The following is a 55,495-nucleotide window of genomic DNA, read 5'->3' as shown; positions in this document are numbered from 1 at the left end:
TGCCGGAATAGGTGCCGCCCAGGCCGCCCTTGGGCAGGTTGTCCATCAGCGCTTTGCGCCCCACCACCGCACCCAGTGGTACCCCACCGGCAATGCTTTTACCGAGCAAGAGCAGGTCCGGTTCGATGCCCAGGCGCGAGAACGCAAAACGCTGGCCGGTGCGCCCGAAACCCGACTGGATTTCATCGGCGATCAGCAGGATGTTTTTCTCGTCGCAGAAACGCCGCAGCGCCTGGGCGAACTCGACATCCAGGGCGAGGAAACCACCTTCGCCCTGTACCGGTTCGATGATGAAACAGGCGACATCGTCCACGTCGATTTCCACGCTGAACAGGCGCTCCATCGCCTTCAGGGCCTCGGCGCAGCTCACGCCGTTATCGGCGCTGGGGTAGGGCAGGTGGTACACCGGGCCGGGCAGCACGCCGACTTTTTGCTTGTAGGGAGCCACCTTGCCATTGAGGTTGAGGGTGGCCAGGGTACGCCCGTGGAATGCGCCATCGAAGGCGATCACCGCCGTGCGGCCGGTGGCGCCGCGCACGATCTTCAAGGCGTTTTCCGCGGCCTCTGCGCCACTGTTGGTGAGCATGCCGCTGACCGGGTAGCTTACCGGTATGAATGCGGTCAGACGTTCCATCAGCTCAATGTAGGGCGCATGCGGGGCGGCGTTGAACGCGTAGTGCGTGAGCTGGGTGGCCTGTTCACGAATCGCCGCGACCACGCCGGGGTGGCAGTGGCCGAGGTTGAGCACGCCGATGCCTCCAACAAAGTCGATGTAGCGCTTGCCCGTGGTGTCCCACACTTCGGCGTTCTTGCCGTGGCTGAGGCTGATGGGGTGGACGATGGAAATCGATTGGCTGATGGTTTCGCGGCTCATGAATCGTGGACTCGGCAATGGCGGGCGTCTTTTTATCTAAGCCGTGCGCCCGGCCTTGCCGCAAACGAAATAAAGTCGCCGGGTCATTATTAAAAGTCGGGATGTGCCTTGATGTAGCTCACCATCCACTTCAGGAAGGCCTTCACTTTTGGCACTTCGCCGGCGTGTTCGGCGTGGGCGATAAAGTGCGCGCCGGCGCTGGGCATCGTGTAATCCCACGGGACCATCAGGCTGCCGTTGGCCAGCTCTTCGGCCACCAGGTATTGGGGCACCAGTGCCACACCGTAGCCCGATTGCGCGGCGCGTATGCACATGTAAAACGTGTCGAAACGCGGCCCGTGGTAGCTGTTCTGCGAATGCAGGCCCTGTTCCAGGAACCACTCGTGCCAGGCCTCCGGGCGCGAGGTGCATTGCAGCAGGGTGTGGCGCGAGGAGGCATCGCTGCCGTCGGCGACAAACCCCGGTGCACACACCGGCACCACGGCCTCACGGAACAGCTCGATGCACGTTGCCCCGGGCCATGAACCCTGGCCGAAGAAAAACGCGATATCGGCCTTGGCCTGCAGCACGTCGAAGGGCTCCAGCTCATTGCGCACATCGAGGTGGATGTTCGGGTGCTTGGCCGCGAAATCCTTGAGCTTGGGCACCAGCCAGCGGTCGCCGAAGGTCGGCTGGGTAGCGATGCGCAGCACTTCGGTCTCGCCGCCGTAGGTGAGGATGTAACGGCTGGAGATGTCCACCTGGGTCAGGATCTTGTGCACCTCGGCCAGGTACAGCGAACCCGCCGGTGACAGGTACAAGCGCTGGCGCACCCGTTCGAACAGGTTGTGGCAAAGCATCTCTTCCAACTGCGCGACTTGTTTGCTCACTGCGCTCTGGGTCAGGTGCAGTTCTTCGGCGGCGCGGGTGAAGCTCAGGTGGCGGGCGGCGGCTTCGAAGCATTGCAGGGCCGTCATCGAAGGGGTCAAGCGTTTTGAAATCATGCAGTTCATTCCAAATCGGAAGGAGCCTTTGCCTAAAGGTCGTTTGTGGCAGCGCCGTAAAGCCGTGGATACTGCCCGGCAGCACTATAAACCGGCGCGGGCTGTGAGGCGCCGAATAATAAGGAATGACAGGGAGTGCCTTGCATGAATCCATTCAAAACCACCTTGGCCGTACTCGGCACTAGCGCCGTATTGGGCTTGGCCGGCACCGCGCACGCGGGCGCCACACTGGATGCGATCCAGAAGAAAGGCTTTATCCAGTGCGGTGTCAGCGACGGCCTGCCAGGCTTTGGTGTGCCGGACAGCAAGGGCAAGATGACCGGCATCGACGTGGATGTGTGCCACGCCGTTGCAGCGGCCGTGTTTGGTGACGCCTCGAAAGTGAAGTTCAGCCAACTGACCGCCAAGGAGCGCTTCACCGCGCTGCAATCGGGCGAAGTGGATGTGATCTCGCGCAACACCACCTGGACCAGCTCCCGCGACTCGGGGATGGGCCTGGTGTTTACCGGCGTGACCTACTACGACGGCATCGGCTTCCTGGTGAACAACAAGCTGGGCGTGACCGGTGCCAAGCAACTGGACGGGGCGACTATCTGTATCCAGGCCGGCACCACCACGGAACTCAACGTGTCGGATTACTTTCGCACCAACGGCATGAAATACACACCGATCACCTTCGACACCGCCGATGAAAGCGCCAAGGGCCTGGAATCCGGACGCTGCGACGTGTTGACCACCGACCAATCGGGCCTGTACGCCCAGCGTATCAAGATGGCCCACCCGGACGAGTTCGTGGTGCTGCCGGAAGTGATTTCCAAGGAGCCGCTGGGGCCGCTGGTGCGCAAGGGCGATGATGAGTGGTTCAGCATCGTCAAATGGACCCTGTTCGCCATGCTCAATGCCGAGGAAATGGGCATCACCTCGCAGAACGTCGAGGAGCAGGCCAAGACCACCAGGAACCCGGATGTGGCGCGCTTGCTCGGTGCCGACGGTGAATACGGGCGGGACCTGAAACTGCGCAAGGATTGGGTGGTGCAGATCGTCAAGCAGGTGGGTAACTACGACGAAGTGTTCGAGCGCAACATTGGCCAGGGCAGCGTGCTGAAGATCAAGCGCGGGCTTAATGCCCTGTGGAGCCAGGGCGGTATCCAGTACGCACCGCCCGTACGGTAGCTATTCCGACGCGGTGTCCTTCCCTGCCGCTTTGGCGCGGTACAACGCCTGGTCGGCTCGCGCCATCAGTGCGGCAGGGGATTCACCGCTATGGCGCTCGGCCAAGCCCAGGCTCAGCGTCACCTTGAAGTCGCCCACGGCAGGCATCCGGGTGATCTGCTGGCGAATGCTTTGGGCCACGCCCTTCGCCGCTTGCAGGTTGCTTTTGGGCAGGATCAGCATGAACTCGTCACCACCCCAGCGGGCCAACAGGTCGCCGGGGCGCACGCACGCCTCCAGGTTTTGCACGGTGCGAACCAGCGTCTGGTCACCGACCGCGTGGCCATGTTTGTCATTGATTGGCTTGAAGTCATCGAGGTCCATGGCCACCAGCGTCAACGGCAGACGAAAGCGCTCGGCGCGGTCGCATTCTTCCAGCAGCACTTTCTCCAGGCGGTAGCGGTTGGCCACGTGGGTCAGGGTGTCGAGTTCGGCCAGGGAGCGGTTTTCGTCGAGCTGCACTTGCAGTTGCTGATTGACTCGCGATAACTCGCGAGTGCGCTCGGCCACCAGGGCTTCAAGGGACTGGTTGCGCCGTTCAAGCTGCTCGATCGATGACTTGCGCGTATGGATATCGCGGTGCGCACCCACCATGCGCGCCACCGTACCGTCGGGGTTGCGTGCGATCACGTAGCCGCGGTCTTCAATCCACAGGTAGGAGCCGTCTTCCTTACGGCAGCGGTATTCCACTCGGTACTGGGGCGCACGGCGGCTGATGTAGTCATCAAACACCGTCATGACTTGCGGGTAGTCTTCGGGGTGGATCACGTTCTCCCAGGTGAACACAGTGTTCTCCAGGGAGTGGCGGGGGTAACCGAGCATTTCGTACCAGCCGGGGTTGCGGTAGACGAACCCGGTATTGGCGTTCCAGTCCCAGATGCCGTCGCTGACCAATTCCATCACGGCATGCAGCATGTCGGCATTGAGGTCGGAAAAGTCATTGCGCAGCGGCTTGCTGTCGGATGTATCGTCCATCTGTACGCTTCCTGCGTGGGCTGGCTCCCAAGGCCAGTCAGGGTTGACGCCGATACTCCGTGGCTGGGGCTACTGTACAACGGGGCGGGTGTGGTTTGAATAGGGTGGGGGCGATGCTTTAGTAGGAGGCAGGCCGCTGCTCTACTGAACGGCAGAGTGGTTTTTGGCCCGGGGGCTTTAAACCAGGGGCGCGCCCGGTTCGGTATCGGGCACCAGGCGCACTTCTACGCGTTGGCCCAGCGCCCGCGCTGCGCTCGCCAGGGTCGCCAGGGTCATGCCTGCATCGTTTTGGTCCAGTGCACGATCGACTGCGGTACGGCTGGTGTGCATCCGTTCAGCCAGGGCTTTTTTGCTGACCTTTTGCACCTTCATCGCTTCCGCCAACTGCCAGGCGATAACACGCTTTAATGCGGCTGCGGACACCTCTTCTGTGAGCCCTTCGTCGTCAAGGAAATCATCAAAACTGGAACCAATATGTTTGTTCATTGCGGCGTCCCTCATAGCTTGCTTTTGCGACGTCTGGCGGTGTCCAGGTCGACGGATGGAGTTTTCTGGCTCTTTTTGATGAACCCGTGCAGCAGGATCATTTCATGATCAACCAGAGTGAACAGCGTCCGTGCAATGGACTCACCGAGATCGCTGCGAATTTCTCAAAGGCGATGTTCGAGTTTTCTAACCAGCGGCATTCCCTGCGGCCACCTGAATTGGACTGATTTGATGTCAATGCCTATGAATTTTCTAGACTCCCTGGGCAAACCCATCAGCCATTCGCGTACAGGTTCATTGCCCGCTTGAGTCCGATAAAAAGCGACGTTCAACACAAGAAGGAGGTGATTCAAAAAGAGTGCACCAAAATAGGTTCATATGGCAATCGGCGATTGAGGGCGCTTTTCGCAAAGTCCCGTCAGAGCCTGGCACTTTTTTTGTGAAGGAAAGAACAGAAGATTTTTTCAAGAAAAATCATTAAAAATAATTAGTTAGGATGTTTCTTTGGCTGGGGTGATGGTGCGTCTGCGCATGTAAGACCGTTCACTCAGGCGCCACCATCCTCGTCCGAGGCTTGCCATCCGCGTTGTGCTGGTAAATCGCCTCAGGCTGCCCCTGCTCATTGAAAAACACCTGGCCTATCCCTGCGCTGTTCCACAGCCGCTCGCCAGCTTCGGCATGCTCGGGAATATGGGGCACCACCTGCAGGGCACGGCGGCGGGTGAAGCCGTTGAGGGGCGAGCGTGGCGAGTAGAGCCAACGGTTGAGGCGGTCGAACCATTCCAGCAGGCGCGGCGGGAATTCGTTCTTGATGCCGCTGCTGGTGATCTGCCAGATCCTGGGGCCCGCGTTGCGGTACCGGATCAGCACTTCGTACACGAACGAGTAATGCACATCGCCCGAAAGAATCACGTAGTTACCCGGCGTACGGGAGTGGCGGAAGATGTTGAGGATCGCGTGGGCGGCGCCGCGATGGGCCATCCAGTTTTCCGCGTCCACCAGCAATGGGTGGCCGCACCAGCTGAAGACTTTCTGCACGGTTTCGATCAGCTTGACCCCGAAGATCGGCGCCGGCGAGACGATGATGGCCGAGGGATGGTCCAGCAGCTCTTGTTGCAGTTCGCTCAAGGCTTCCCAGTCGAGCAGGCCAGAGGGTTGCTTGAGGGCGAACTCACTGCGCCAGCGTCGGGTGCGGGTGTCGAGCACCACCAGGGCCGGGGTGGTCGGCAGCACGTAGTGCCAGTGCTGGAATTTCAGCAGGGTCTTGAGCAACTCGTCCTGTGCGGTTGCGTCCAGGTGGCTGTCCTGCGTCCGGGTGGTCAATGCCTGAATCTGGTTCAGCAGGTCGTCAAACACATCCGGCTGGTTACCCCAGCCCTGGCACAGCAGATAAGCGAGCAAAGCATTGCCGATGATGCGTCGGGAAAAGGGATGGCTGTAGGCAGTTTGTTCCCACTGGGCGCTGAGGTTCCAGTCGTCGGTGATGTCGTGATCGTCAAAGATCATCAAGGTGGACAGGTGAGCGAATACCCGTGCAACACCGGGCAGTCCTTGGCGGAATTGGTCGATCTGCACCTGCTCGTGGGCGTAGCGCTGTTGTTCGGCTGCGCTCAGCGTCGGGGCCTGCGTGTCGATCAATGTCCAGGGGGTTGGCGACCAGACCAGCAAGTACATCGCGATCACTTCGGCGAAGGTCACGAGATGGTTGTCGGCGGTGCTGCTGGTAAAGATCGGCTTTTTCACGCCACCAAAAAAGCGTTCGCGCAGGGTCTCGTTGCTGTCCAGCGCAGGCAGCAGGTCGGCGCGATGGTAATAACTGGCGCGATGCCTGTAGAGGCTGGTGCTGTCGTCGACCACCGCACCTTCCAGGTATTCATCGAACAAGCCCAGGCGTGCGATCAAGGCATGAATCGCACGCAACATCGGCCCGGCGACATCGTCGGCGTAGATCTGGTCACCGCTCATCATCAGCAAGGTCGGGCGTTCGGCCGGGGTATGGGCTTCGGCCAGCAGGCGGTCGACACAGAGCAGGCCTTCGTCGGCGCGGTGATGGGGCTTGCGGCAGGAACCGTGGACCAGTTGGTGAATACGGCTATGTACAACGAAGTGGGGCATTGAGGCCCCTGCGTAAAGCAAGTGAGGGGCCCACTCGGCAATACCGTGATTGTCGATCAGCACATCAAAGCCGATGTCGACATCGCAGGGCATGTTCTCGGCCAGCGGCACATCGATCAGATAGATAAAAGCGTGACGACCGACGGCAATGACCTGGCTATGAGCAGCCAAGGGAATAGCCAGGGTTGTGTGAGGAAGTTGCAACTTCAGGGTCAGCGTCAACTGCCGACTGGCCACGAGCCATATCACCAGGCGCTTGGGTTCTACACGGCGTAGCAAAGGGCCGGCGAGTATGGAGGGTAGCGATGATGACGCTGGCATCAAACGGATAACTCAAGTTAAGAGGTAGGCCGGCAGGGTACAATAATGAATGTAGAAGTTTCGTTAATAGGTGGCGCTGTATAAAAAGGCGTCGGCGAGAAAATAGAAAAGCAGCGTATTGAACGCTGCTTTTCAACAAACTACTTATCGGGCGGTAGGGTTACAGTATGTTTCCCCGGCCGAGGCTGTCCATACCTCCGCCATTGCGCCTGCGGGGCTTGTCTGCACTGGAGGTGGTTTCAAAGGCCGAAACCTGAAGGTCTTGCTCTTCAAGGCTGCGCTTTTGGCGAGAATGGGTGGATGGGGTGTGTTGAGTGTCTGGGTTAACAGGGAATTGAACGGGGTAAGTGCTGATAGCGCTGATCATAAGGGTGTCTCTTTTTTAAAAGTTGATAATGAGTTCTACATGGCATGTTCTTCCCTGTAACAGTGCGGGAGTTAAGTTAGTTGTTTTTGTTCGGGCAGGCGAGGTCGCGAGTGTTGCGGGTTGTAATGTGCTGGGTAGAAGTTTTTTGATAAAAAAGTTAAGAGTGTGTGGGTTGTTTATTAACTGTTGCTTAACGGCGTCAGTGTTCAGGTGCGCGGATGAATACAAGGTATTTATCCGGTAAGAGGGGAGGCCGGGGCAGCAAGGCTGCCCGGCGGGGTGATCGATTATCGGTGTACGTCGTCTGTCACTTTAGGCACCGTGAACCGGAACTCGCTGCCACGGCCCACTTCACTTTCAGCAACAATCTTGCCGCCATGGGCCTGGACGATGCCTTGTGTGATGTACAGCCCAAGACCGCTGCCGGTCGGATTGTTTTCCGTCTGTGTCCAATAGCGGTCAAACACGTGAGGCAATTGTTCCGGCGCAATCCCTTCGCCGGAATCGCGCACCGAAAACACAATCTCCTCGCCATTGCTCATGGCGCTGATGCCGATATTGCCTTGGCGCGGGGTGAACTTGATGGCATTGCCGATCAGGTTCGACAGTACCTGGAACAAGCGCTCCGGGTCGGCGTTGATCTGCAGGCCCGGTTCGGTGTTGAACGACAGGTCGATGCCTTTTTCCATCGCCAACGGCGCCAGCAGTGAATAGGCCTCTTCAAAGATCTGGCTGACATCCAGCGGCACCGGCTTGACCACATAGCGCCCGGCTTCGATTTTCGAGGTGTCGAGCAAGTCTTCCAGCAGCACGTTCATGCGCCCGGCCGCTTGTTGCATAGTGTCGATGGCTGAGGAAATCCGTCGCGAGGTGTGCGGGCCGTCGGAGCTGAAAGCCTTTTGCATCATGCCGCACAGCATGGAGATCACGGTCATCGGGTTGCGCAGGTCGTGGGAGACTACCGCCACCAGCTCGTCACGAGCGCGCACGGCTTGTTGCTCGCGCAACACTTGGCGGGCCAGGTCGTTTTCCAGGGCTGAGCGACGCAGGTCATTGGCGGCAAAGCGGTCGCCGTGGCTCCACTTGGTGGAGATGCCGGCCATTTCCACTTTCCAGATTTCAAACGATGTGCGTGGGCGAAGGCGCAAGCCCGCGTCGGAGTTTTCCAGGTCCAGCGGTTTGCTCGGGTCGCCACTCCAGTTGATGTTCTCTTTGACTTCCGGGCGGAACCACAGCACGCCGTTATCCACAGGCTTGGGCAGGCTCATGGCCAATACGCCGCTGGCCACTTGTTGATACTCGGCGGCAGGCGGGTACACCGACGCCAGGTTGTGGCTGGAAAACACCGGCTCGCCGGTCTCGATCAGCCACTTGTGCAGGGCGCGAATCTGCGCCGGCTCCGGGCAGTTGCCATAGCGATGCAGTTGTTTGTCTTCGATGATCGCCACACCGCCGGCCAGGGCCAGGTCCATCAGCACTTGCGGCTGTTGGGCGAGGCCGTCGAAGACGTTTTCTTCGCTGGCCTTCATTGCCTGAGCCAGCAGGGCCAAGGCCTCGACCTTCTCTTCACGCTGACGGCTCAGGTCCAGGGCTTCCATGGCGCTGATCTGCAACGACAGCACCTGGCCGATGGTCTGGCAGGCTGTGCGTAGCTCATTGGGCACCAGCAACGGCTCGCGGTTGCCGCAACTGATCAGGCCCCACAGGGTGTCGCCCTTCATCAACGAAATGCTCATGGACGACAGCACGCCCATGTTCTGCATGTACTGGCAGTGAATCGGCGACACGCTGCGCAGCGTGGCGAAACTCAGGTCCAGCGGCTGGCCGGTGTCCGGGCGCAGCTTGGGCAGCAGCGGCACCGGCTCATAGGCGGCATTCGGGATGATGCGCAGCCAGTTGGTGCGGTACAGCTCGCGGGCCTGCTCCGGAATGTCGGACGCGGGGAAGAACAACCCGTTGAACAGCTCCATGGACGGCGCCGATGCCTCGGCGATCACCTGGCCGTGGCCTTCCTCTTCGAAACGGTAGATCAGCACCCGGTCATAACCGGTCATGGCCTGGATTTCATTCACGCTGATTTCGTACAAGGCTTGCAGGGTTTTCGCTGACTGCAGGCGCTGCAACATTTTGCCCAGGTCGCTGGTGCGGCCGTTCAGTGCGCGTGGTTTGAAGTCTTCAATACGGGGTTCGAATTCCAGCACCAGCACGTTCTGATGGCGATGCAACAGACCTTCGAAGGGGGCGCCGTTGAGGGTGACATGCAGGGGCGGCGCGTCGAAAAAGCTGTTGCTCTCAGCCATGGATTGCACAGCGTTAGCGTGTTCAACCCCCAACAGAGTGTGCAGAGGCTTGCCTAGCAGCGCCTCAGGCGCCTGGCCGAACAACGTGCCCACGTTGGCGCTGACCTGGATGATATTCAGGTCGGGTTCCGACAAGGTCAGCAGCACACCGTGAGGTTGGATCGCTCCCGGAAAACGGATGGGCTCGTCGGCGCAGTTGGCAAGCAGCTCTTCAAAATCTTCGGGTTTCATAGCAGTACCTCCTGGCGGTCGAGCCATTGCTCAAAGCCGCTGAATGTCGAACGGGCAGCCTCTACCGCGTGCTGTTTGGCGGATGCATCCAGCGGCAGGCGGCCCAGGTAGTCGAGAAAGTCTTTCCAGCGCCGTCCGGTCTCGGCGCCATATACGTTGAGAAACGCGCCACCGTTGTCAGCATCCAGGCCCAGGCGCTGGGCCATTTCCCGGCGCAGCACTTGTCCGCCCAGCGTCGCGCCTTCGAGCACGTACAGGGCGCCGAGGCAGGCAGCGGGAGTGTTGAAGGTGGGCAAATCGGTGCAACGAGGCAGGGCGTCGAGGGTGTCGTTGTCCAGGCCAAGGGCATGGAGGTCTCTCACCAACGTTGGCGTTTTCACGCGCATCACCGTGTCGAAACCCTCGGGGATCAAACCACTGTCGTACAGCGCTGTTTCCATTGGGCGGTAAAAGCCGTAGTACGCTTGGAGCAGTCGTCGATACCAGTTGGCATCCAGGCGCTCGGAGAAGAACGGCAGGCGTTTTTCCAGTGCAACATGCAACAGGGCAGTACCTGTACGCAATGTTTCCAGCAGTGAGGGCGCACTGACGTCATGGGCCTGTGAATGCATGCAATGAGCTCGAACAGTGGGCCTTGCGGCCATGAATGACGCGTGAAAATGGGCGACGATTCTACACAACTCATTGCCGTCGGCTGTACGCACAAGGCGAAAAGCCTGACCAGCGGATCAGAAAAGTCGCTCCTTGCTCATTGAATGACCACAACTCCCCGTCTCAAGTTCGGTTTAAGTGATATCGCCGGGCTATCAATGCATGGACGATCCTTGTTGAGTCAATGCCGTTTGCACACATTCAAGCAAATGCTCGGCGCTCCAGGGCTTGGGCAGGAAGCGCACACTGCTGCCCAGTTGCGCCGCCAGCTTGGTATTGCCGGACGTCAGCACCACCGGCACTGACGGCCAGCGGTGGGCCACGACCCGGCTCAAGTCATAACCGTTGAGCAAACCTGGCATCTGGATATCGCTGACAATCAAGTCCACCGGGTCATCGGCCCGCTCCAGGAAAATCATCCCTTCATCTGCCGAAGGAAACGAGGTGACATGGGCACCGAACTCCTCCAGCACGTCCACCATCAACGAGCGAATGATCTCGTCGTCTTCCAACACTAAAATCGATGGCTGAGCCATGATCCTTACTCCACCATCAGGGTTCAATTGGGTGGAGTGGGACAGGCCTCAATAGGTTCGATTGGATATGCGCTAAACGATGGGTGGTCGTGCAGAGGCTCTGGCTTGCGCGGTTGCCGGGTGTTACTGCACGATACCCGCGCATCAACTACAGAGGACCGGCCTGACCTCTCACAGGCTTTCGCACAAGGCTGCCCCCGTGAATGCTCCCGTTGCCCCACTTATCGACCACGACCTCGGCAACCGCATGATCAAGGTCGACCATGCCGGTGAGCATGGCGCGATCTGTATCTACAGCGGCCAGCTGTTCATGGCGCGTTTTTTTGCGCGTGGCATGGTGGCCGAACTGCAGGAATTTCTCTCCCACGAGCGCCGCCACCGCGCGGTGTTCCAGGCCGAGTTGCAACGCCGCGCTTATCGTCGCTGCCGCAGTTATTGGCTGTGTGGCCTGGGCGGCCTGGTGCTGGGGGTGGTGACTGGCCTGTGCGGGCGCAAGGCGATTGTCGCCACGACGGTCGCGGTCGAAAGCGTGGTGCTCAAGCATCTGGCCCATCAACTGCACACCTTGCAGGGCATCGACCCCTTGGCGGTGGCTGCTATTGCGTCCATCGTCGAGGAAGAACAACACCATCATGACCACTCGGCCGCGCAGATTGATGAGCGCGACCCGTGGTTCCGGGCGCTGGCGCCGGTGGTCACGGCATGGACCGAAACCGTGATCTGGATGGGCATGCGCTCCTGATTGGGCATAATGACCGCTACTTTGATGTGGAGCCTTCCATGAAACGCCTCGCCTTGTTGACCCTTGCCATGATCCTCAGCGCGCCGGCCTTCGCCGCCGGCGATGCCGAGGCCGGTGGCAAGCTCTTTACCAAGACCTGCGGCGGCTGCCATAGCATCGGCGAAGGTGCACGCGGCGGCTTCGGGCCGCAGCTCAACGGCATCATTGACCGCCCGGCCGGCACCACCACCGACTATCAATATTCCGACGCGATGAAGAACTCGGGCGTGGTCTGGACCCGCGACAAACTCGCCGCCTACATCGAGGCGCCAAAGAAAGTCGTCAGCGGCACGCGCATGATTTTCTGGGGGATCAGCGACCAGGAAAAAATCCAGGACATCCTGGCGTACCTCGAGACATTCCAGGCCAAGTGATCACTCGCGCACATTCCTGAACAGCATCAGCCGCGCACTCTCATGCAGCCCGCGCGTCAGCCCCTGCAGGCGCTCGAACTTTTCGGGATGTTGCTGCGCCACGTCTTCCCTCGGTGTTTGCGACGCCAGGTCGTGCAGGGTGGGTGAACTGCCGTCGTGCTGCATCTGCAGCAGGAAGTCCTTGGTCACGCCACCAATCACTGGGAACGTGCCCTCCTGCAACACCAGCGGCACCATGCGTTCGCCTTCCGGTGCCGGTTGCTGGATGTCGCGGCCCATGGCGCGATTACGAAACGGCACGCCCGCCATACCCGCCACGGTGGGCAACAGGTCGGCCAGGCCCACGGCGTCTTCGATCACGCGAGGCGCCAGGCCGGGGGCGTGGATCAGCAGCGGCACGTTGTTACTCTCCAGGCCCAACTGTTCGAAGGCGGGCGCCATGTGCGGGATCTGGCTGATGCGGGTGTTGTGGTCGCCGAAGAACACAAAGATGCTGTTGTCGTACCAGCCACCGGCCTTGGCGATGTCCATCAGGCGCCCGATGTTGTAGTCCAGCAAGCGCACGGCCTGGTACTGCTCGACGCTGCGGGAGCCAGCCGCCTGCACTTGTTCCAGCGTCACGTCGGCTACCTGGAACCCGTCGTTGTGCTTGGGGATGGTGAACGGCCGGTGATTGCCCGAGGTTTGCAGGAAGGCAAAGAACGGCTGGCCGTCGGGCACGGCTTGCAGCAGCGCGTCGCTTTCCTTGAACAGGTCGAGGTCGGAGATGCCCCACACATCCACGCGGGACGAGCGCCAGTGGCTTTCCTCAAACAGCTGTACGCCGTCGATGCTTTGGCGGATCAGCGCGTTGATGTTCGCCCAGCCGGCGTTGCCGCCAATCATGTAGAACTTCTGGTAACCCTCGAACGCGTTGATCAGCGTGTGTTGCCGCGTGATCAGCGGGTTGCGCGTGGCCGTCTCTTGGCGGGTCACGTCCGGCACCCCGGTGATGCTCGCCCACACCGTCTTGGCGGTGCCAGTGACGGGCACGTAGAAGTGTTTGAAAAACAGGCTTTGCGTGGCCAGTTTGTCCAGGTTTGGCGTGGGGTTGAGCGGGTTGCCATAGGCCCCCACGGCACTGGTGCCGAGGGATTCGAGCATCACGAAGATGACGTTGGGCGGCTGGCTGCCGGCCAGGCGATAGGGCTGCACGCCTTGCTCCCGAGCGAAGTTCAGGTGCGCGGCGTCAGGTTGATCGACGCCCAGGTAGTGGGCGACTTGCGGGTACAGCTCGCGCACTTTGGCCTCGTTGAACTGCGACTGGCCGACCTTGAGCGTGTCGTACAAAAACAGCACCGGGTTCAAGCCCACGGCGGCCACTTGGCTGTCGCCGGAAAAGAATGCATCGCTCCAGCGCAGCGGTACCGGGTTCTCCAGGTTGAGGTTGGCCACACGGCCGAGCAGGGCCAGCAGCACGGTGATCACGCCGACCACTGAAACGGCGACCAGCGTCGGTTTGCCGATGGCCTTGGGTTCGAGGTCCAGGGTGATTCGTTCCAGGCACACCAACGCCCACACCCACAGCGCCACAGCGGCCAGCCAGCAGGTGGTTATCCACAGCACCGGGTAGGTTTCCCACACCATCTGCTGAGAAATCTGCGCATCTTGCAGGTAACGCAGCACCGTCGCATTGATGCGCACGCCGAGGTAGGCGTAGTGGCCGAAGTCGATGATGTACACCAGGCCGACCACCGCCAGCATCACCAGCAGATAACCCCGCGCCAGCCAGCGCAGGGCGGGCAGGGTGGTGAGGTTCCAGCGCGGCAGCCACGCCAGCACGGCCAGCGGCAGCAGGATCAACACCGCCAGGCGCAGGTCGAAACGCAGGCCGATGCCCAGGGTTTCGAGCAGCGCGGGCGTGTTGAACTCGAGGCCCGAAAAGCCCACCACAAACACCAGCCGCAAGGCGGCCAGCAACACAAACACCAACCCGATCGCGCCCACGCCGTAGCGCAGGCGGCGTGATTGCAACGCACTCATTTTTATCCCCATTCTTTAAATCGACGCAGTCTCAATGTGGGAGCGGGCTTGCCCGCGAAAGCGGTGTATCAGTGCCAAATGTGCTGCCTGACACACCGCATTCGCGAGCAAGCCCGCTCCCACAGTTTGAGATTCGTAAATCCAGCGATGACGCAGTAGCCCGCCAAGAGCGGGTCCACCAAATAATCCCAATAGTTTTCCGACGCCTTGAGCCGCAACGCGAACGCCAACGTACCCACCGCCAACATCCACACCGCCAACGAATGGCGCAGCCACAGCATCAACAACGCTCCCGCCGCCACCAGCACAATCATCGGCCGAGGGTTGAACCCCCAGCGATACGGGTCCACATACGTCAGCCCCAGGGTGGCCGGATACAGCAACAGGCTCAGCCCGCCAAACAGCACCAGCAGTTGCAGCTTTTGTGGGCGATGCAGCGGTTGCAATACGCCCAACCGGCACAGCGCAACCCACCCCAGCAACACCAACGTGCTGAACGCCAGGTCATCGGTAAAGCTGCGCACATACGCCGCCAGGGGCAGTTCATTCACCGGGATAACACTGAGCACCACTAACACTGGCAGTAGCCATGGGCGCCACTTTGCGGTGAGTCGAAACGTGCTCAAGAGCACAAACCCCAGCAGCACAAAACTCAAATGCGCCTGCCATAAAGCAGTCATCACAAACGCTCCGCCAGCCAGGCTTCGTTGAAGCTGACATGTTTGATAAAGGTGTTATTCCACGAGTACACCACGTGGTACATGCCGTCCGGGCTGCGGCTGAAATACGGGTACTCGTACTCAAAATCGCAGCCACGGGGTTTGCACACGCGGTAATCCAGATTGCTCAGGAAACGTTGCTCCAGCGGCAGGCGCCGGGCGCCGCTGGACGCGCGGAAGCCCTCGCCAATGATTTCCTTGTAGGCCTGGGGTGTGAACGGCTGGCCGAGCGGGTCGGGGGACTGGTCCAGTTCGACCACGGTGCGCCATTGGCTGAGCTGGGCGTCGGTGCCGTAGAGGCTGAGTTTGAAGCGGCCGTCTTGCAGGTCGTTGAGGGCGACGAGCAAACCGTCGTCCTCGGTGGCCACGGCCGCGAGCGACGAGTTGGGGTTGGCCGGCGCCAGCGGGTACGGCTCGCTCCAGGTTTGCCCGGCATCTTCGGTGCGGCTGGCGAGTACACGGTGATGGGTGTCACCGGCGTAGCGCAGCATGGCCACGGCGCGCTGGCCATCTTGGGGCACGATGGTCGGTTGCAGCGAATGTTTGCCCCGGCTGATGCGGAATTTATCGATCACTGCCCCGTCGGCGCTCAAGTACAGGTACTCGGCAAACTTGCCCATGAACTCGTGGTACACAGGCAAGCCAATCGAGCCGTCGGCATGGAACACGGGCGCGGCGCGCACCAGCGTACTGATGTTGAAGAACGGCGAGGTCACCAACTGCTTGGGGGCCGACCAGGTGGCACCCAAGTCTTCCGACACCATCAGATTGATCGCACTGGTGGCCCAGCCGCCGACCGACACCGACACGTAAAACATCCACAGGCGTTTGTCCGGCCCCAGGGCGATCACCGGGTTGCCGAGCTTGCGGATATAGCGCTGCGTGCCGTCGCGGGTACTTTCCCGCGTGGCCAGTACCTGCTCGGCGCCCCATTCGCCACTGTGCGCATCAAAGCGTGCGCTGCGCACCTGCACATCGGCGGCGCCCTCGCGGGAGCCGGCAAACCACACGGCCATCAGGTCGCCGCCAGGCAGTGCGGTGACGGATGACGCGTGCACAAAATCGGTGAGCTGCGAAGACACAAAACGACTGCTGTACTGCGGAGCCGCTGCCACCTTGGCGGTGTTCGGGCTGGCCTGTGCAAAAGGTGCCAGCATATGGGGCGGATGGCTCAGCCAGGCGGCGAGAAATACCCCCAGCAGGCTGCAGATCAATAAGGCGGAGCGCATAGGGAACCTGTCTGGAAAAGGATTACTGCACAGGCTCATCCGGCAGGCGCTTCCTGCGACCGGTGAGCATGGATAACGGCAGGTTGTCCCGCACCTGGACACTTTCAAACAGCGCCGCCAGTACATGCACACCTACCAAACCGAGCAGCACATTGGCCGCCGTTTCGTGCAGTTGCAGCGGCCAGTCGGCGCCCCACAAGGCATCGACTTCCTGCATCAGGAAGCCACTGACGCCGAGGGTCAGCAGCGCGAGCAACATCAACAGCATCACCAGGGCGCCAATTGGCGAATGGCCCAGACGATTCTGTGGCCGGCCCTTGAGCAGTGAGTGCGCGTGGGCTTTCAGGCGCGCGGGTGTCGGCCAAAAATCTGCCCAACGCGCGCTGCGTGGCCCGACAAATCCCCACACCGTCCGCACCAGCAGCCAGGCCATGGCGTAGTAGCCCAGCCAGACGTGCCAGTCATCACCGGCTTCGTTAAAGAAGTAATTGGCGATGAAGACCCCGGCGATAGACACATGAAACAGCCTCACCAGCGGGTCCCACAGGCGCAGGGATTGCTCTGGCATCAGCCCTTGATCTCAGTCTTCACTGCCTTGCCGGTGACGGGGTCGTGGTAGATCTCGACCTTGCGTTTGTCTTTGTCGAAGCCGTAGATCTCGTAGCAGTTGCCGTCGGTGACCTTGAACTTGCTGATTTCGTAACCTTGCGCCTTGAGCTTGTCCTGGAAGGCTTGCTGGTCTTGCCATTGCGAGCGCTCGGCGGTGGTGCACTGTGGGCCGGCAAGGGCCAGGGGGCTGGCGAGAATCAGGGACAGCAGGAGAATTTTGCGCATGGAAAAGCTCTCGGCGTTTGTAGGAGATTTCACAGTGCAAAACCAACCTTAGTGCAACCTTAGTTGGCAACGAGCCGTAACATCTTTAGCGGAATAGCCCACGCCAGAACCCGGCATGATGCCGCCGTTTCCTACAGAGATTTTGCTATGCGCCTACTCCTTGTCGAAGATGATCGCGCCCTCGGCCAGGGGATTCGTGTGGCGTTGGGCGCCGAAGGCTACACCCTGGATTGGTTGCAGGACGGCGTGGCCGCCCTGCATGCCCTGCGCACGGAAAACTTCGACCTGTTGCTGCTCGACCTTGGCCTGCCACGCCTCGATGGCCTGGACCTGTTGCAGCAATTGCGCGCCGAACAGCATGACCTGCCGGTGCTGATCCTCACTGCCCGCGACGGCACCGCCGAGCGCATTGCCGGGCTGGATGCGGGCGCCGATGACTACTTGATCAAGCCGTTCGATGTGGAAGAACTCAAGGCCCGCGTGCGTGCTTTGTTGCGCCGCAGCCAGGGCCGTGCGCAACCGATGCTGGAGCATGCTGGCATCAGCCTCGACCCGGCCACGCAGCAGGTGCGTTATGGGGATGAAGACGTCATCGTGACGCCGATGGAGTACCAACTGCTCCACCAGTTGATGGTGCGCCCCGGCAAAGTGGTGACCCGCGAGCGGCTGTCCCGTGCGTTGTATGGCTGGCAGGACCGGGTCGAGAGCAACACGCTGGAAGTGTTGATTCACAACCTGCGCAAAAAGTTATCCACCGAGCTGATCCGCACCGTGCGTGGCGTCGGTTATGTGTTGGTGCTCAAACCATGACCTCGGTTCGCGCGCGCATTCTGATTCCGGTGCTGGTGCTGATCTTGCTGGGGGACGCCTTGATCAGCTGGCTGGTGCTGCGCGACAGCCATCACGAAATCGAAGAAGTCTACGACGCTCAACTCGCACAAAGCGCACGTTTGCTGCAGGGTGTGCTGCGCCAGCGTGATCCTGGGGACGCTGATTGGGACCGCCTGCACCAGGCCTTTGACCAGGCCATGAGTCGCGTGGGCGAGGAGGGCGTGGCCCATCCCTATGAAACTCGCCTGACTTTCCAGGTGTGGAACAGTGCGGGTGAATTACTCGTGCGCTCGGCCGAAGCGCCGGTGCTGAAGGCGCCACCGGCGACCCTCGGTTCCCACGACCTGATGGATAACGGCAATGACTGGTGCGCCTTCCTGCTGGCGGACCCGCAGCAGGGGTTATTGATCTGGGTGGGCGAGCGCGACGACATTCGCCAGGACGTGATTCAGCGCATCATGCGCCATACCCTCTGGCCCACCCTGATTGGCGTGCCGTTGTTGACGGTATTGATCTGGCTGGTGATTGGCTGGGGGCTTGAGCCGTTGCGTGTCATGGCCCGATCGATCCGTGGCCGCACCACTGACACGCTGCAGCCGTTGCAGCTCAAACCGTTGCCCAGCGATCTGGAACCGATGCAGACGGCGCTGAATCGGGTGTTGGTGCAAATCGATGACCTGCTGGAGCGCGAGCGCCGCTTTATCGCCGATGCCGCCCACGAGCTGCGCACGCCGTTGGCCATCCTGCGTATTCATGCTCAGAACGCCCAAACGGCCGTAACAGCGGAGCAGCGGCGCGAGGCGTTGGACTTTTTGGTGAGCGGCGTGGACCGCGCAACGCGCATTGGCAGTCAGTTGCTGACCATGGCGCGCATCGAACCGCACCTGAGCAACCCGGTGCGCAGCCGTGTGCAACTGACGGAACTGGTGCGGGAAGAACTCGCGGAGCTGACGCCCCTGGCGATGGAAAAGGGCGTGGAGTTGGTGCTTGAAGGTGAGGACGCGTGCTGGTTGGAAACCGAACCGGTGGCGCTGGCGATTGCCCTGCAAAACCTGGTGACCAATGCGCTGAATTTTTCGCCGGTGGGCAGTGAAGTCAAAGTGATTATCGGCGCCGATTGCCTGAGCGTGGAAGACGCTGGGCCTGGCATTGATGAAGCGGAAATGGGGCGATTGGTGGAGCGCTTCTACAGCCGGGGCAATGCCAACGGCGCCGGGTTGGGGTTGGCGATTGTCGACATGATCGTCGGCAAGATTGGATGCCGGCTGGTGCTGCAGAATTTGGAGCAGGGCGGGTTGAGTGCGCGGTTGGTGTTTGGCGAGCGTTGAGGGTGGGAGCATTGCGGGCATTTTCGTTGCCTGATAGGCCGCTTTCGCAGCCTCGCTAAAGCTCGACACACAGGAATAGGTGCTACTGGCCGCGACGCTGATCAACTGTAGGAGCTGGCTTGCCAGCGATGGCGGTGGGCCAGTCATCCATGATGTGACAGATAGGCCCAGCTCCCACAGGAATAGGTACTGCTGGCCGCGACGCCGATCCAATGTGGGAGATGTCGAGCCCTGGCGAGGCTGCGAAGGGATCACCTCGGTAGGCCTGCCAGGCCACGACTCTTGCATCGCTGATTGCTTGAGCATCAGCCGCTTATTCGGTCCCAGCGGAACAAAATGTTTAAACTCGGGTCCAGTCTTCACTCTCATCCCCGATAAGGACATCCCCATGAAGCGCATCGCGCTGCTTTCCCTCGCCCTGGCCCTGGGCGCCTGCCAATCCAACCAACGCGACTCTTCGCCCAGCCTGCTCAAGGACGGCGTGCAATTTCGTCAGAAAACTGTAGCCGTGGATGCCGAACACGCCAAAGTCATCATGAAAGCCTACGGCGGCACCAACCCCGTCGAATTTTCCATCCGCCGCGAAGGCGACCCTGACCAACGCGTGGAAACCTTGGGTACGGTGGTGGACACCGGTGAAGGCCGTGTTTTCAACTGGATCGCCAAACTCAACCAGACAGTCGCCAGCGCCGGGTTCAAACGCTTTCCGCAGTTGGAGATCCAGGCGGACCCAGGCAAGAAACTCACCGTATTTGGTCGGGCGGGAAACATAGGCAATGGCGCTTATTACAGCTGCATACCGCCGGAGAGCACGTTCACCCCAGAGAAAGCGAAGGTGTATCTGGTGGAGTTCCAGTTCACGCCTAGTCGTTCGGCGTGTGCACAGCAGGTATTTGATATCACCGATCCGGCGAATCGGGTGTTGATGGGGGGGGAGGGGAGTGAGACGAAGGCGGGGTAAGTTGAGTTGATTGAGCGGTGGGCATTGCCCACCGTTTGCGTGGTAAAGGCCGGGCGTTGATGGCTGTGCATTGAGCTGCGCGTTCGCTCGTACCGGTAAGCGCCTTAACTCCCGTGGCGCACGCCATGGTTCGTGTGTTGACTGAGCGATAGAGGAGCGGCTTTGTGCTGTAGGTTTCATTGCATCAAGACGCCTTCTCAGGTTGCTTTGAAGGTGGTGGCCAGGCGCCTTGGTAGCGAAAGGAAATTTGGTAGTCGAGCTGATTGGGTTCAATCATGTGTTGGAAATACGGCTGGATAATCGTTATCCAGTTAGGCAGTACGTTGAATACATCGGCGTATATCGCGGTCTCCTCGCCTAGACCCAATGCTTCAAAAACACTGTCGGGATCTTCGATATCCGCTGAGTACTCAGCTGCCTTCAAGTCGCTGCTTTGCTTTTCGTACCATCGCAGTCTTATCTTCATCACCATTTTGGAAACCTCTCTCTATCGTCAGTTACGACAGTCTTGGTGATGGTGGGTTAAACGGACGGGCCGAACAGATGCGGGTGTTGCGCCTGGAAGGACCTGAAGGTTTGATACTTCCAGCGCTCTGCGCCAGGTTCTTCATCGTTCGTGCTGACTTCTCCGAAGTACCAGTGCTCTGACTCGAAGACGTTTCCTTCTTCGTCTTCATGAACAAAGTGAAAGCCAGCCTCGTGAAGCCCTGGCGGGACGGTCAGGCCCCATTCACAGGCGAGACTTCGTCCGGTGATGCGGGTTTGCCGGAAGTGTTCGTAGTCAAAGGGTTGGGTGTGGCCGAGATGGCGCGCTTTGTCGGTGTAGACACAGACTCTGCTTGAGAACATGTCCGGGACCATGATGCAGGCGACAATCCAACACTCAGGGTCATCGTCTAACCGTGCTTCAAACAGATGACCTGCAACCTTGATCAACTGTTGAGCGCAATGCGCGAGAATCTCCGGCGTGGTTTGTTTGCCTTCAACAAGATTCTCGATAACCGGGATTCTTATATTTATGTAATTGGGTTCCGACGGCAGCTCGTTGTAAAAGCAGCCTTTGAAGCCGTCAGCCCAGCGAGTCAGGGCTCGGAGGTGCCTGGGGATGTTTCGGAGTTTTTTATCTGTCAGTGACAGTCTGCGCATGAAACTGAACCCTCTACGTCTGTGTTATTCGTTTGCATCTTCGTAATCAAATGCGATGAAGTAGTCGCTTTCTGAAAGGGCGATTGCGTGAGAGAAGTGCACCTGTACCAGCGATAACCACTCGCGACGCAACTCAAACATACCGTTGTTGACGTCCTCATCTATCGATAGCCCAAGGTTGGAAATCACGGAGTAGTCGTCTCCCAAATCCGCTGAGTCCTCCGTCCCGCTTAGACACTCGGTGGTTCTATCGAACCATTCCAGTCTCACTTTTAGTCCCATGTGTTCCTCACAGATATTTTTTGATGTTTCGCTTTTTCTTCGGTCCTTTTAACTGCTCGCCTGTTATGTGATTGAACGCGCCTATATGGCTTCCATCACTTGCTAGGTAAACCTCCAATTCTCCATGTTGGGAATCCCACTCATAGATTCTCCGGCCTTTCTCCTCTATCCAGCGCTCCCTTAGGCCGGCACCTCCCTGTCTGGGAGTCATGGGTTTTGCTTTTATCAGGTTTTCAAAACCAGTTATTTGTTTAGTATTCGGCGCCTTGTGGTACTTGTGATCCCCGGCCTTAACACTCACCACCACATACAGCGGCCGAACCCCCGACTCCACCGGGAACACCAGAATAAAATCCCGATACTCCGGTGGATAAATCGGGTTTACCAGAATCTGTGCGGCCTTCTCCGTCGGCGGATAAATCCACATCACCGGCGCTTGCGGCGCAGCCTCCAGAGCCGGAATACCGAGCGTGTCGCCCCGATCAACCGCAGGCGTCCAGATCAGCTCAACACCCTCACCCAAATCCGCCACAAACCGATCGCCACGGGCTTGAAACTGCACCACATCAATCATCTGCCAATCGGCATTGTTGCCCGTGTAAAATCCATACCCCTTGAGCGTGCCATCCTCACGTTGCTCAACATGCAACCGCATCTGCGAACGCGCCCGCTGCATCGAACGCAACTGTTCTTCACTGTAAAGCGCGCTGTCCCCCAGCTCCGCTGGCCAGACCAACGCGACCAGCCCCGTCAGCAGCCCAGCAGCCACAGTGCCCGCCGCCGCGACTGCCGTCTCCAAAGCGACCGAATGTAACGCCAACTGCCCCAAGCCAACAGGCAGTGCACTGCCGCTGATCTTGCGCAGGGCAACCAGGCCCTGGCTGTCCACCTCGCGCCCACCCAACAAGCTGAAATGGCCGTAGTCCTTAACCAGCTCCAGCGGCACGTAACCTGTTGGATCGCTATAGCGAATGAGGCCGTCGGGGAGTTTGCAGGGTTTGGTGAAGGTGCAGCCGGGAGGTTTGGCGGGGGGCGGTTTTGGGGCGGGAGTGGGAATGAAAGAATCGATCAACGGCGAATAGGGCACGCGCGATGGTTGCGGGGTCAGGATGCGCTGTTTGAGCAGTTCTTTTTCGGTGGGAGGGTAAAAGCGCTCTGACATGACCGGCTCACTTCCTTGTGTGGGGGAGTGAGCCTACGAGGGGGGAGGTGAGGGTTGATATTGGCTTTGTTCGAGGCGAAGCGTGGGAAAAGTCAGCGTGTTTGTAATGGCCGAATCGTCAGGAGGCGTTCTCTTATCTGGGTATAGGGAGAGCGCAGGTCGTTTTGCCAGGGAGGCATATTAGGGGGGCGGTAGGAGATTTGATGGTGTACGGGCAGGCGCCATCGCTGGCAAGCCAGCTCCTACATTTGATGCTGTTCAGCCCAGCAGATGCTTGGAAATCAACCGCGAGATTTCCACAATCGAGGTCTTCCCGGTGAACTCAAACTTCACTTTCCCCAGCGATGAAAAGTAGATCTCCAACTCCGAGTCCAGATCAAACGTCCCAGCCGTTTCCACCGAGTACGCCACGATGTTCTTGTACGGCAGCGAGGTGAAGTCCTTCTTGCTGCCGGTGATCCCCTGCACGTTGACCGCGATGATGCGTTTGGTGGTGAAGACCACCCCGTCGCGCATGGCCTTGTAGGCGTCGACCACTTCTTCGCCGTCCAGCAGCAGCGCCGAGACGCGTTCGGCGTATTCGTTGTTTTGCTTGAGTTTGAAAAAGCCTTTGTTGTTGAAGTCGATCATATGCCTGTCCTTGTGTATGCCGTTTTGCTCACGGATCTGTATCTAACGCGGGCATTTTGAACGCCCTACCATGGCGGCCAACCTGACAACCTTGGCCAGATGTTTAAAAACGGAGCCCCATCATGCCTGAACTGTCCAGCTGGCTAGCCTACGCGCTGATCTCCCTCGGCATGGTGCTCACCCCCGGCCCGAACATGATTTACCTCATTTCACGCTCTATCTGCCAGGGGCGCACGGCTGGGTTGATTTCCCTGGGCGGCGTGGCGTTGGGGTTTCTGGTTTACATGCTGTGCGCGGCGCTGGGGATCACGGCGTTGGTGATGGCAGTGCCGTTTGCCTACGACGCCCTGCGTTTTGGCGGTGCGTTGTATCTGCTCTACATGGCCTGGCAGGCCGTGAAACCGGGAGGGCGTTCACCGTTCCAGGTGCGGGACCTGCCGCAGGACAGCCCGCGCAAGCTGTTCATGATGGGGCTGGTGACCAACCTGCTGAACCCCAAGGTGGCGGTGATGTACCTGTCGTTGCTACCCCAGTTCATCGACCCGAATGGCCATGGCAGTGTGCTGACGCAATCGTTGGTGCTGGGCTTCACGCAGATTTTGATCAGCGTGAGCGTCAACGCAATGATTGCCACCATGGCGGGTTCCATCGCGGTGTTTTTTGTCACCCGGCCGGGCTGGCAGGTGGTGCAGCGCTGGTTGATGGGGTCGGTGCTGATGGGGTTGGCGGTGCGGATGGCGGTGGAAGGGCGACGCTGAGTCGCGCTTCACAAAATGGCTTTCAGATAGTCCTTGAGGGTGTTGAGCGGGGCATTGAGTGCTTCAAGTGTTGATGCTTGGCGCACGTCCACCGCAAGCCGTTGCAGCTCGCGGCCCATCACGGTGTTGGCGCCGCCCAGGGACTTGAGTGCGAGTGTCAGGCACTCATCAACCTTGAGTTGAATAGCAGCCAGATCCCCCTGCCGCACCAACAACCCAAACACCTCGCGGTCATACCCGACCATCACTGGGTCATCACGCAAAACCGGGCTGCCGCCGTCCGTCTCGTACACCAGTTTCAGTGCAAAGAGCGCCACCGCTTCCAGCGTCAATTCCATGGTTTCGGTTCCTCGGCGTCTTTTGGGAGGGCGATGATCCCTGTTCTGAACCGGAAAAAAAAGACCTCGTACTTCAAGCCGTCCGCCGCAATGCCATCGCTTTTGCTCGTTGTAGTGGTCAGTTTTTCTCATTACCATTGGGAACAATTCTTATTCGTAGGGCTGTGTATGCCACCGCTTCCCGAGCCCGGCACCGCATCTTTGAGCATCAGCAGCCTTTATTGCGCCCATCACGGCTGGATTCAACGTTGGCTGGCGCGAAAACTCGGCAATGTCAGTGATGCCGCCGAGCTGGCTCATGATGTGTTTGTCAGGCTGTTGAGCCACCCGCGTGAGTTCGGCAGCGAAGGGCATGCGCGTGCGTACCTCAGCACCTTGTCGCGCAATGTGTGTGTGGATTTTTTCCGACGCAAGCACGTGGAGCAGGCCTGGCTTGAGGTGTTGGCGAGCCGGCCTGAAGCGTGCGCGCCTTCGGAAGAACATCGCGCATTGGTGTTGGAGGCCCTGGTGCATTTGCAGGCGATGCTTGATCGCTTGCCGGCCAAGGTGTCCGAGGCATTCTGCCTAGCCCAGATCGAGGGCTTGAGCTATCGCGAGATCGCGCTGCGGATTGGCGTGAGCGAGCGCACCGTTACCAAATACATCGGCCAAGCCATGTTCCAGTGCATGGTGCTGGAGGCTGAGTTGGACGGTGCCTTGGCATGAGCACCAACCCCGGTGGCCTCGACCATGCCACTTTGCAACAGGCCGCCGACTGGTTCGCTCGTCTGAGTGCCGAACCCAACGCCTTGCCGGTGCATGAGGCCTGGCGCCAATGGCATGCCCACAGTGAAGTCAATCGTCTGGCCTGGAGCTATGTCGCGCGTGTGGGGCAACGCTTTGCACCGTTGCAGGACGATGCCGTGGGTGCCAACAAGACGCTGGAGAGTTTGCGGCAGTCCCAGCGTTCGCGGCGCCAGGTGTTGCGCGGGCTGTCGATGGTCTTGGGCGGCACGCTACTGGGCTGGGCCGGTTGGCAGCAGCGTTGGGTGTCGGGCACCTGGCGCGCGGATTTCCATACGAACACCACGGTGCTGGGCGAGCAGCTGTTGGCCGATGGAACGCGTATTTGGCTCAACAGCGGCACGGCGTTGGATGTGAATTTCAGCGCCGGTCAGCGTGAGTTGAAACTCTACAGCGGCGAAATCCTGATCAATACCGGCAAGGACGGTCGCCCCTTCGTGGTGGATACACCGCAGGGCCGCTTGCGTCCGCTCGGCACACGCTTCAGCGTGCGTGAGCAGGATGGGCACACGCTGCTCAATGTATTTGAGGGCAGCGTGGAGGCCAGCTGCGGCGACACGGATCAACGCCGCATCATACCGGCGGGGCAGGGTGTTCTATTCGACCGTCAGCACCTGGGCGCAATGCAACGTGCGCAACCTGGGCGTGAGGCTTGGGCAAAAGGTGTGCTGATGGCGAACGATATGCGCCTGGGGGACTTTATCGGCGAACTGGCCAGCTATCGCCATGGCCATCTGGGCATCGACCCACAGGTCGCCAACCTTCGGGTGATGGGCACGTATCCCCTGCAAGACACCGATCAGGCTCTGACCATGCTTGAGCAGGTCTTGCCCGTGCGCACCGAGCGGCGCTTCGCCTGGTGGACCACGGTGGTTCCGCGCTGATTTTTTTGCATCGTGTGCTTCCGGTTTTGATTGCTCATTCGAATTAGTGAAGGACAACGGCTTGATGCCTCCTTCGACCGGAACTGTTTTATGTCCTCATTCCTGCGTAACTCACCACAACCCTTGGCGCTGGCTATTGCGTTTGCCTTGGCCATCCCCACCAGCCTGAGCATGGCGCCACGGGCGGCAGCCGCCGAGCAGTCCAGCGTGCAGACCTACGATCTGCCGGCCGGTGCCCTGGCTGACCAACTCAACCGGCTCGCCGCCCAGGCCGGCATCTACCTGGCAGGCAATGCCGCGCTCACCGCCGGCAAGACAGGCCCGGCGCTGCGCGGCAGCTACACGGTCGACCAGGCACTGCAAACGCTATTGGCTGGCAGTGAGCTTACGGTGGTGCAGACCGGCGAAGGGCGCTATCAATTGCAGCCGGGTGCAGGCGGCGCGTTGCAACTGGGCACGGTGTCGATCTCCGGCATGGCGCCGGGTTCGACCACTGAGGGCACCGGCTTGTACACCACGTATTCGTCCAGCAGTTCGACGCGGTTAAACCTGACCCAAAAAGAAACCCCGCAATCGCTCACGGTCATCACCCGTCAGCGCCTCGACGATCAGAAGCTCACCAACCTCACCGAAGTGCTGGAAGCCACGCCGGGCATCACCGTGCTGCGCGTCGGTGTAGGCGCGGAGAACGATACATACTGGTCCCGTGGTTTTCAGATCAACAACTTCGAGATCGACGGCGTACCCACCTCGGCGCGTCTGGACAACACCACGCAAAACACCGCGATGTACGACCGTGTTGAAGTGGTGCGCGGCGCCACTGGTCTGATCAGCGGCTCGGGCACGCCCTCGGCGACCATCAACCTGATCCGCAAGCGCCCGACCGCCGAGGTCCAGGCCAGCATCACGGGAGAGGCGGGCAGTTGGGACCGTTATGGCACGGGCTTTGATGTCTCCGGGCCTTTGAACGACAGCGGCAATGTTCGCGGGCGCCTGGTGGTGGACTACAAGAAACAGAACTCCTGGGTCGACCGCGTCAACACCGACTCGCAACTGGTGTACGGCATTTCCGAGTTCGACCTGAGCGACGCCACCATGCTCACGGTGGGCTTCAGCTACATTAACAACCAAGTCAACGACCCGCTGCGCACCGGGTTCCAGATGTTCTATAGCAACGGCAACCGAACAAACTTCAGCCGCTCCGCCAACAGCGCGCCGGACTGGGCCTACAACGACCGCAAGCAGACCAACGTCTTCACCTCCATCGAGCACCAGTTCGACAACGGCTGGAGCGGCAAGGTGGAAGTCAGCCATACCCAGAACCAGTTCGATGAACTGATCAACTACATGAACGGTGATATCGATCAGGACACGGGTGCTGGCGCTTACCTGTACCCCAACCGCTGGTCCGGCACACCGCGCCAGAACAATCTTGATGCCTACCTCACCGGGCCATTCAGCCTGTTCGGCCGTGAGCATGAGTTGATCGCCGGCGTCACAATGTCACGTTACAACGAAAACACCCCAAGCCACGGCGGTTGGTTCGGCTCCTGGACCGGCTACGACGGCACGGTGCCCAACATCTTCAACTGGAACGGCAGCGGGGCCAATCGCCCGGATACCACGCCGGTGGGCAAGACCCACATCGAAGAAAACCAATACGCCGCCTACCTGACTTCGCGCTTTCATGTCACCGACAACACCGCAGTCATCCTCGGCAGCCGCGTCACTAACTGGAAGCGCAACAACGAATCCAGCGTGTACGCTGACCCGACCCAAAACACCGAAAGCAAGGAAACCCGCAACGGCGTTTTCCTGCCCTACGCGGGTATCGTCTACGACCTGAGCGAAACGTGGGCGGTGTACGCCAGCTACACCAAAATCTTCAACCCGCAGGCCTATGGCGTCCACGACGAAAACAACAAAGCCCTCGACCCCCAGGAAGGCACCGGCTACGAAGTCGGGGTGAAAGGCAGCTTCAACGACGACAAACTCAACGCCAGCCTGGCGCTGTTCAAGATCGACCAGGACAACCTCGCGGTGTACGTGCGTGCGCCGGACATCTACCGTCTGGAGCAAGGCACCACTACCCAAGGCGTCGAACTGGAACTCAACGGCGAACTGAGCGAAGGCTGGCAAGCATCGGCGGGCTATGCGTACAGCGTGAGCACCAACCAGGACGATCAGCGCATTGTCACCACCAGCCCACGGCATAGCCTCAAAACCTTCACCACATACCGCCTGCCAGGTGTGCTCGACAAGATCACCGTGGGCGGTGGCGTGAACTGGCAGAGCAAGACGGGGATGGACCTGCACACGTTCGATCAGGGCAGTTATGCACTGACCAATTTGATGGCGCGGTATGACATCAGCAAGAACCTGAGTGCCACGTTGAACGTGAATAATGTGTTTGATCGCAGCTACTACGCGTATGCGGATAGCTGGAGTGTTTATGGCGCGCCGCGTAATTTTATGACGAGTTTTAAGTATACGTTTTGAATCGCACCGGATTCGCTAGACGCCTTGCAGCCCCGTTTGGCGAATGAGGTGGTGCTCAAGCGTGTGTGTAGGTCGGTGAGTTGAAGTTGTATGAGCTGGCGTCTTCGCAGGAAAGCCAGCTCCCACAGGGGGATTGCGTTTCAAGGTGGAGAGGGCGGTGAGCAGTGAATTCGCTGGCTGCCCACTTTTCTGCAGGCGAAAAAAAAGACCTTGAATTTCAAGGTCTTTTTTTAAGATGGTGCCCCGAGGGAGGCTGGAGCCTCCCATATAATCCGTAGCTTACAGATCGGTAATATGGTTAGGGATACACGGAGGGATACAAGCTGCTTGGGCCTTTGATCGTGCAATCCTAAGTTTGGTTATGAACGATCCGTAAACCCCCTCGTTCTCTGCCAGGAATTTAGCTGGTGTGGCAAGGATTGCAGCAATAGTAACAACCATTAATTTTTAGTGTGGGATTTGCTACCCGAGCGGCGCTGACTGCGCCGGTGCAGGTGAGATGATTTCCGAGTGGTACCTGATTCTCCGGCCTTGGCATGAAGCTGCAGCCAATCGTTGTGTTATGCACTTCGTAGTCGCCGTTGGCCTGTACATTTCTATTCACGACAAATGATTGCATTGGCTAGTCCTCGCTTCCGTGTGTCGGATCGGTAATGACTCAATATTTAGCAATGTGTGCTGTGTTCGCTGAGTTGCACGAAGACCAGCACGGAAGGAGGGTAGCTGGAGGATGGCAGAAAGCAATCAGTCTCCAGAATGGTGCTGGGGACCCTGGCACTATCTGAAGTACACGGGGCATGAAACCCGCGGGATCGAGTGAGTGGGAGGTGCCGGAAGTTACTGAAATTTCAATCGTTGAAATTGAAAGGATCTTGAAGAAAAAGGGCCATCGTTTCAGCTTCGGTAAAGGTGGCTATATCTGTTGCTGATAGTGAGCACCTGCATGGCGTCAACCATGGTGATGGATGTCAGCCCGCGCATAGCTGCCACCTATTCGCATGAGAAACGAACGTGGCAGCTCTCTACATTAGGAGCTAAGCAATGAGCGTTTCTGATAGGTCGTATCTTCGCAATCCCACAACCCAGACCTCCACCTATCTGGGAGGTGCCCAATGATCAACCCACCCCTCAACAAAACCCTCGGAGTCATCACCTTCTCCACCTGCGGCAAACAGCCCAACCTTCACCGCCTATTCCGCGTCAATTCCGGCGTACCCATTCGCGATGCCCTTGAGCATGCCTCAGAGCTTCTCCACTGTTCAAAAATGCTGGCATTGGGTGCGGCGATGGACACGAACGCGGATTGCTATGCCTGGGCGGCACATTATTTGGCGGAGATGGCGAAGGCGGTGGTGGATGATTTGGCGAATGGAATGTTGCCGAATGGGCTGGTGGAGGAGGGTGAAGCGGTTGGTGTGTAGGCGGGTGATTTGATGGTGTTGGGGCTGGCGCCTTCGCAGGCAAGCCAGCTCCCACAGAGGGATTGCGTTTCAAGGTAGAGAGGGCGGTGAGCAGTGATTTCGCTGGCTGCCCACTTTTCTGCAGGCGAAAAAAAAGACCTTGAATTTCAAGGTCTTTTTTTAAGATGGTGCCCCGAGGGAGACTCGAACTCCCACTCCTTTCGAAAACGGATTTTGAATCCGCCGCGTCTACCAATTCCGCCATCAGGGCTCAATGGCGGCGAAGTATAGAGAGGTGATTACCGTTGGTCAATCACGTTTCATGGTCAATTTTCACTATTTCCGCTAGACTTCCCGGCCCTGCTAGACGAACACCATCATGCGCGTTGCTGACTTTACTTTTGAGCTCCCTGATTCGCTGATCGCTCGCCACCCTTTGGCCGAGCGTCGCGCCAGTCGACTGCTGACCCTGGACGGGGTGAGCGGTGCCCTCGCACACCGTCAATTCACTGATTTGCTTGAGCATTTGCGCCAAGGCGATCTGATGGTGTTCAACAATACCCGGGTGATTCCGGCTCGCCTTTTTGGCCAGAAAGCCTCCGGCGGCAAGCTGGAAATTCTGGTGGAGCGGGTGCTGGACAGCCATCGCGTGCTGGCCCATGTGCGCTCCAGCAAGTCGCCGAAGCCGGGTTCGAGCATCCTCATTGATGGCGGTGGCGAAGCCGAGATGGTGGCGCGCCATGATGCGTTGTTCGAGCTCAAGTTCACCGAGGAAGTGCTGCCGTTGCTGGAGCGCGTCGGCCATATGCCGCTGCCTCCTTATATAGACCGCCCCGACGAAGACGCGGACCGCGAGCGCTATCAAACCGTTTACTCCCAGCGCCTTGGTGCCGTGGCCGCGCCGACTGCCGGGCTGCATTTTGATCAGCCGTTGCTGGATGCGATTGCCGCCAAGGGCGTCGAAACGGCTTATGTGACCCTGCACGTGGGGGCCGGTACATTTCAGCCGGTGCGTGTGGATAAGATTGAAGACCACCATATGCACAGCGAATGGCTGGAAGTCAGCCAGAACGTGGTGGATGCGGTGGCCGCGTGCAAGGCGCGCGGCGGTCGGGTGGTTGCCGTGGGCACCACCAGCGTGCGGTCGCTGGAGAGCGCGGCGCGTGATGGCGTGCTCAAGCCGTTCAGTGGCGACACCGATATCTTTATTTTCCCGGGCCGGCCGTTCCATGTGGTCGATTGCCTGGTGACCAACTTCCATTTGCCGGAATCCACGCTGTTGATGCTGGTGTCGGCATTTGCCGGTTACCCGGAAACCATGGCCGCTTATCAAGCCGCCATCGCCAACGAGTACCGTTTTTTCAGCTACGGTGATGCGATGTTTATCACCCGTAATCCGGCGCCGCGCGGCCCAGAGGAACAATCATGAGTCGTATGTCGTTTGAATTGCTGGCCACGGATGGTAAAGCTCGCCGCGGCCGTTTGACCTTCCCGCGCGGCACCGTCGAAACCCCGGCCTTCATGCCGGTGGGTACCTACGGCACCGTCAAGGGCATGCTGCCGCGCGACATCGTTGCCACCGGCGCCGAGATCATCCTCGGCAACACCTTCCACCTGTGGCTGCGCCCGGGTACGGAAGTGATCAAGAAGCACGGCGACCTGCATGACTTCATGAAGTGGCAAGGCCCGATCCTGACCGACTCGGGTGGTTTCCAGGTGTTCAGCCTGGGCGCCATGCGCAAGATCAAGGAAGAGGGCGTGACCTTCGCCTCGCCGGTAGACGGCGCCAAAGTGTTCATGGGCCCGGAAGAGTCGATGCAGGTACAGCGCGACCTGGGTTCCGACATCGTAATGATTTTCGACGAGTGCACCCCGTACCCGGCCGATGAAGATGTCGCGCGGATCTCCATGGAGTTGTCCCTGCGCTGGGCCCAGCGTTCGAAGAATGCTCACGGCGATAACACGGCTGCGCTGTTCGGTATCGTGCAGGGCGGCATGCATGAAAGCCTGCGCAAGCGCTCGCTGGAAGGCTTGGACAAGATCGGCTTTGACGGCCTGGCCATCGGCGGTTTGTCGGTGGGCGAGCCCAAGCACGAGATGATCAAGGTGCTGGATTACCTGCCGGGCCTGATGCCCGCTGACAAACCTCGTTACCTTATGGGCGTTGGCAAACCGGAGGATCTCGTAGAGGGTGTGCGCCGCGGTGTGGACATGTTCGATTGCGTGATGCCAACCCGTAATGCCCGCAATGGGCATCTGTTCATCGATACAGGCGTGCTGAAGATCCGTAACGCGTTCCATCGCCATGATGATTCGCCGCTGGATCCCACCTGTGATTGCTACACCTGCCAGAACTTCTCCCGTGCTTATCTGCACCATCTGGACAAGTGCGGGGAAATGCTGGGTAGCATGTTGAATACCATCCACAATTTGCGTCACTACCAAGTCCTGATGGCTGGTTTGCGCGAGGCTATTCAACAGGGTACATTGGCCGCCTTCGTCGATGCCTTCTATGCCAAGCGCGGGCTCCCTGTGCCGCCCTTGGACTGAGTTTTCCGACCCTAAGATTCACTATTTGCAACTGGAGTGCTAAATGAGCTTTTTTATCTCTAACGCCATGGCTGATGCCGCTGCGCCTGCCGCTGCCGGTCCTATGGGCGGTGGTTTCGAGTGGATTTTCCTGGTCGGCTTCCTGGTCATCTTCTACCTGATGATCTGGCGTCCACAGGCCAAGCGCGCCAAAGAGCAGAAAAACCTGCTGGGCAGCCTGCAAAAAGGTGACGAAGTTGTGACCACTGGCGGTATCGCTGGCAAGATCACCAAGGTTTCCGACGCTTTCGTGGTGCTGGAAGTCTCCGACACCGTAGAAATGAAGTTCCAGAAGGGCGCCATCGCCGCCACGCTGCCAAAAGGCACGCTCAAAGCGATCTGAGTAACAACCTTTACCAATCGACGGGGCGCGCAAGGCGCCCCGCGTTATAAGCGGGCGGCGTGATGCTGAACAAATACCCTCTGTGGAAATACGTACTGATCCTGGCGGTGCTGGCGATCGGTTTTATTTATTCCGCTCCCAATCTTTATCCTGATGACCCGGCGATCCAGATCACTGGCGCCAGCACTTCGCTGCAAGTCAATCAGGCTGACCTGGAACGCGCGAGCAAAGCGCTCACCGACGCGGGCATCCAGGTCAAAGCGGCAACATTGGCGGCTGATGCGAAGGGCGGTTTGTTGCGCCTGACCAAGGCAGAAGACCAATTGCCGGCCAAAGACGTCGTGCGCAAGGCCATGGGTGACGACTACGTAGTCGCGCTCAACCTGGCACAGACCACGCCAAAATGGCTGCGCAGCATCGGCGCGCACCCGATGAAGCTGGGTCTGGACTTGTCCGGTGGTGTGCACTTCCTGCTGGAAGTCGATATGGACAAAGCCCTCGACGCGCGCCTGAAAGTCTACGAAGGCGACGTGAAGAGCCTGCTGCGCAAAGAGAAGTTGCGTTATCGCAGCCTGCCGCAGCTCAACGGTGCCATCCAGCTGGGCTTCTCTGATGAAGCGTCCCGCGAACAGGCCCGTGCGCTGGTGCGCAAGAACTTCAACGATTTCGACATCGTACCGGCCGACCTGAACGGTCAACCTGTACTGCGTCTGGCGATGACCCCGGCCAAGCTGGCGGAAATCCGCGAATACTCCATCAAGCAGAACTTGACCACGGTACGTAACCGCGTCAACGAGCTGGGTGTGGCCGAGCCGATCGTTCAGCGCCAAGGTGCCAACCGCATCGTAGTTGAGCTGCCGGGCGTACAGGACACCGCTGAAGCCAAGCGTATCCTGGGTAAAACCGCCAACCTGGAATTCCGTCTGGCCGCTGAGCCGGGTGCTACCCGCGCCACTGCCGAGGAATTCGAGTTCCGCGAGGGCAATCGCCCTCCAGCGCTGATCGAGCGTAGCCTGATCATCACCGGTGACCAGGTCACCGACGCCAAAGCAGGTTTTGGCGAGCACGGCACGCCTGAAGTGAACATCCGCCTGGATGGTCACGGCGGCGAACTGATGAGCCGCGCCACGCGCAGCAACGTTGGTCGCAGCATGGCGGTAATCTTTATCGAACAGCGTCCGGTCACCACTTACACCAAGCAAGTGGTCGACGGCGTCGAGAAAGACGTGCCGGTACAGACCTTCAAGGAAGAGAAGAAGATCATCAGCCTGGCGACCATCCAGTCGCCGCTGGGTGCTCAATTCCGCATCACTGGCCTGAACGGCCAGGGCGAGTCGTCCGAGCTGGCGCTGCTGCTGCGTGCCGGTGGCCTGGCTGCCCCGATGTACTTCGCTGAAGAACGTACCATTGGCCCAAGCCTGGGTGCTGACAACATCACCAAGGGTATCGACGCGGCCTTGTGGGGCATGCTGTTCGTTTCCCTGTTCATCATCGCCATCTACCGCTTCTTCGGCATCATTGCCACCGTGGCCCTGGCGGGCAACATGGTGATGCTGCTGGCCCTGATGTCGCTGCTGGGCGCTACCCTGACCTTGCCAGGTATCGCCGGTATCGTACTGACCATGGGTATGGCGGTAGACGCCAACGTACTGATCTTCTCGCGGATCCGTGAAGAGATTGCGGCGGGCATGACCGTACAGCGTGCAATCAACGAAGGCTTCGGCCGGGCATTTACCGCGATTCTCGACTCCAACTTGACCACCTTGCTGGTCGGCGGGATTCTCTTTGCCATGGGCACCGGCCCGGTCAAAGGTTTTGCGGTGACCATGTCCCTCGGTATCTTTACCTCGATGTTCACGGCCATCATGGTGACCCGCGCAATGGTCAACCTGATCTTTGGCGGGCGTGACTTCAAGAAGTTGTGGATTTAAGGGGCTGCCATGTTACGTACAATCAACTTCATGGGCGTTCGCAACGTTGCGTTCGGCGTCACCGTGCTCCTTACCGTTCTGGCGTTGTTCAGCTGGTTCCATAAGGGCCTGAACTACGGTCTGGACTTCACCGGCGGTACGCTCATCGAGCTGACCTACGAGAAGCCGGCCGACGTTACCCTGGTGCGCAGCGAGCTGGTCAAGGCCGGCTATCACGAAGCCATCGTGCAGAGCTTTGGTGCAACCACCGACCTGCTGGTGCGTATGCCGGGCGAAGACCCGCAACTGGGTCACCAGGTGGCCGAGGCCTTGCAGAAGGTCGGCGGCGACAATCCGGCGTCGGTCAAGCGCGTCGAGTTCGTCGGCCCACAAGTGGGTGAAGAACTGCGCGACCAGGGCGGCCTTGGCATGCTGATGGCGCTGGTCGGCATCATGATCTACCTGGCTTTCCGCTTTCAGTGGAAGTTCGGTGTCGGCGCCATTGTGTCGCTGATCCACGACGTGATCGTGACCGTGGGCATCCTGGCGTACTTCCAGGTGACCTTCGACCTAACCGTACTGGCGGCTGTGCTGGCGATCATTGGTTACTCCCTCAACGACACCATCGTGGTATTCGACCGGGTCCGTGAGAACTTTCGCGTACTGCGCAAGGCGTCGTTGATCGAGAACATCAACGTCTCCACCACTCAGACCCTGTTGCGGACCATGGCGACGTCGATCTCCACCTTGCTGGCGATTGCCGCGCTGATGATCTTTGGTGGTGACAACCTGTGGGGCTTCTCCCTGGCGCTGTTTATCGGCGTTCTGGCGGGTACCTACTCGTCGATCTACATTGCCAACGTGGTGCTGATCTGGCTGAACCTCAACAGCGAAGACCTGATCCCTCCTGCTGCAACCGGCAAGGAGGTCGATGACCGCCCTTGATGGGTGCTTGTTGATCTGCTGTTACAAAGAAGGCACGAGTATTGAACTCGTGCCTTTTTTTTTGCTCCAAGGCTGGGTATAGCGCGGACGTTTCGGTCCGTTTGTGATGGTCAGGAGGTTCACGTGAACAAGTCGTTGCTGGTTGGTGCGGTATTGGGTGCTGTCGGTGTGACTGCCGGGGGTGCTGTTGCCACCTACAGCCTGGTAAAAAGCGGCCCTGAGTATGCGCAAGTGCTGGCGGTGCAGCCGGTCAAGACCCAGATCAAAACCCCGCGCGAGGTCTGCAAGGACGTCGCCGTGACCCGGCAGAAGCCGGTAGAAGATCAACATCAGATCATCGGCACCGTGGTCGGTGCGCTGGCAGGTGGCCTGTTGGGCAACCAGGTCGGTGGCGGTAATGGCAAGAAGCTGGCCACCGTGGCCGGTGCAGTAGGTGGTGGTTATGCCGGTAACAAGGTTCAGGAAGGTATGCAGAACCGCGATACCTACACCACCACACAAACCCGTTGTAACACCGTTAACGACATCAGCGACAAGGTGGTCGGTTATGACGTGCGTTACACCCTGGATGGAAAAGAGGGCTCGGTGCGCATGGAGCGTGACCCGGGCAACCAGATTCCGGTCGACAAAGAAGGTCGCTTGATTCTCGGCCAGAACCAGCAGTAATTGACACCACAATACCTGTAGGAGCCGGCTTGCCGGCGATAGCGGTAGGTCAGTATTAAGAGCGCTGACAGATAGATCGCCATCGCCGGCAAGCCGGCTCCTACAGTGAATTGTGTGTTGCTCAGTAGTTTTTGGGTTTTCCTAAAGCCCAGGCATAAAAAAAGCACCCCGAAGGGTGCTTTTTTGTGCCCGCTCGCTTAGCGCTTCAGCGAGGCCGGTAGGTGCGGCTGGATCGCCGTCAGTACTGCCTTGAAGCATTTGGTGTTGCCGGCAACCACGTGGCCTTTCTCAAGGAAGTCGTGACCACCGGTGAAGTCGCTCACCAGGCCGCCCGCTTCCTGGATCAGCAGGGCGCCTGCCGCCATGTCCCACTCGGACAGGCCCGACTCCCAGAATGCATCGAAGCGACCAGCGGCCACATACGCCAGGTCCAGGCTTGCAGCGCCAGCGCGACGGATGCCAGCGGTCTGGCCAACCAGGGCGCGGAACATGCCCAGGTAGTTTTCCAGGTTGTCCATCTGGTCATCACGGAATGGGAAGCCGGTGCCCAGCAGGGCGCCGTCCAGGCTGGTACGACCGCTGACGCGCAGGCGACGACCATTCAGTTGGGCGCCACGGCCACGGCTGGCGGTGAATTCTTCCTGGCGAACTGGGTCCAGAACCACGGCGTGTTCCAGGCGGCCACGGTATTTGCACGCGATGCTCACGGCAAAGTGCGGGATGCCGCGCAGGAAGTTGGTGGTGCCATCCAGTGGGTCGATGATCCACAGGTAGTCTTCGCCTTCACCGCTGCCTTTGTGCAGGCCGGTTTCTTCGCCGAGGATCCCGTGGGTAGGGTAGGCCTTGCGCAGGGCGTCGATGATTTTCTGTTCGGCGGCGCGATCCACCTCGGATACGTAATCCTTGGCGTCTTTTTCGTCGACCTTGATGGTATCCAGGCGCTCGATGGAGCGGAAGATCAATTCACTGGCGCTGCGGGCGGCGCGCAGCGCGATATTCAGCATGGGCTGCATGGATGTGTCACCTAAGGTTGTTAAAGAAAGCCGAGCATTCTAGCAGAAACTTTCTTCAGGTGAAGGACGACGTTAGCTTTCATGGCATAACCTTAGGCTGTTCTGTAAGATTTGCTCCCCTTTCCCGTGTCCGAGAGCGCCTCCCTTGCTGCAAAACATTCGTGTCGTCTTGGTCAATACCAGTCATCCCGGCAACATCGGCGGGGTGGCGCGAGCCATGAAAAACATGGGGTTGACGCGCCTGGTGCTGGTCGACCCGCGCGTGTTCCCGCACCACGAGGCTGATGCCCGTGCATCGGGTGCCAATGATCTGCTTGAAAAAGCCCAGGTCGTCGCCACCTTGGAAGATGCCTTGGTCGGCTGCAATTTGGTGCTAGGCACCAGTGCTCGCGACCGTCGCATCCCCTGGCCGCTGCTGGATCCGCGTGAATGCGGGACCAAAGTGGTCGAGGAGGCCGCAGGCGGCGCTGAAATCGCCTTGGTCTTTGGTCGTGAGGACTCCGGCCTGACCAATGAAGAGCTGCAGCGATGTCATTACCACGTGCATATCCCATCGGACCCAGGGTTCAGCTCGCTGAACCTTGGGGCGGCGGTGCAGGTGTTGACCTACGAAGTGCGCATGGCCTGGTTGGCCGCGGCTGGCCAGCCGAGCAAGGTAGAGAAGGAAGAGGTTGCGTCTACCAAGAGTGGTGAGTTGGCCACCATGGACGAGCTGGAGCGGTTCTATGAGCACCTGGAGCAAACCCTGGTGGCCATCGAGTTTCTCGATCCGGAAAAACCACGGCACTTGATGGCACGCCTGCGTCGCCTTTACGGACGCAGCTCGGTCAGCCGGGCAGAAATGAATATATTGCGTGGCATCCTCACGGAAACCCAGAAAGCGGCCCGTGGCGAGCTGCTTAAGCGGAAGGATTAAAAATGTTCGAGCGTTTGCGAGAAGATATCCAGAGTGTTTTCCACCGTGACCCTGCGGCGCGCAACGCCTTTGAAGTGCTGACCTGCTATCCGGGCATGCACGCGATCTGGATTCACCGGTTGTCCGGTGCCCTGTGGGGCATGGGCTGGAAATGGATGGCGCGGCTGGTCTCGAACTTCGGACGCTGGCTGACCGGGATCGAGATTCACCCGGGTGCCAAGGTGGGTCGCCGCTTCTTTATCGATCACGGTATGGGCATCGTGATTGGCGAAACCGCCGAGATCGGCGATGACGTGACCCTTTATCAGGGCGTGACCCTGGGCGGCACCAGCTGGAACAAAGGCAAGCGCCACCCGACGCTGGGTGATGGCGTGGTGGTGGGGGCGGGCGCCAAGGTGCTCGGCCCGTTTACTGTCGGTGCGGGTGCCAAGGTCGGCTCCAATGCGGTGGTGACCAAGGCGGTTCCGCCCGGCGCTACCGTTGTCGGTATCCCGGGTCGAATTATCGTCAAGCCCGAAGCAGGTGATGAGCAGGAAGCCAAGCGCAAGGCCATGGCCGAGAAAATCGGCTTCGATGCCTATGGCGTCAGCGAAGACATGCCTGACCCGGTGGCCCGGGCCATCGGCCAGTTGCTCGATCATTTGCAGGCCGTGGATGGCAAGCTGGACGGCATGTGCGGTGCGTTGAAGGATCTCGGCAGTCCTTACTGTGCGAAAGATCTGCCTGAGCTGCGTGAAGAAGATTTCGCCGAGATCAAGGCCGAAACCAATCAGCAAGCCAGCTGAAATACTCCCTGGTAGGAGTCCGGCTTGCCGGCGATGGCATCTTCAGGGTCGCAATCGCCGCGGTGCGACGATTCGACAAGCCGGGCTCCTACAAGGCGTACGCTTTATCGGCCACATGATGTTGAATGTGCCATTACCCCTCGCACCCTGCTATGATTCGCGCGCCCTTTTTACGGGTAATCCTGACTAAAGTACTAGGTCTTATAGTTGACTTAAATACTCGGGAATCGCATACTTGCTCCCATTCTGAAACACCTTGGTACTTGTCCATGAGACTGACTACAAAAGGCCGATACGCGGTGACCGCCATGCTTGACCTGGCCTTGCACGCGCAAACTGGGCCGGTGTCCCTGGCCGATATCTCCGAGCGCCAAGGCATTTCCCTGTCCTACCTCGAGCAACTGTTCGCCAAATTGCGCCGTAGCAATCTGGTTTCCAGTGTGCGTGGGCCGGGTGGCGGCTATCAGTTGTCCCGCGACATGCAGGGCATCCAGGTAGCGCAGGTGATCGATGCGGTCAACGAATCCGTCGATGCCACCAAATGCCAGGGTTTGGGTGATTGCCACGCCGGCGACACCTGCCTGACGCACCACCTGTGGTGTGACTTGAGCCTGCAGATCCATGAGTTTTTGAGTGGTATCAGCTTGGCTGATCTTGTGACTCGCCGTGAGGTGCAAGAAGTAGCCCAGCGTCAGGACCAGCGCCGTTGCAACACCAAGGCGCCGCGTCTGGACAAGATTGAAGCGTCCGCCGTCGAGTGACAGCCGAAGAGCTAACGGCACGCCAGCCAGCCTGATTTAGGAGAAAGTCCATGAAATTGCCGATTTACCTTGATTACTCTGCGACCACCCCGGTTGATCCGCGTGTCGCGCAAAAGATGAGCGAATGCCTGCTGGTTGACGGAAACTTCGGCAACCCAGCCTCCCGTTCCCACGTATTCGGCTGGAAAGCCGAGGAAGCGGTCGAGAACGCTCGTCGCCAAGTCGCCGACCTGGTTAATGCCGATCCACGCGAAATCGTCTGGACTTCCGGTGCTACCGAGTCCGACAACCTGGCAATCAAGGGCGCGGCGCATTTCTACGCGACCAAAGGCAAGCACCTGATCACCACCAAGATTGAGCACAAGGCTGTCCTCGACACCATGCGCCAACTGGAGCGTGAAGGTTTCGAGGTCACCTACCTCGAGCCAACCACCGACGGTATCGTCACCCCGGCCATGATCGAAGCGGCCCTGCGTGAAGACACCATCCTGGTTTCCGTGATCCATGTGAACAACGAAATCGGCACCATCAACGACATCGCGGCCATTGGCGAGCTGACCCGCTCCAAGGGCGTGCTGCTGCACGTCGACGCTGCCCAGTCCACCGGCAAGGTCGACATTGATCTGTCGAAGCTGAAAGTCGACCTGATGTCGTTCTCTGCCCACAAGACCTACGGCCCTAAAGGCATCGGCGCGCTGTACGTGAGCCGCAAGCCACGTGTGCGCATCGAAGCCACCATGCACGGCGGCGGTCACGAGCGCGGCATGCGTTCGGGCACCCTGGCGACCCACCAGATCGTCGGCATGGGCGAAGCCTTCCGCGTAGCCAAGGAAGACATGGCTGCCGAAAACATCCGCATCAAAGCCCTGAGCGACCGCTTCTACAAGCAGGTCGAAGGCCTTGAAGAGCTGTACATCAACGGCAGCATGACCGCCCGTGTACCGCACAACCTGAATTTGAGCTTCAACTACGTCGAAGGCGAGTCGCTGATCATGGCGCTCAAGGACCTGGCGGTTTCGTCCGGTTCGGCCTGCACCTCGGCATCCCTTGAGCCTTCGTACGTACTGCGCGCCCTAGGCCGCAACGACGAACTGGCACACAGCTCGATCCGCTTTACGTTCGGCCGTTTCACCACCGAAGAGCAAGTCGACTACGCCGCGCAGAAAGTCTGCGAAGCCGTCAACAAGCTGCGCGTTCTGTCGCCGCTGTGGGACATGTACAAAGACGGTGTCGATATTTCCAAGATCGAGTGGGCGGCACACTAACTATAGAAGCCGCCACCCCAGCTCTGTAGGAACGTGGCGGAAAACGCAGGCGTTTCTACAGGGTTCCAGAGCGGCCCTGATGAGTGAGGATTCAGTACCATGGCTTATAGCGAAAAGGTCATCGACCACTACGAAAACCCGCGTAACGTCGGCAAGATGGACGCGGAAGACCCAGATGTCGGCACCGGCATGGTCGGCGCCCCGGCGTGCGGCGACGTGATGCGCCTGCAGATCAAGGTCAACGACGCGGGCGTTATCGAAGACGCCAAGTTCAAGACCTACGGCTGCGGTTCGGCCATCGCCTCCAGCTCCCTGGCGACCGAATGGATGAAAGGCAAGACCCTGGATGAGGCTGTCACTATCAGCAACACCCAGCTGGCCGAAGAACTGGCCCTGCCGCCAGTGAAAATCCACTGCTCGGTACTCGCAGAAGACGCCATCAAGGCAGCTGTTCGCGACTACAAGCAGAAGAAAGGCTTGATCTAAGCATTTGGCGACGAGTAAGGAGTCAACGATGGCTATCAGCATGACAGAAGCGGCTGCGCAGCACATTCGCCGCTCCCTGAATGGGCGCGGTAAAGGTGAGGGGATTCGTCTGGGTGTTCGCACCACGGGCTGTTCCGGCCTTGCCTACGTGCTGGAGTTTGTCGACGAGGTGGTTGCGGAAGACCAGGTGTTCGAAAGTCACGGCGAAAAAGTGATCATCGACCCTAAAAGCCTGACCTACCTGGACGGCACCGAACTCGATTTCGTCAAGGAAGGGTTGAACGAAGGCTTCAAGTTCAACAACCCCAACGTGCGCGGTGAATGTGGCTGCGGCGAAAGCTTCAACATCTGAGGCTATTCGTGGGTACTCCTTGTCATTTCGCTTTATTCGAGCTGCAGCCGAGCTTTCGCCTGGACCTCGAGCAGCTTGCCACGCGCTACCGAGAATTGGCGCGTGGCGTGCATCCAGACCGCTTCGCTGACGCTTCCGAGCGTGAGCAGCGCGTGGCGCTGGAGAAGTCGGCCAGCCTCAACGAAGCCTATCAGACGCTGAAAAACCCACCCAAGCGTGCGCGCTATCTGCTCGCAATGAACGGTGGGGAGTTGCCGCTTGAAGTCACGGTGCACGACCCGGACTTCCTGATGCAGCAGATGCAATGGCGCGAAGAGCTCGAAGACCTGCAGGACGAAGCCGACCTGGCGGGTGTCGCAGTCTTTAAGCGTCGTCTGAAAACGGCCCAGGATGAGCTCAACGAAAGCTTCGCAGCCTGTTGGGATGATGCAGCGCAACGCGAGCAGGCCGAGCGCCTGATGCGGCGCATGCAGTTCCTCGACAAGCTCACCTACGAAGTGCGCCAGCTAGAAGAGCGCCTCGACGATTAACCCAGTGTGCTGCCCGTGATGCACGCCTGATAGACAGATAAGACCTGATTACCATGGCCCTACTGCAAATCGCCGAACCCGGCCAAAGCCCTCAACCGCACCAGCGTCGCCTGGCGGTCGGGATTGACCTGGGCACCACCAATTCCCTGGTTGCTGCCTTGCGCAGCGGCCTGTCCGAGCCGTTGCCCGACGCTGATGGCCAGGTGATCCTGCCGTCTGCCGTGCGCTACCACGCCGATCGCACCGAAGTCGGTGAGTCGGCCAAGCTGGCAGCCTCTACCGACCCGTTGAACACCGTACTGTCGGTCAAGCGTTTGATGGGTCGTGGTCTGTCCGACGTCAAGCAATTGGGTGACCAGTTGCCGTACCGTTTTGTCGGTGGCGAATCCCATATGCCGTTCATCGACACCGTCCAGGGCCCGAAAAGTCCGGTGGAAGTGTCGGCCGATATCCTCAAGGTGCTGCGCCAGCGTGCGGAGAACACCTTGGGTGGCGAACTGGTCGGTGCGGTGATCACGGTGCCTGCTTACTTCGATGACGCTCAGCGCCAAGCCACCAAGGATGCGGCGAAACTCGCCGGCCTGAACGTGCTGCGCCTGCTCAATGAGCCGACTGCGGCGGCTGTGGCCTATGGCCTGGACCAGCACGCCGAAGGCCTGGTCGCTATCTATGACCTGGGCGGCGGCACCTTTGATATTTCGATCCTGCGCCTGACCGGCGGTGTCTTCGAAGTGCTGGCCACCGGTGGCGACAGCGCCCTGGGCGGCGATGACTTCGACCACGCCATTGCAGGCTGGATCATCAGCAGCGCCGGCTTGTCGGCTGACCTGGACCCGGGCGCACAGCGTAACCTGCTGCAAACCGCCTGCGCCGCCAAGGAAGCGCTGACGGATGCTGCTTCTGTTGAGGTTTCCTACGGCAATTGGTCGGCTCAGCTGACCCGTGAAGCCTTCGATTCGCTCATCGAGCCGATGGTGGCTCGAAGCCTGAAAGCCTGTCGCCGTGCCGTACGTGACTCCGGTATCGAGCTGGAAGACGTCGGTGCCGTGGTCATGGTCGGTGGTTCCACACGCGTGCCGCGCGTTCGCGAGGCGGTGGCTGAAGCCTTTGGCCGTCAGCCGTTGACTGAAATCGACCCGGATCAAGTGGTGGCCATTGGTGCTGCGATCCAGGCCGATACCTTGGCCGGCAACAAGCGCGATGGTGGCGAACTGCTTCTGCTCGACGTGATTCCGTTGTCCCTGGGGCTGGAAACCATGGGCGGCCTGATGGAGAAGGTGATTCCACGCAACACCACCATCCCTGTCGCCCGTGCCCAGGACTTCACCACCTACAAAGATGGCCAGACGGCCATGATGATCCATGTGCTGCAAGGCGAGCGCGAGCTGATCAGCGACTGTCGCTCCCTGGCGCGCTTTGAATTGCGCGGTATCCCGGCCATGGTCGCGGGCGCAGCAAAGATTCGCGTGACCTTCCAGGTCGACGCTGACGGCCTGTTGAATGTGGCGGCGCGCGAGCTGGGTTCGGGCGTTGAAGCCAGCATCCAGGTCAAGCCGTCCTACGGCCTCACCGACGGTGAAATCGCCAAGATGCTCAAGGACTCCTTCCAATACGCCGGTGACGACAAGGTCGCCCGCGTATTGCGTGAGCAGCAAGTGGACGCTCAGCGCCTGCTTGAAGCGGTGCAGGGCGCCCTTGATGTTGATGGTGAGCGCCTGCTGGATGCCGAAGAACGCATGGTCATCGACCTGCAGATGCAGGAACTGGCCGAACTGATGAAAGGCTCCGATGGTTACGCCATCGAGCAACAGACCAAGCGCCTGTCGCAAGTGACCGATGCCTTTGCCGCCCGTCGTATGGACCAGACGGTAAAAGCCGCCCTGGCGGGACGCAACCTGAATGAAATCGAGGAATAATTAATGCCGCAGGTCATTTTTCTGCCACACGCCGAGCATTGCCCGGACGGTATGGTCGTGGAGGCTGAGACCGGCAAGTCCATCCTCGAAGTTGCCCATGACAACCACATCGAGATCGAGAGTGCCTGCGGCGGTGTCTGCGCCTGCACCACCTGTCACTGCATCATTCGTGAGGGTTTCAATACCCTGGAAGAAGCTGACGAGCTGGAAGAGGACTTTCTTGATCGCGCATGGGGCCTGGAAGCTCATTCGCGCCTAAGCTGTCAGGCAAAGGTCGGGACTGAAGATATCACTGTCGAAATTCCGAAGTATTCGCTCAACCATGCCGCCGAAGCGCCGCACTGATTGGTAGAACTGTCATGAGTTATGGTTGGAATGATGTACAGCGTATTGCTGAAGAACTCGCTGAAGCCAAGCCGGACGTGAGTCCGCTGACGGTCAACTTCGTTGATCTGCAGCACTGGATCATGGAGCTGCCTGATTTTGACAATACTTCTGGCCGCTGTGGCGAGAAGGTCTTGGAAGCGGTCCAGGCACTCTGGATCGAAGAAATCGACTGATCATCCCGGCAGGTTAGGCAATACCCAATAACCCGCGTATAATTCGCGGGTTTAATTTTTCGTAAATTACCGTTTCTGGAGTTACACCATGGCTGTTCAACGTACTTTCTCCATCATCAAGCCTGACGCTGTTGCAAAAAACGTCATCGGCGAGATCACCACTCGTTTCGAAAAAGCCGGCCTGAAGGTTGTAGCTTCGAAACTCAAGCAACTGTCCAAAGCTGAAGCTGAAGGCTTCTACGCTGAGCACAGCGCTCGTGGTTTCTTCGGCGACCTGGTTGCCTTCATGATCTCCGGTCCTGTTGTTGTTCAGGTTCTGGAAGGCGAAAACGCTATCGCTCTGAACCGTGAGCTGATGGGCGCTACCAACCCTAAAGAAGCAGCTGCTGGCACCATCCGTGCTGACTTCGCTGAGTCCATCGACGCCAACGCTGTTCACGGTTCGGACTCCGAAGCCGCTGCTGCTCGCGAAATCGCTTACTTTTTCGCTGCTACTGAAGTAACCGCTCGCTAAGCATCGGCTTAAAGAGTGAGGGTGAATCCATGACTACATCGACTGTTAAAACCAACCTGCTGGGTCTGACTCAGCCGGAAATGGAGAAATTCTTCGACTCAATCGGGGAGAAGCGTTTCCGTGCCGGTCAGGTAATGAAGTGGATTCACCACTTTGGCGTCGACGATTTCGACGCCATGACGAACGTCAGCAAGGCCCTGCGCGACAAGCTCAAGGCCATTGCTGAGGTCCGTGGTCCCGAAGTGGTCAGCGAAGACATCTCCAGCGACGGCACCCGTAAGTGGGTGGTGCGCGTGGCGTCCGGCAGCTGCGTCGAGACCGTGTACATTCCCCAGGGCAAGCGCGGCACCTTGTGCGTTTCGTCCCAGGCAGGCTGTGCCCTGGACTGCAGTTTCTGCTCCACCGGCAAGCAAGGCTTCAACAGCAACCTCACTGCCGCCGAAGTGATCGGCCAGGTGTGGATTGCCAACAAATCCTTTGGCAGCGTCCCGGCGACCGTCGACCGTGCCATCACCAACGTGGTGATGATGGGCATGGGTGAGCCGCTGCTGAACTTCGACAACGTCATTTCGGCCATGCACCTGATGATGGACGACCTGGGGTACGGCATCTCCAAGCGCCGTGTAACCCTGTCGACCTCCGGCGTGGTCCCGATGATCGATGAGCTGGCCAAGCACATCGACGTCTCCCTGGCGCTGTCGCTGCACGCACCCAATGACGCATTGCGTAACCAATTGGTGCCGATCAACAAGAAGTATCCGCTTAAGATGCTGCTCGAATCTTGCCAGCGCTACATGGCAACCCTCGGCGAAAAGCGTGTGTTGACCATTGAGTACACACTGCTCAAGGACATCAACGACAAGGTCGAGCACGCGGTCGAGATGATCGAGTTGCTCAAGGACACGCCGTGCAAGATCAACCTGATTCCGTTTAACCCGTTTCCCCATTCTGGCTACGAGCGGCCGAGCAACAACGCCATCCGCCGTTTCCAGGATCAACTGCACCAGGCTGGCTACAACGTCACCGTCCGCACCACCCGTGGTGAAGACATCGACGCCGCCTGTGGCCAATTGGTAGGGCAGGTGATGGACCGCACCCGCCGCAGCGAACGTTATATCGCCGGACGCGAACAGAACGCCGCCGACGATTTACCGCTGATTGCTGTGAATCGAATCTGAGAGAGGATCTCTATGCCCTTGCGCCTTGCGCTGCTTTTGCTTGTTACCGGCCTGTCGGCTGGTTGTGTTTCATCGGGCCATGACCGCCCTTTGCAAACCGGTAAAGGCCGTGACGAGGCGCGAGTTGCCTATGTGCAACTGGGTTTGGGTTACCTGCAGCAAGGCATGAGCGAGCAGGCCAAGGTGCCGTTGAAGAAGGCCCTTGAGCTGGACAGCGACGATGCCGACGCCAATGCGGCGCTGGCCTTGGTGTTCCAGGCCCAGGCCGAGCCTGAATTGGCCGATCAGTATTTCCAGAAGGCCCTGGCCTCCCGTCCCGCCGATGCGCGGCTGCTGAACAACTACGGCAGCTTTTTATTCGCGCAGAAACGTTATGACCAGGCCTCCCAGTATTTCCAACAAGCCAGCGCCGACGCTCTCTACCCAGAGCGGTCGCGGGTATTCGAGAACCTTGGGATAACCTCGATGCGCCTCGGCCAGCGCGACAGCGCCCGCCAGCAGCTGGAAAAAGCCCTGCATTTGAACAGTCGCCAGCCACGCGCATTGCTCGAAATGGCTGAGATGTCTTACGAAGACAGGCATTATGTGCCGGCACGTGACTATTACGAGCGTTTTAGCCTGCTCAGCGGGCAAAATGCACGTAGTCTATTGCTCGGTGTGCGCCTGGCGACGGTTCATGAAGAACGCGACACGGCCGCACGTTTTGGCCAGCAACTCGAACGACTCTATCCCGGTACGCCGGAATATCAGCAATACCTGTCGGAGCAATGATGAAAGCGGCGCACCCGGAAGTTGTAGCAGCTAATCGCGTAAACCCAGGCGAGACCTTGCGTCAGGCCCGCGAAAGCAATGGTTGGTCGCTGGCAGAAGTGGCCCTCAAGCTCAATTTGACCAGCACATCCCTGGCCAACCTGGAAGCCGGCGCGTTCGACAAGCTGCCAGGGCATACCTTTGCCCGCGGCTATATCCGCGCTTATGCCAAGCTGTTGGGCATTGACCAGACTGTTCTTGTCCAGGAATTCGACCAGTTCACCGGCACCGACTCCCAGGGCAGCAATGTGCATGGCCTGGGCCGTATCGAAGAGCCTGTGCGGGTTTCCCACACCATTTTGCGAATCGTCAGCCTGTTGCTGCTGATCGCCGTGATCGGCGGCGGTTTCGTCTGGTGGCAAGACCAGACGTCCCAGCGCAACAAGGACCTGACCAGCAACGCCATGGAGCACGTCGAAGTCGAAAGCGCCGACGGCACCACCCAGATTCACCCGCTGGACGAGCCGGAAGACCAGGCCGTGGCCGAGAGCCAAGCCGCGCCTGAAGCACCTGCTGCCACCGAGCAGCCAGCGCCTGAAACCGCCCCTGCCGCTACCGCTGCCGTGCCCGCTCCAGCAACACCGGCTGCACCGGCCCATACCCCGGCGGCTCCCGTTGCCCAGGCCCACACGCCTGCCGCGCCGGTTCAAGCGCCAGCGACCCCTGCGCCAGCCACCCCGGCTGCACCAGCGATTTCGCCACCCACCACCCCAGCATTGATTGCGGGCGACGGGCGTATCCAGATTACCTTCATCGCGGACTGCTGGACGCAAGTCACCGATGGCAATGGCAAAGTGCTGTTTAGCGGACTGAAGCGTAAGGGAGATACGCTCGACCAGGGCGGCAAGCCTCCTTTGACGCTGCGTCTGGGCTTTGCCCGTGGCGCGCAAGTGGCCTACAACGGCCAGCCTGTGGACGTAGCGCCGTTCACCAGTGGCGAGACCGCTCGCCTGAAGTTGGGACAATAGTCATGCACGGCGAATCTCCAATCAAACGTCGCGTATCGCGCAAGATCTGGGTCGGCTCGGTGCCGGTGGGTGGCGACGCCCCCATCGCGGTACAGAGCATGACCAACAGCGACACCAATGATGTGGCTGCCACCGTTGCCCAGATCAACCGTCTGGAAGCGGCCGGCGTGGACATCGTGCGGGTATCCGTGCCGGACATGGACGCTGCAGAAGCCTTTGGTCGCATCAAGCAACTGGTCAAGGTGCCACTGGTTGCCGACATCCACTTCGACTACAAGATCGCGTTGCGTGTAGCCGAACTGGGCGTTGATTGCCTGCGGATCAACCCGGGCAACATCGGCCGTGAAGACCGCGTGCGTGCGGTGGTGGATGCCGCCCGTGATCGCGGTATTCCAATCCGAATCGGCGTGAACGCCGGCTCCCTGGAAAAAGACCTGCAAAAAAAATACGGCGAGCCGACGCCGGCTGCGCTGGTTGAATCGGCGTTGCGCCACGTTGAGCACCTTGAACGCCTGAATTTCCAGGACTTCAAGGTCAGCGTAAAGGCCTCCGACGTGTTCATGGCGGTGGAAGCCTACCGCCTGCTGGCCAAGGAAATCGTGCAGCCCCTGCACCTGGGTATCACTGAAGCGGGCGGTTTGCGCTCAGGCACAGTGAAATCTGCGGTGGGTCTCGGTATGCTGCTCGCCGAAGGGATTGGCGATACCATCCGCATCTCCCTGGCGGCAGACCCTGTAGAGGAAGTGAAAGTCGGTTACGACATTCTCAAATCCCTGCATTTGCGTTCCCGTGGCATCAACTTCATTGCCTGCCCGAGCTGCTCGCGGCAGAACTTCGACGTGGTGAAAACCATGAACGAACTGGAAGGGCGCCTCGAAGACCTGCTGGTGCCGCTGGATGTTGCGGTCATCGGGTGCGTGGTCAACGGCCCGGGTGAAGCCAAAGAGGCACACATCGGGTTGACCGGCGGTACACCGAACCTGATCTACATCGACGGCAAGCCGTCGCAGAAGTTGACGAATGACAATCTGGTGGATGAGCTCGAAAGACTGATCCGCGAGAAAGCGGCCGAGAAGGTCGCGGCTGACGCAGCGCTGATCGCGCGCGGCTGATTGAACGAATTTAAGGATTTGATGTGAGCAAGTCTCTGCAAGCCATTCGTGGCATGAACGACATCCTGCCGGAGCAGACGCCGTTGTGGCGTTACTTCGAAAGCACCGTCGCGCGCCTGCTGGATAACTACGGTTACAAGCAGATCCGCATGCCGATCGTGGAATTCACCGAACTCTTCAAGCGCTCCATCGGTGAAGTGACCGACATCGTCGAAAAAGAGATGTATACCTTTGAAGACCGCAACGGCGACTCCCTGACCCTGCGTCCGGAAGGCACCGCGGCGTGCGTGCGTGCTGTGCTTGAGCATGGTCTTACCGGTGCTGGCCAGCCGCAGAAGTTGTGGTACATCGGCCCGATGTTCCGTCACGAACGTCCACAGAAAGGCCGTTATCGCCAGTTTCACCAGATCGGCCTGGAAGTGTTCAACATCGATGGCCCGGACATCGACGCCGAGCTGATCGTGCTGACCTGGCGCCTGTGGGGCCTGTTGGGCATCCGTGACGCGGTCAAGCTTGAACTCAACAGCCTGGGCACCAGTGAATCCCGTGGCCGCTATAAAGTGGCCTTGGTCGAGTACCTGTCGGCCCACCTGGACAAATTGGACGAAGACAGCCAGCGCCGTCTGAAAACCAACCCGTTGCGCGTGCTGGATACCAAGAACGCTGACACCCAGGCTGTGCTGGTCAATGCACCGAAAATGGCCGATTACCTGGACGACGAATCCCGTATCCACTTCGAGGGCCTCAAGGCTCGTTTGGACGCGGCTGGTATTCCGTTCGTGATCAACACCAAGCTGGTGCGTGGCCTCGATTACTACAGCAAGACCGTGTTCGAGTGGGTCACCGACAAACTCGGTGCCCAGGGCACCGTCTGTGCCGGTGGTCGTTACGACGGCCTGGTCGAGCAGATGGGCGGCAAGCCGACCACGGGCGTGGGCTTTGCCATGGGCATCGAGCGGCTGATCCTGCTGCTGGAAACCCTGGAGAAGGTCCCGGAAGAGATCTCCCGTCAGGTGGACGTGTACCTGTGCGCCTTTGGCGAGGCCGCCGAACTGGCAGCCCTGGCCTTGAGCGAAAAAGTGCGCGACCAACTGCCGAACCTGCGCCTGCAGGTCAATGCCGGCGCCGGCAGCTTCAAGAGCCAGTTCAAGAAGGCCGACAAGAGCGGCGCGTTGTATGCGCTGATCCTGGGCGATGACGAACTGGCCCAGCAAGTGATAGGTTTCAAACCCCTGCGTGGCCAGGGCGAGCAACAGAACATTGCCTTTGATGCGCTCGCCGCGCACTTGGCCACCTGCGTCGTGCAGGGTTGAAGCTGTCGAACAGCCGAATTTAGCGATTAAGGAGTATTGGGGTGTCGAGTACTGATGATGAGCAACTGGCCGAGCTGAAGGACTGGTGGCAGCGTAACGGCAAGCCCCTGGTAACTGGCGGCCTGCTGGCTTTAGTGGTGGTGTTCGGCTGGCAAGCCTGGCACAAGTATCAGGCCAACCAGTCCCAAGGCGCCTCGATCCTCTATCAGCAATTGCTGGAAACCACGCTGACGCCGGACGGCAAGCCTGACCCTGCGCAGGTGGCAGACCTGGCCGGCAAGCTGAAAAGCGAATTCGGTGGTAGCACCTACGCCCAATACGGCAGCCTGTTCGTCGCGAAGGTCGCGGTCGACACCGGCAAGCTGGATGACGCCGCAGCTGAGCTGAAAGCCATCGCCGACAAGCCGACCAACCCAACCCTGGGTGAAATCGCACGTCAGCGCCTGGCCCAGGTATTGGCAGCACAGAACAAGGCTGACGAAGCACTCAAACTGCTCGACGGCGATGCTGACAAGGCATTCGTAGCCACTCGTGAAGAGCTCAAGGGCGACCTGCTGGTCCAACTGGGTCGTAACGACGAAGCCAATGCTGCGTACAAAAAAGCCAAGGCGGCGCTGTCTGATGAAGCGGCGGTCGGTGGCTTACAAATCAAGCTGGACGACTTGGCCAAAGGGGATGCGTGACGTGATCCGTTGGAAACATGCAGCATTGCTGGCTCTGGCCGTTTTGGCCGCGGGTTGCAGCAGCAACAGCAAAAAAGAACTGCCTCCTGCCGAGCTGACCAGCTTCAAGGAAGAAGTGATCCTGCAAAAGCAGTGGAGCCGCTCGGTTGGTGATGGTCAGGGTGACCTCTACAACCTGCTGCAACCCGCGATCGATGGCGACAACATTGTCGCCACTGACTCCACGGGTGTGATCATCTCCATGGATCGCATGAACGGCGACGTGAAGTGGAAAAAAGACCTCGAACTGCCGGTTTCCGGTGGTGTGGGCGTCGGCTACGGCCTGGTGCTGGTGGGCACGCTCAAGGGTGATGTGATTGCCCTGGACTCCAGCAGCGGTGAAGAAAAGTGGCGCGCTCGCGTGACCAGCGAAGTACTGGCTGCACCGGCTACCAACGGCGATGTCGTTGTGGTGCAAACCCAGGATGACCGCGTGATTGGCCTGGATGCCGCTACCGGCAACCAGCGCTGGTTGTACGACAGCACCCCTGCGGTCCTGACGTTGCGCGGCACCAGTGGTCCGATTGTGACCAATAATCTGGCCGTTGCAGGCCTGTCGACCGGTAAAGTGGTCGCCCTGGACACCCAGAACGGCGTGCCGGCCTGGGAAACCCGTGTGGCCATTCCTCAAGGTCGTTCCGAACTGGACCGCGTAGTGGACATCGACGGCGGCCTGCTGCTGTCGGGTGAAACCATCTACGTCGCGACCTACCAGGGCCGCGTGGCTGCGCTGGACCTGCAGAGCGGCCGCATCAACTGGCAGCGTGATGCTTCCAGCTATGCTGGTGTCGCCCAAGGGTTTGGCAGCGTCTATGTGAGCCTGGCGTCGGGCACCGTTGAAAGTGTCGACGAGCGTTCCACCACTGCGTTGTGGAGCAACGACTCCCTGGCTCGCCGTCAACTGTCGGCACCGGAAGTCTTCTCCAGCTACGTCGCCGTGGGTGACTTCGAAGGCTACCTGCACCTGCTGAGCCAGGTGGACGGTCGCTTTGTCGGTCGCGAGCGTATCGACAGCGACGGCCTGCGTGCTCGTCCGCTGGTCGTGGGTAACATGCTTTATGTGTTTGGCAACAGCGGCAAGCTGGAAGCGCTGACCATCAAGTAAGAACTATGCTTGGGGTAACACCCAGGCGGCCCCGCTTCGGCGGGGCATGCGGCATCTGACGATGCTGCCCCGAGCACCAGCCGCTGCCTTGCAGCGGCTTTTGTATTTTCTGAAATAACGAAGTGGAGAGCCGCATGGTTCCCGTAATCGCCCTGGTGGGCCGACCTAACGTCGGCAAGTCCACCTTGTTCAACCGCCTGACCAGGACTCGTGACGCCATCGTTGGCGACTTGTCCGGTCTGACCCGTGATCGCCAATACGGTGAGGCAAAGTGGCAAGGGCGCTCCTACATTATTGTCGACACCGGTGGTATCTCCGGTGACGAGCATGGCATGGACGAAAAGATGGCCGAGCAGTCGCTGCTGGCCATTGAAGAAGCCGATGTCGTGTTGTTCCTGGTGGACGCCCGCGCGGGCTACACCGCTGCTGACCAGATGATTGGCGAGCACCTGCGCAAGCGCAACAAGCGTTCCTACGTGGTCGCCAACAAGATCGACAACATCGATCCTGAACTGGCCCGCGCCGAATTCAGCCCGATGGGCCTGGGTGATGCGATCCCGATCGCCGGTGCCCACGGTCGCGGCATTACCCAGATGCTAGAAATTGCCCTGAGCAGTTTCCCGAAGGATGATGTCGAGGAAGAAGAGGGCGAAGAAGAAATCGTTGCCGAAGGTGAGGAAGCCAAGCGCATTCCTGGCCCGAGCGAAAAAGACGGTATCAAGATCGCCATCATCGGCCGCCCCAACGTCGGCAAGTCCACGCTGGTCAACCGCATGCTCGGTGAAGACCGGGTTATCGTGTACGACCAACCTGGCACCACCCGCGATAGTATCTACATCCCGTTCGAACGTAACGACGAGAAGTACACGCTGATCGACACCGCCGGTGTGCGCAAGCGCGGCAAGATCCACGAGGAAGTTGAAAAGTTCTCCGTGGTGAAAACCCTGCAAGCGATCAAAGACGCCAACGTGGTGATCTTTGTGATGGACGCCCGCGAAGGCGTGGTGGATCACGACCTCAACCTGCTGGGCTTTGCCCTCGAAGCCGGTCGGGCGCTGGTGATTGCGATCAACAAGTGGGACGGCATGACGCCGAGCGAGCGTGATTTCGTCAAGATCGAGCTGCAGCGCCGGCTGTTCTTCGTCGAGTTCGCCGATATCCACTTTATCTCGGCCCTGCACGGTACCGGCGTGGGCAACCTCTACGCGTCCGTCCAGAACTCGTTCAAGTCAGCGGTCACCCGCTGGCCGACCAACCGTCTCACCCAGATCCTGGAAGACGCGGTGGGCGAGCACGCACCGCCGATGGTCAACAACCGCCGGATCAAACTGCGTTACGCCCACTTGGGTGGTGCCAACCCGCCGATTATCGTGATCCACGGTAACCAGATCGAGAAGGTGCCAAAGTCCTACGTGCGTTACCTGGAAAACACCTACCGTCGCGTCTTGAAGCTGGTCGGTACGCCGATCCGCATCGAGTTCAAAGGCGGTGACAACCCGTACGAAGGCAACAAAAACACGCTGACTGACCGCCAGGTGAACAAGAAGCGTCGTTTGATGACTCACCACAAGAAGGCCGACAAGAAGCGCCGCGACAAGCGCTGATTTCGACCTCGCAAAAAGGGCTCTTGATGAGCCCTTTTTTGTGCGCGAAGGTTTGTGCCTTGACCCGATGCGGCCGGCAGCTTAAAACTTGGGGTTCACCTGCAGGGGCCTTTCGATGATCACCAGCAAGCTGCCGAACGTCGGCACGACCATTTTCACCACCATGTCGCAATTGGCCGCCGAAACCGGCGCGCTCAACCTGTCCCAGGGCTTTCCTGACTTCAATGGCCCCCAAGGCTTGCTCGATGCAGTGGGCAAGCATATCGCCCTCGGCCACAACCAATATGCGCCCATGACCGGCCTGCCCGTATTGCGTCAGCAGGTGGCTGCCAAGATCGCCCGTAGCTATGGCGCCACGGTCAATGCCGACAGTGAAGTGACCATCACCCCGGGCGCCACCGAGGCGATCTTCTGCGCGATCCAGGCGGTGATTCGCAACGGTGATGAAGTCATCGTGTTTGACCCCAGCTACGACAGCTATGAGCCCTCGGTCGAGCTGGCCGGTGGCCGCTGCGTGCACGTGCAACTGAGCCTTGATGGCTTCGCGCTGGACTTTGAGAAGATCAAGGCGGCGCTGTCACCACGCACGCGCATGATCATCCTCAACTCGCCGCACAACCCCACCGGCGCGCTGATCAGCCGTGCCGAACTGGACCAATTGGCCGACTTGATCCGTGACCGCGATATTTACCTGGTCAGTGATGAAGTCTACGAACACCTGGTCTTTGATGGCATAGCCCACGTCAGCGTGCTGGCCCATGAAGAGCTGTACCAGCGGGCGTTCGTGGTCAGCTCGTTCGGCAAGACCTACCACGTCACCGGCTGGAAAACCGGCTATGTAGTCGCCCCACCAGCCCTCACGGCCGAGCTGCGCAAGGTGCACCAGTACGTCAACTTCTGCGGCGTGACTCCGCTGCAATATGCGTTGGCCGACTTCATGGCCGAACACCCGGAACACGTCGAGGAACTGCCGGCGTTCTACCAGGCCAAGCGTGACCTGTTCTGCGACTTGCTGGCGCCATCGCGGTTCAGCTTTACCCGGGTGACCGGCACCTATTTCCAATTGGTGGATTACTCACAGATTCGCCCAGACCTGGACGATGTCGCCATGTCCTTGTGG

57 protein-coding genes, 1 tRNA gene and 1 pseudogene (2 of these 59 cut by a window edge) are annotated in these 55,495 nt (G+C 59.5%); 37 read left to right on the top strand and 22 right to left on the bottom strand.

Annotated elements, in window-relative coordinates; genetic code table 11:
- Both AC07OV_RS09390 and AC07OV_RS09385 read right to left on the bottom strand, forming a co-directional pair.
- Window positions 1–874: the 5' portion of a 2-aminoadipate transaminase gene (locus AC07OV_RS09390; protein ID WP_495092100.1), read on the bottom strand. The gene continues 377 nt to the left of window position 1, outside the view; the window shows 874 of its 1,251 coding nt (coding positions 1–874); its start codon is at window positions 872–874; its stop codon lies beyond the left edge, outside the window.
- A gap of 89 nt (window positions 875–963) precedes the next feature.
- Window positions 964–1,857 (bottom strand): LysR substrate-binding domain-containing protein, encoded by an 894-nt coding sequence (locus AC07OV_RS09385; RefSeq protein WP_495092099.1) that lies wholly within the window; start codon window positions 1,855–1,857, stop codon window positions 964–966.
- Between the two features lie 144 nt (window positions 1,858–2,001).
- On the opposite strand from AC07OV_RS09385, the gene AC07OV_RS09380 reads away from it, so the two are divergent.
- Window positions 2,002–3,030 carry an amino acid ABC transporter substrate-binding protein gene (locus tag AC07OV_RS09380; protein WP_176996990.1) on the top strand — a complete coding sequence of 343 codons (1,029 nt, stop codon included), beginning with the start codon at window positions 2,002–2,004 and terminating at the stop codon, window positions 3,028–3,030.
- Here the strand turns inward: AC07OV_RS09380 and AC07OV_RS09375 are convergent, their stop codons facing one another.
- From AC07OV_RS09375 to AC07OV_RS09345, 7 genes and pseudogenes are all read right to left on the bottom strand, one after another.
- Window positions 3,031–4,044, bottom strand: a complete 1,014-nt coding sequence (locus AC07OV_RS09375; protein WP_494996612.1) for a sensor domain-containing diguanylate cyclase — start codon at window positions 4,042–4,044, stop codon at window positions 3,031–3,033.
- A gap of 177 nt (window positions 4,045–4,221) precedes the next feature.
- Window positions 4,222–4,530, bottom strand: a complete 309-nt coding sequence (locus tag AC07OV_RS09370) for a helix-turn-helix domain-containing protein (protein ID WP_495092098.1) — start codon at window positions 4,528–4,530, stop codon at window positions 4,222–4,224.
- An 11-nt stretch (window positions 4,531–4,541) separates the two neighbouring features.
- A pseudogene (locus AC07OV_RS09365) lies at window positions 4,542–4,883 on the bottom strand (type II toxin-antitoxin system RelE/ParE family toxin).
- 190 nt (window positions 4,884–5,073) lie between these two features.
- On the bottom strand, window positions 5,074–6,966 hold the full coding sequence (locus AC07OV_RS09360) for an alkaline phosphatase D family protein (protein WP_495092097.1): 1,893 nt from the start codon (window positions 6,964–6,966) through the stop codon (window positions 5,074–5,076).
- A gap of 654 nt (window positions 6,967–7,620) precedes the next feature.
- Window positions 7,621–9,864: an ATP-binding protein gene (locus tag AC07OV_RS09355; protein WP_495092096.1), complete on the bottom strand. Its 2,244-nt coding sequence runs from the start codon at window positions 9,862–9,864 to the stop codon at window positions 7,621–7,623.
- Window positions 9,861–10,475 carry a biliverdin-producing heme oxygenase gene (locus AC07OV_RS09350; RefSeq protein WP_494996616.1) on the bottom strand — a complete coding sequence of 205 codons (615 nt, stop codon included), beginning with the start codon at window positions 10,473–10,475 and terminating at the stop codon, window positions 9,861–9,863. Before AC07OV_RS09350 ends, AC07OV_RS09355 begins: the two co-directional genes overlap by 4 nt.
- Before the next feature lie 195 nt (window positions 10,476–10,670).
- Window positions 10,671–11,051 (bottom strand): response regulator, encoded by a 381-nt coding sequence (locus AC07OV_RS09345; protein ID WP_176996995.1) that lies wholly within the window; start codon window positions 11,049–11,051, stop codon window positions 10,671–10,673.
- Window positions 11,052–11,250: 199 nt separating this feature from the next.
- Between AC07OV_RS09345 and AC07OV_RS09340 the strand changes: the two genes are divergently transcribed.
- The gene (locus AC07OV_RS09340) at window positions 11,251–11,793 is read left to right on the top strand and encodes a demethoxyubiquinone hydroxylase family protein (protein ID WP_494996617.1); all 543 of its coding nucleotides are present in this window, start codon (window positions 11,251–11,253) and stop codon (window positions 11,791–11,793) included.
- A 38-nt stretch (window positions 11,794–11,831) separates the two neighbouring features.
- Window positions 11,832–12,206, top strand: coding sequence for a c-type cytochrome (locus AC07OV_RS09335; RefSeq protein ID WP_176996996.1), 375 nt, complete (start codon window positions 11,832–11,834; stop codon window positions 12,204–12,206).
- Here AC07OV_RS09335 and AC07OV_RS09330 read toward each other — a convergent pair whose 3' ends face one another.
- From AC07OV_RS09330 to AC07OV_RS09310, 5 genes are all read right to left on the bottom strand, one after another.
- A complete protein-coding gene (locus tag AC07OV_RS09330; RefSeq protein WP_495092095.1) occupies window positions 12,207–14,228 on the bottom strand; it encodes an LTA synthase family protein in 2,022 nt (673 codons plus the stop codon).
- Between the two features lie 68 nt (window positions 14,229–14,296).
- Window positions 14,297–14,908: a hypothetical protein gene (locus AC07OV_RS09325; RefSeq protein WP_495092094.1), complete on the bottom strand. Its 612-nt coding sequence runs from the start codon at window positions 14,906–14,908 to the stop codon at window positions 14,297–14,299.
- Window positions 14,908–16,176 carry a sialidase family protein gene (locus tag AC07OV_RS09320; protein ID WP_494996620.1) on the bottom strand — a complete coding sequence of 423 codons (1,269 nt, stop codon included), beginning with the start codon at window positions 16,174–16,176 and terminating at the stop codon, window positions 14,908–14,910. Before AC07OV_RS09320 ends, AC07OV_RS09325 begins: the two co-directional genes overlap by 1 nt.
- Window positions 16,177–16,198: 22 nt before the next feature.
- Window positions 16,199–16,744, bottom strand: coding sequence for a cytochrome b/b6 domain-containing protein (locus tag AC07OV_RS09315; protein WP_495092093.1), 546 nt, complete (start codon window positions 16,742–16,744; stop codon window positions 16,199–16,201).
- Window positions 16,744–17,010, bottom strand: coding sequence for a PepSY domain-containing protein (locus AC07OV_RS09310; RefSeq protein WP_495092092.1), 267 nt, complete (start codon window positions 17,008–17,010; stop codon window positions 16,744–16,746). The genes AC07OV_RS09315 and AC07OV_RS09310 overlap by 1 nt, the downstream gene beginning before the upstream one ends.
- A gap of 147 nt (window positions 17,011–17,157) precedes the next feature.
- Here AC07OV_RS09310 and AC07OV_RS09305 point away from each other — a divergent pair, with 147 nt between their 5' ends.
- The 3 genes from AC07OV_RS09305 (at window position 17,158) to AC07OV_RS09295 (ending at window position 20,130) form a co-directional block, all read left to right on the top strand.
- Window positions 17,158–17,820 carry a response regulator gene (locus AC07OV_RS09305; RefSeq protein WP_495092091.1) on the top strand — a complete coding sequence of 221 codons (663 nt, stop codon included), beginning with the start codon at window positions 17,158–17,160 and terminating at the stop codon, window positions 17,818–17,820.
- On the top strand, window positions 17,817–19,169 hold the full coding sequence (locus tag AC07OV_RS09300; protein WP_495092090.1) for an ATP-binding protein: 1,353 nt from the start codon (window positions 17,817–17,819) through the stop codon (window positions 19,167–19,169). Before AC07OV_RS09305 ends, AC07OV_RS09300 begins: the two co-directional genes overlap by 4 nt.
- Before the next feature lie 388 nt (window positions 19,170–19,557).
- The gene (locus AC07OV_RS09295) at window positions 19,558–20,130 is read left to right on the top strand and encodes a hypothetical protein (protein ID WP_495092089.1); all 573 of its coding nucleotides are present in this window, start codon (window positions 19,558–19,560) and stop codon (window positions 20,128–20,130) included.
- Between the two features lie 184 nt (window positions 20,131–20,314).
- Here the strand turns inward: AC07OV_RS09295 and AC07OV_RS09290 are convergent, their stop codons facing one another.
- The 5 genes from AC07OV_RS09290 to AC07OV_RS09270 form a co-directional block, all read right to left on the bottom strand.
- On the bottom strand, window positions 20,315–20,602 hold the full coding sequence (locus tag AC07OV_RS09290) for a colicin E3-like toxin immunity protein (protein ID WP_495092088.1): 288 nt from the start codon (window positions 20,600–20,602) through the stop codon (window positions 20,315–20,317).
- 50 nt (window positions 20,603–20,652) lie between these two features.
- The gene (locus AC07OV_RS09285) at window positions 20,653–21,276 is read right to left on the bottom strand and encodes a DUF3916 domain-containing protein (RefSeq protein ID WP_495092087.1); all 624 of its coding nucleotides are present in this window, start codon (window positions 21,274–21,276) and stop codon (window positions 20,653–20,655) included.
- Window positions 21,277–21,300: 24 nt separating this feature from the next.
- The gene (locus tag AC07OV_RS09280) at window positions 21,301–21,558 is read right to left on the bottom strand and encodes a colicin E3-like toxin immunity protein (protein WP_495092086.1); all 258 of its coding nucleotides are present in this window, start codon (window positions 21,556–21,558) and stop codon (window positions 21,301–21,303) included.
- Between the two features lie 7 nt (window positions 21,559–21,565).
- Entirely contained in the window at window positions 21,566–22,720 is a 1,155-nt protein-coding gene (locus tag AC07OV_RS09275) for an S-type pyocin domain-containing protein (protein WP_495092085.1), read from the bottom strand.
- Window positions 22,721–22,978: 258 nt separating this feature from the next.
- A complete protein-coding gene (locus tag AC07OV_RS09270) occupies window positions 22,979–23,350 on the bottom strand; it encodes a PH domain-containing protein (protein ID WP_176997007.1) in 372 nt (123 codons plus the stop codon).
- Between the two features lie 122 nt (window positions 23,351–23,472).
- Between AC07OV_RS09270 and AC07OV_RS09265 the strand changes: the two genes are divergently transcribed.
- Complete coding sequence (locus tag AC07OV_RS09265) at window positions 23,473–24,108, top strand: LysE family translocator (RefSeq protein WP_495092084.1); 636 nt, start codon at window positions 23,473–23,475, stop codon at window positions 24,106–24,108.
- Window positions 24,109–24,116: 8 nt separating this feature from the next.
- Here the strand turns inward: AC07OV_RS09265 and AC07OV_RS09260 are convergent, their stop codons facing one another.
- The gene (locus tag AC07OV_RS09260; RefSeq protein WP_495092083.1) at window positions 24,117–24,446 is read right to left on the bottom strand and encodes a hypothetical protein; all 330 of its coding nucleotides are present in this window, start codon (window positions 24,444–24,446) and stop codon (window positions 24,117–24,119) included.
- Window positions 24,447–24,614: 168 nt separating this feature from the next.
- Between AC07OV_RS09260 and AC07OV_RS09255 the strand changes: the two genes are divergently transcribed.
- The 4 genes from AC07OV_RS09255 (at window position 24,615) to AC07OV_RS09240 (ending at window position 30,033) form a co-directional block, all read left to right on the top strand.
- Window positions 24,615–25,151 (top strand): sigma-70 family RNA polymerase sigma factor, encoded by a 537-nt coding sequence (locus AC07OV_RS09255; protein ID WP_176997010.1) that lies wholly within the window; start codon window positions 24,615–24,617, stop codon window positions 25,149–25,151.
- Window positions 25,148–26,113 carry a FecR domain-containing protein gene (locus AC07OV_RS09250; RefSeq protein ID WP_495092082.1) on the top strand — a complete coding sequence of 322 codons (966 nt, stop codon included), beginning with the start codon at window positions 25,148–25,150 and terminating at the stop codon, window positions 26,111–26,113. The genes AC07OV_RS09255 and AC07OV_RS09250 overlap by 4 nt, the downstream gene beginning before the upstream one ends.
- A gap of 90 nt (window positions 26,114–26,203) precedes the next feature.
- Entirely contained in the window at window positions 26,204–28,612 is a 2,409-nt protein-coding gene (locus tag AC07OV_RS09245; RefSeq protein WP_495092081.1) for a TonB-dependent siderophore receptor, read from the top strand.
- A 1,112-nt stretch (window positions 28,613–29,724) separates the two neighbouring features.
- Window positions 29,725–30,033: a DUF3077 domain-containing protein gene (locus AC07OV_RS09240; RefSeq protein WP_176997013.1), complete on the top strand. Its 309-nt coding sequence runs from the start codon at window positions 29,725–29,727 to the stop codon at window positions 30,031–30,033.
- A 165-nt stretch (window positions 30,034–30,198) separates the two neighbouring features.
- Here AC07OV_RS09240 and AC07OV_RS09235 read toward each other — a convergent pair.
- Window positions 30,199–30,283, bottom strand: a tRNA-Leu gene (locus AC07OV_RS09235).
- Window positions 30,284–30,391: 108 nt separating this feature from the next.
- Here AC07OV_RS09235 and queA point away from each other — a divergent pair.
- The 6 genes from queA (at window position 30,392) to AC07OV_RS09205 (ending at window position 36,465) form a co-directional block, all read left to right on the top strand.
- Window positions 30,392–31,441 carry a tRNA preQ1(34) S-adenosylmethionine ribosyltransferase-isomerase QueA gene (gene queA / locus AC07OV_RS09230; protein ID WP_494996631.1) on the top strand — a complete coding sequence of 350 codons (1,050 nt, stop codon included), beginning with the start codon at window positions 30,392–30,394 and terminating at the stop codon, window positions 31,439–31,441.
- 5 nt (window positions 31,442–31,446) lie between these two features.
- A complete protein-coding gene (tgt, locus tag AC07OV_RS09225; protein ID WP_032803964.1) occupies window positions 31,447–32,562 on the top strand; it encodes a tRNA guanosine(34) transglycosylase Tgt in 1,116 nt (371 codons plus the stop codon).
- A 43-nt stretch (window positions 32,563–32,605) separates the two neighbouring features.
- Window positions 32,606–32,944 (top strand): preprotein translocase subunit YajC, encoded by a 339-nt coding sequence (gene yajC / locus AC07OV_RS09220; RefSeq protein ID WP_003175975.1) that lies wholly within the window; start codon window positions 32,606–32,608, stop codon window positions 32,942–32,944.
- A 62-nt stretch (window positions 32,945–33,006) separates the two neighbouring features.
- Complete coding sequence (gene secD, locus AC07OV_RS09215; RefSeq protein WP_176997015.1) at window positions 33,007–34,875, top strand: protein translocase subunit SecD; 1,869 nt, start codon at window positions 33,007–33,009, stop codon at window positions 34,873–34,875.
- Window positions 34,876–34,884: 9 nt separating this feature from the next.
- Window positions 34,885–35,799: a protein translocase subunit SecF gene (gene secF / locus AC07OV_RS09210; protein WP_176997016.1), complete on the top strand. Its 915-nt coding sequence runs from the start codon at window positions 34,885–34,887 to the stop codon at window positions 35,797–35,799.
- 123 nt (window positions 35,800–35,922) lie between these two features.
- Window positions 35,923–36,465 carry a glycine zipper 2TM domain-containing protein gene (locus tag AC07OV_RS09205; protein ID WP_176997017.1) on the top strand — a complete coding sequence of 181 codons (543 nt, stop codon included), beginning with the start codon at window positions 35,923–35,925 and terminating at the stop codon, window positions 36,463–36,465.
- 197 nt (window positions 36,466–36,662) lie between these two features.
- Here AC07OV_RS09205 and suhB read toward each other — a convergent pair whose 3' ends face one another.
- Window positions 36,663–37,478 (bottom strand): type III secretion system regulator SuhB, encoded by an 816-nt coding sequence (gene suhB / locus AC07OV_RS09200; RefSeq protein ID WP_003175971.1) that lies wholly within the window; start codon window positions 37,476–37,478, stop codon window positions 36,663–36,665.
- Window positions 37,479–37,623: 145 nt separating this feature from the next.
- On the opposite strand from suhB, the gene trmJ reads away from it, so the two are divergent.
- The 20 genes from trmJ to AC07OV_RS09100 all read left to right on the top strand — a co-directional run.
- A complete protein-coding gene (gene trmJ / locus AC07OV_RS09195) occupies window positions 37,624–38,394 on the top strand; it encodes a tRNA (cytosine(32)/uridine(32)-2'-O)-methyltransferase TrmJ (RefSeq protein WP_176997018.1) in 771 nt (256 codons plus the stop codon).
- Window positions 38,395–38,396: 2 nt separating this feature from the next.
- Entirely contained in the window at window positions 38,397–39,179 is a 783-nt protein-coding gene (gene cysE / locus AC07OV_RS09190; RefSeq protein WP_176997019.1) for a serine O-acetyltransferase, read from the top strand.
- 269 nt (window positions 39,180–39,448) lie between these two features.
- Window positions 39,449–39,940 (top strand): Fe-S cluster assembly transcriptional regulator IscR, encoded by a 492-nt coding sequence (gene iscR / locus AC07OV_RS09185; RefSeq protein WP_003194020.1) that lies wholly within the window; start codon window positions 39,449–39,451, stop codon window positions 39,938–39,940.
- A 50-nt stretch (window positions 39,941–39,990) separates the two neighbouring features.
- Complete coding sequence (locus AC07OV_RS09180; protein WP_176997020.1) at window positions 39,991–41,205, top strand: IscS subfamily cysteine desulfurase; 1,215 nt, start codon at window positions 39,991–39,993, stop codon at window positions 41,203–41,205.
- A gap of 99 nt (window positions 41,206–41,304) precedes the next feature.
- Window positions 41,305–41,691, top strand: coding sequence for a Fe-S cluster assembly scaffold IscU (iscU, locus tag AC07OV_RS09175; protein ID WP_028617851.1), 387 nt, complete (start codon window positions 41,305–41,307; stop codon window positions 41,689–41,691).
- 28 nt (window positions 41,692–41,719) lie between these two features.
- On the top strand, window positions 41,720–42,043 hold the full coding sequence (iscA, locus tag AC07OV_RS09170; RefSeq protein WP_003175963.1) for an iron-sulfur cluster assembly protein IscA: 324 nt from the start codon (window positions 41,720–41,722) through the stop codon (window positions 42,041–42,043).
- Between the two features lie 8 nt (window positions 42,044–42,051).
- The gene (gene hscB, locus AC07OV_RS09165; protein ID WP_038848811.1) at window positions 42,052–42,573 is read left to right on the top strand and encodes a co-chaperone HscB; all 522 of its coding nucleotides are present in this window, start codon (window positions 42,052–42,054) and stop codon (window positions 42,571–42,573) included.
- Window positions 42,574–42,626: 53 nt separating this feature from the next.
- Entirely contained in the window at window positions 42,627–44,489 is a 1,863-nt protein-coding gene (gene hscA, locus AC07OV_RS09160; RefSeq protein WP_176997021.1) for a Fe-S protein assembly chaperone HscA, read from the top strand.
- Window positions 44,490–44,492: 3 nt separating this feature from the next.
- Window positions 44,493–44,834, top strand: a complete 342-nt coding sequence (gene fdx, locus AC07OV_RS09155) for an ISC system 2Fe-2S type ferredoxin (RefSeq protein WP_017736823.1) — start codon at window positions 44,493–44,495, stop codon at window positions 44,832–44,834.
- Between the two features lie 14 nt (window positions 44,835–44,848).
- On the top strand, window positions 44,849–45,049 hold the full coding sequence (gene iscX, locus AC07OV_RS09150) for a Fe-S cluster assembly protein IscX (protein WP_494996633.1): 201 nt from the start codon (window positions 44,849–44,851) through the stop codon (window positions 45,047–45,049).
- Window positions 45,050–45,137: 88 nt separating this feature from the next.
- Complete coding sequence (gene ndk, locus AC07OV_RS09145) at window positions 45,138–45,563, top strand: nucleoside-diphosphate kinase (RefSeq protein WP_060754319.1); 426 nt, start codon at window positions 45,138–45,140, stop codon at window positions 45,561–45,563.
- A 29-nt stretch (window positions 45,564–45,592) separates the two neighbouring features.
- A complete protein-coding gene (rlmN, locus tag AC07OV_RS09140; RefSeq protein ID WP_176997022.1) occupies window positions 45,593–46,741 on the top strand; it encodes a dual-specificity RNA methyltransferase RlmN in 1,149 nt (382 codons plus the stop codon).
- Window positions 46,742–46,753: 12 nt separating this feature from the next.
- On the top strand, window positions 46,754–47,512 hold the full coding sequence (gene pilW, locus AC07OV_RS09135; protein ID WP_494996634.1) for a type IV pilus biogenesis/stability protein PilW: 759 nt from the start codon (window positions 46,754–46,756) through the stop codon (window positions 47,510–47,512).
- Entirely contained in the window at window positions 47,512–48,519 is a 1,008-nt protein-coding gene (locus AC07OV_RS09130) for a RodZ domain-containing protein (protein WP_495092080.1), read from the top strand. Before pilW ends, AC07OV_RS09130 begins: the two co-directional genes overlap by 1 nt.
- A 2-nt stretch (window positions 48,520–48,521) precedes the next feature.
- On the top strand, window positions 48,522–49,631 hold the full coding sequence (gene ispG / locus AC07OV_RS09125; RefSeq protein ID WP_025859271.1) for a flavodoxin-dependent (E)-4-hydroxy-3-methylbut-2-enyl-diphosphate synthase: 1,110 nt from the start codon (window positions 48,522–48,524) through the stop codon (window positions 49,629–49,631).
- Window positions 49,632–49,654: 23 nt separating this feature from the next.
- On the top strand, window positions 49,655–50,944 hold the full coding sequence (gene hisS / locus AC07OV_RS09120; protein ID WP_192299562.1) for a histidine--tRNA ligase: 1,290 nt from the start codon (window positions 49,655–49,657) through the stop codon (window positions 50,942–50,944).
- 41 nt (window positions 50,945–50,985) lie between these two features.
- On the top strand, window positions 50,986–51,627 hold the full coding sequence (locus AC07OV_RS09115; RefSeq protein WP_176997026.1) for a YfgM family protein: 642 nt from the start codon (window positions 50,986–50,988) through the stop codon (window positions 51,625–51,627).
- Complete coding sequence (gene bamB, locus AC07OV_RS09110; protein ID WP_176997027.1) at window positions 51,620–52,771, top strand: outer membrane protein assembly factor BamB; 1,152 nt, start codon at window positions 51,620–51,622, stop codon at window positions 52,769–52,771. The genes AC07OV_RS09115 and bamB overlap by 8 nt, the downstream gene beginning before the upstream one ends.
- Window positions 52,772–52,905: 134 nt before the next feature.
- The gene (der, locus tag AC07OV_RS09105; protein WP_178921631.1) at window positions 52,906–54,375 is read left to right on the top strand and encodes a ribosome biogenesis GTPase Der; all 1,470 of its coding nucleotides are present in this window, start codon (window positions 52,906–52,908) and stop codon (window positions 54,373–54,375) included.
- Window positions 54,376–54,490: 115 nt separating this feature from the next.
- On the top strand, window positions 54,491–55,495 hold the 5' portion of the coding sequence (locus AC07OV_RS09100) for a pyridoxal phosphate-dependent aminotransferase (protein ID WP_495092079.1). The gene runs 144 nt beyond the window's last position; the window shows 1,005 of its 1,149 coding nt (coding positions 1–1,005); the start codon lies at window positions 54,491–54,493; its stop codon lies off the right edge, out of view.

It is taken from the genome of Pseudomonas sp. GW821-FHT09A09 (assembly GCF_059418405.1).
Note: the sequence above shows the minus strand (reverse complement) of the source record. Positions and strands in the feature narration are given on the sequence as shown.

What these genes read in the sequence shown, in the direction of transcription:
- AC07OV_RS09385 (WP_495092099.1), bottom strand. Translation starts at nt 1,857, where the DNA reads ATGATTTCAAAACGCTTGACCCCTTCGATGACGGCCCTGCAATGCTTC.
- AC07OV_RS09380 (WP_176996990.1), top strand. Translation starts at nt 2,002, where the DNA reads ATGAATCCATTCAAAACCACCTTGGCCGTACTCGGCACTAGCGCCGTA.
- AC07OV_RS09375 (WP_494996612.1), bottom strand. Translation starts at nt 4,044, where the DNA reads ATGGACGATACATCCGACAGCAAGCCGCTGCGCAATGACTTTTCCGAC.
- AC07OV_RS09370 (WP_495092098.1), bottom strand. Translation starts at nt 4,530, where the DNA reads ATGAACAAACATATTGGTTCCAGTTTTGATGATTTCCTTGACGACGAA.
- AC07OV_RS09360 (WP_495092097.1), bottom strand. Translation starts at nt 6,966, where the DNA reads ATGCCAGCGTCATCATCGCTACCCTCCATACTCGCCGGCCCTTTGCTA.
- AC07OV_RS09355 (WP_495092096.1), bottom strand. Translation starts at nt 9,864, where the DNA reads ATGAAACCCGAAGATTTTGAAGAGCTGCTTGCCAACTGCGCCGACGAG.
- AC07OV_RS09350 (WP_494996616.1), bottom strand. Translation starts at nt 10,475, where the DNA reads ATGCATTCACAGGCCCATGACGTCAGTGCGCCCTCACTGCTGGAAACA.
- AC07OV_RS09345 (WP_176996995.1), bottom strand. Translation starts at nt 11,051, where the DNA reads ATGGCTCAGCCATCGATTTTAGTGTTGGAAGACGACGAGATCATTCGC.
- AC07OV_RS09335 (WP_176996996.1), top strand. Translation starts at nt 11,832, where the DNA reads ATGAAACGCCTCGCCTTGTTGACCCTTGCCATGATCCTCAGCGCGCCG.
- AC07OV_RS09330 (WP_495092095.1), bottom strand. Translation starts at nt 14,228, where the DNA reads ATGAGTGCGTTGCAATCACGCCGCCTGCGCTACGGCGTGGGCGCGATC.
- AC07OV_RS09325 (WP_495092094.1), bottom strand. Translation starts at nt 14,908, where the DNA reads ATGACTGCTTTATGGCAGGCGCATTTGAGTTTTGTGCTGCTGGGGTTT.
- AC07OV_RS09320 (WP_494996620.1), bottom strand. Translation starts at nt 16,176, where the DNA reads ATGCGCTCCGCCTTATTGATCTGCAGCCTGCTGGGGGTATTTCTCGCC.
- AC07OV_RS09315 (WP_495092093.1), bottom strand. Translation starts at nt 16,744, where the DNA reads ATGCCAGAGCAATCCCTGCGCCTGTGGGACCCGCTGGTGAGGCTGTTT.
- AC07OV_RS09310 (WP_495092092.1), bottom strand. Translation starts at nt 17,010, where the DNA reads ATGCGCAAAATTCTCCTGCTGTCCCTGATTCTCGCCAGCCCCCTGGCC.
- AC07OV_RS09305 (WP_495092091.1), top strand. Translation starts at nt 17,158, where the DNA reads ATGCGCCTACTCCTTGTCGAAGATGATCGCGCCCTCGGCCAGGGGATT.
- AC07OV_RS09300 (WP_495092090.1), top strand. Translation starts at nt 17,817, where the DNA reads ATGACCTCGGTTCGCGCGCGCATTCTGATTCCGGTGCTGGTGCTGATC.
- AC07OV_RS09295 (WP_495092089.1), top strand. Translation starts at nt 19,558, where the DNA reads ATGAAGCGCATCGCGCTGCTTTCCCTCGCCCTGGCCCTGGGCGCCTGC.
- AC07OV_RS09290 (WP_495092088.1), bottom strand. Translation starts at nt 20,602, where the DNA reads ATGGTGATGAAGATAAGACTGCGATGGTACGAAAAGCAAAGCAGCGAC.
- AC07OV_RS09285 (WP_495092087.1), bottom strand. Translation starts at nt 21,276, where the DNA reads ATGCGCAGACTGTCACTGACAGATAAAAAACTCCGAAACATCCCCAGG.
- AC07OV_RS09280 (WP_495092086.1), bottom strand. Translation starts at nt 21,558, where the DNA reads ATGGGACTAAAAGTGAGACTGGAATGGTTCGATAGAACCACCGAGTGT.
- AC07OV_RS09275 (WP_495092085.1), bottom strand. Translation starts at nt 22,720, where the DNA reads ATGTCAGAGCGCTTTTACCCTCCCACCGAAAAAGAACTGCTCAAACAG.
- AC07OV_RS09270 (WP_176997007.1), bottom strand. Translation starts at nt 23,350, where the DNA reads ATGATCGACTTCAACAACAAAGGCTTTTTCAAACTCAAGCAAAACAAC.
- AC07OV_RS09265 (WP_495092084.1), top strand. Translation starts at nt 23,473, where the DNA reads ATGCCTGAACTGTCCAGCTGGCTAGCCTACGCGCTGATCTCCCTCGGC.
- AC07OV_RS09260 (WP_495092083.1), bottom strand. Translation starts at nt 24,446, where the DNA reads ATGGAATTGACGCTGGAAGCGGTGGCGCTCTTTGCACTGAAACTGGTG.
- AC07OV_RS09255 (WP_176997010.1), top strand. Translation starts at nt 24,615, where the DNA reads ATGCCACCGCTTCCCGAGCCCGGCACCGCATCTTTGAGCATCAGCAGC.
- AC07OV_RS09250 (WP_495092082.1), top strand. Translation starts at nt 25,148, where the DNA reads ATGAGCACCAACCCCGGTGGCCTCGACCATGCCACTTTGCAACAGGCC.
- AC07OV_RS09245 (WP_495092081.1), top strand. Translation starts at nt 26,204, where the DNA reads ATGTCCTCATTCCTGCGTAACTCACCACAACCCTTGGCGCTGGCTATT.
- AC07OV_RS09240 (WP_176997013.1), top strand. Translation starts at nt 29,725, where the DNA reads ATGATCAACCCACCCCTCAACAAAACCCTCGGAGTCATCACCTTCTCC.
- queA (WP_494996631.1), top strand. Translation starts at nt 30,392, where the DNA reads ATGCGCGTTGCTGACTTTACTTTTGAGCTCCCTGATTCGCTGATCGCT.
- tgt (WP_032803964.1), top strand. Translation starts at nt 31,447, where the DNA reads ATGTCGTTTGAATTGCTGGCCACGGATGGTAAAGCTCGCCGCGGCCGT.
- yajC (WP_003175975.1), top strand. Translation starts at nt 32,606, where the DNA reads ATGAGCTTTTTTATCTCTAACGCCATGGCTGATGCCGCTGCGCCTGCC.
- secD (WP_176997015.1), top strand. Translation starts at nt 33,007, where the DNA reads ATGCTGAACAAATACCCTCTGTGGAAATACGTACTGATCCTGGCGGTG.
- secF (WP_176997016.1), top strand. Translation starts at nt 34,885, where the DNA reads ATGTTACGTACAATCAACTTCATGGGCGTTCGCAACGTTGCGTTCGGC.
- suhB (WP_003175971.1), bottom strand. Translation starts at nt 37,478, where the DNA reads ATGCAGCCCATGCTGAATATCGCGCTGCGCGCCGCCCGCAGCGCCAGT.
- cysE (WP_176997019.1), top strand. Translation starts at nt 38,397, where the DNA reads ATGTTCGAGCGTTTGCGAGAAGATATCCAGAGTGTTTTCCACCGTGAC.
- iscR (WP_003194020.1), top strand. Translation starts at nt 39,449, where the DNA reads ATGAGACTGACTACAAAAGGCCGATACGCGGTGACCGCCATGCTTGAC.
- AC07OV_RS09180 (WP_176997020.1), top strand. Translation starts at nt 39,991, where the DNA reads ATGAAATTGCCGATTTACCTTGATTACTCTGCGACCACCCCGGTTGAT.
- iscU (WP_028617851.1), top strand. Translation starts at nt 41,305, where the DNA reads ATGGCTTATAGCGAAAAGGTCATCGACCACTACGAAAACCCGCGTAAC.
- iscA (WP_003175963.1), top strand. Translation starts at nt 41,720, where the DNA reads ATGGCTATCAGCATGACAGAAGCGGCTGCGCAGCACATTCGCCGCTCC.
- hscA (WP_176997021.1), top strand. Translation starts at nt 42,627, where the DNA reads ATGGCCCTACTGCAAATCGCCGAACCCGGCCAAAGCCCTCAACCGCAC.
- fdx (WP_017736823.1), top strand. Translation starts at nt 44,493, where the DNA reads ATGCCGCAGGTCATTTTTCTGCCACACGCCGAGCATTGCCCGGACGGT.
- iscX (WP_494996633.1), top strand. Translation starts at nt 44,849, where the DNA reads ATGAGTTATGGTTGGAATGATGTACAGCGTATTGCTGAAGAACTCGCT.
- ndk (WP_060754319.1), top strand. Translation starts at nt 45,138, where the DNA reads ATGGCTGTTCAACGTACTTTCTCCATCATCAAGCCTGACGCTGTTGCA.
- rlmN (WP_176997022.1), top strand. Translation starts at nt 45,593, where the DNA reads ATGACTACATCGACTGTTAAAACCAACCTGCTGGGTCTGACTCAGCCG.
- pilW (WP_494996634.1), top strand. Translation starts at nt 46,754, where the DNA reads ATGCCCTTGCGCCTTGCGCTGCTTTTGCTTGTTACCGGCCTGTCGGCT.
- AC07OV_RS09130 (WP_495092080.1), top strand. Translation starts at nt 47,512, where the DNA reads ATGAAAGCGGCGCACCCGGAAGTTGTAGCAGCTAATCGCGTAAACCCA.
- ispG (WP_025859271.1), top strand. Translation starts at nt 48,522, where the DNA reads ATGCACGGCGAATCTCCAATCAAACGTCGCGTATCGCGCAAGATCTGG.
- bamB (WP_176997027.1), top strand. Translation starts at nt 51,620, where the DNA reads ATGCGTGACGTGATCCGTTGGAAACATGCAGCATTGCTGGCTCTGGCC.
- der (WP_178921631.1), top strand. Translation starts at nt 52,906, where the DNA reads ATGGTTCCCGTAATCGCCCTGGTGGGCCGACCTAACGTCGGCAAGTCC.